This window comes from Streptomyces sp. NPDC097640 (genome assembly GCF_040302705.1).
Classification (GTDB): domain Bacteria; phylum Actinomycetota; class Actinomycetes; order Streptomycetales; family Streptomycetaceae; genus Streptomyces.
The window spans coordinates 56,684-114,354 of sequence record NZ_JBEOSB010000012.1 but is presented as its reverse complement, the minus strand read 5'-3'; the positions used below and the strand labels follow the sequence as shown (position 1 = coordinate 114,354).

Here is a 57,671-nt window from a genome sequence, read left to right as displayed (position 1 = left end):
CAAGGCCGCCATCGTGAAGCTGCGCAACGCCGGGATCCACAACGCGCTGATGGCGGACGCGCCCAACTGGGGCCAGGACTGGACCTTCACCATGCGCGACAACGCCGCCTCGGTGCTGGCCGCCGACCCGGACCGCAACACGGTCTTCTCCATCCACATGTACGGCGTGTTCGACACCGCGGCCGAGGTCAAGGACTATCTCACCCGCTTCGTCAATGCCAAACTGCCCATTGTCGTCGGCGAGTTCGGGCACAACCACTCCGACGGCAACCCTGACGAGGACGCCATCATGGCCACCGCGCAGTCGCTCGGGCTCGGCTATCTGGGCTGGTCCTGGAGCGGCAACAGCGGCGGGGTCGAGTATCTCGACATGGCCACCAACTTCGACGCGGCCGCCCTCACCAGCTGGGGCCAGCGGATCTTCAAGGGGGCCAACGGCATCGCCGCCACCGCCAAGGAGGCCACGATCTACCGCTGAGCCGCCGCCACGACCGATCAGCCGCCGTCCGCAGCCGCGCGCCGGCCGGACACCGCGCGACCTCGACCTCGACCTCGACAGAAAGGTCCGTCATGCCCGCTCGCCTTCCCCGTCCGCGCGGTGCCCGCGCCGCCGCCGCTCTGCTGGCCGGCGCGCTGCTCCTGATCGCCGCCCCGGCCGCCCCGGCCGCCCCGGCCGCTCCGGCCACCCCAGCCGCCGCGGCGGCGCCCTCCGCCGTCCAGGTCAACCAGCTGGGCTATCTGCCCGGCGGCCCCAAGCGCGCCACCGTCGTCACCGCCGCCACCACCGCGCTGCCCTGGCAGCTGCGGGACGCCAAGGGCACCGTGGCCGCCTCGGGCACCACCGCCGTGCGCGGAGCGGACGCCGCCTCGGGCGACTCCACGCACCTCGTGGACTTCTCCTCGTACCGGGGCACGGGCAACGGCTACACGCTCACCGTGGACGGCCTGGCGAGCCACCCGTTCGACATCCGCGCCGACCTGTACGACGGGCTGCGCGCGGACGCGATGTCCTTCTTCTACCAGCAGCGCAGCGGCATCCCGATCGAGGCGTCGCTGGCGGGGGCGGCGTACGCCAGGCCCGCGGGACACCTGGGCGTCGCGCCGAACAAGGGGGACACCGGCGTTCCGTGCCAGGCCGGGGTGTGCGACTACGCCCGGGATGTCCGCGGGGGCTGGTACGACGCCGGTGACCAGGGCAAGTACGTGGTCAACGGCGGCATAGCGGTGTGGCAGACGGTGAACTCCTTCGAGCGTGCCAAGCGCGCGGGACACCAGGCCGCGCTCGGGGACGCCACGCTGCGGGTGCCCGAGCGCGGCAACCGCGTCCCCGATGTGCTCGACGAGGCCCGCTGGGAGCTGGAGTTCCTGATGCGGATGCAGATCCCGGAGGGCAAGCCGCGGGCGGGCATGGCCTTCCACAAGATCCACGACGCGCAGTGGACCGGTCTGCCCACCCGGCCCGAGCAGGACTCCCAGCCGCGCGAGCTGCACGCCCCGTCGACCGCGGCCACGCTCAACCTGGCGGCGGCCACGGCCCAGTGCGCCCGGGTGTTCGCGGCGTACGACAAGACCTTCGCCGCCCGCTGCCTGGCCTCCGCCCGCCGCGCCTGGACCGCGGCGAAGGCCAACCCGAGCGTGCTCGCGCCGGATTCGGACGGCACCGGTGGCGGGGCGTACGGGGACGCCCGGGTCGACGACGAGTTCTACTGGGCGGCGGCCGAGCTCTACGCGACCACCGGCGAGAGCGCGTACCGGGACGCGGTCACCTCCTCGCCCTTCCACACCTCGGCCGACGCCTTCACCCCGCTCGGCTTCGCCTGGCCCGAGACCGCCGCCCTGGGCCGGATCACCCTGGCCACCGTCCCCAACGGCCTGGCCGCCGACGACCGGGCCCGGGTGCGCGCCTCGGTGGTCACGGCCGCCGACGGCTATCTGGCCGCCATGGCCCGCCAGGGCTACGCGGTGCCACTGCCGGTGGACGGCTATGTGTGGGGCTCCAACGGCCAGGTGGCCAACAACGCGAGCGTCATCGCCGTCGCGTACGAGCTGACCGGGCAGGCGCGCTACCGCGACGGGGCGCTGGAGGCGCTGGACTATCTGCTCGGCCGCAACGCGCTGGGCCAGTCCTATGTGTCCGGCTACGGCGAGCAGGCGTCCCGCAACCAGCACCACCGCTTCTGGGCCCACCAGTACGACGCCTCGCTGCCCAACCCGCCCGCCGGATCGCTCGCGGGCGGCCCGGACTCCGCCCTTCAGGACCCGGTGGCGCAGGAGAAGCTGCCGGGGTGCGCGGCGGCCAGGTGCTACATCGACGACATCGGCTCGTACTCGACCAACGAGGTGGCGATCAACTGGAACGCCCCGCTGGCCTGGCTGGCCGCGTTCGCCGCGGAGCACTGAGCGGGCTGAACGGGCTGAACGGGCTGAGCGGCCCCGAGTGGGGGCCCAGAGCCCCCCGCTCAGGGTATGACCTCCCGGCACGCCGCCCAGTGCACGTTGCCCATGTTCGGCTGGAGCAGCTGCGAGAGCGGGGTCTCCCTCGTCACCGTCACCGGATTGCCCATGATCGTCAGATCGGCGGGCGGGAAGAGCGAATAGTCCCAGACCTGTTGGCCCGGTTCGACGACCTTGGCCGAGCCCAGCGGCTCGGTGCCGAGCTCGATGCGGTTGGCCCTCGGATTCTTGAGCATCTCGCCGTGCTCGACGTACAGGTGGAGTCTCGTCCCCTTCGGGACTGTGACCATGACCTCTCGGCCCGGACGGGTGTCCTCCGACCAGATGGCACCGTGGCCGCTGAGAACGGTGTCGCCGTCCGGCCGCCCCGCATGCGAGGTGCCGGGCGCACACGGGCAGAGGCCCAGCGGGTCGACCCAGGCGTGCGGGTTCGCCACATACGCGACGGGGTTGGGCGCGGCGGCCAGGCCGAGCGGGTCGGGGCTGGTGTAGCGGGCGGTCTCCGGGTCGTAGTAGCGGAACCGGTTGTAGTGGAGTCCGGTTTCGGGGTCGTGGTACTGGCCGGGGAAGCGCAGTGGCGTGTGCGCCTCCTCGGCCGCCGCGGGGCCGGCCGCGCCCCACAGGGTGGCGTGGTGGCGCGCGACGATGTCGCCGTTCTCGTCGAGGAGTTCGCTGGGGGTGCCCACCAGGTCGCTGACGATGCCGAAGAATCTCCGGTCGATCTCCCGACGGCCCATGTCGTCGGTGACGCGCTCGGTCTGCGCGACCGGGCGGAGCCCGTCGTGGTCCCAGGTGAGGGTGGTCGGCTCGGGCCGGACCTGCCCGGTGGTGGTCTGCTCGACGAGCGTGGAGCCGTCCCAGACGAAGTCCACACGCTCGACGACGGTCTCGCGGTCGGCGGCGAGCCGCAGCTTGGCGGTGCGCCGGCCCAGCGGGTCGTACAGATAGCGCCAGACGGTGCCGTCGGGGGTGGTGACGGAGGTCAGCCGGTCCTCCGCGTCCCATGCGTACCGCCAGGTGTCCGGCTTGCGTGAGAGCCTGCTCCGCCGCTTCAGGGTGATCCGGCCCGCCGCGTCGTACGCGTAGCGGACGCGTCCCGCGCGGGTGACACGGGTGCCGGTGTAGGCGCGGGGGCCGGTGGCGTCGGAGTGTGCGGCGAACGGCGCGGGCCAGGAGGCGAAGGTCTGGTTGCCCGCCTCGTCGTACGCGTAGCTCTCGCCCCGCCCGCCGGGGGCGTGGACGGCCGTGACCCGGCCCACCGGGTCGAGCTCGAAACCGTGGGCGCCACGCAGGTGGTCGTCGACTCCGGTCAGATGGCCGTCGGCGCGATAGGTGTACACCCGGCGCTGCACGGTGGCGCCTTCGGCGGCCGGGGGGTGACCGGCGAGGGTCTGCTCGGTCAGCCGGCCGGCCGGGTCCCAGAGCTGCGCGAGCGTGGCGCCGGCGCCGATGCGGCGGGAGGTCTCGCGGCCGGCCACGTCGTACGCGGAGGCGATGGTGTGGCCGCCGGCCTTGAGCGTGGTGCGGTGGCCGGCGGCGTCGTACGCGAAGGAGGACAGCGCGCCGGAGGGGGTGACGCGCCGGACGGGCCGGCCGAGCGCGTCGTAGGTGTGCGCCAGGACCCGCCCGCCGGACAGCTCCGACTTGACCCGGCCCATCAGGTCGCGGTGGAAGGCGAGTTGGGCGTCGGGACCCTCGGTGGACGCCAGCCGGCCGGCCGGGTCCCAGGCGAAGGTGGTGACCCGGCCGTCCGCCTCCTTGCGCACGATCCGGCCCATGGCGTCCCGGGTGAGGACGACCGTCTGGCCCAGGGGGTTGGTGCGGGAGACGAGCCGGCCGGCGGCGTCGTACCGGTAGGTGGACGTACGGCCGTCGAAGTCGGTCTCGCTCAGCGGGCGGTCCGCCGGGTCGTACGCATAGGTCCAGGTGAGGCCCTGCGGATCGGTCACCCGGGTGAGCCGCAGCCGGGTGTCGTAGGTGTACTCGACGCGGGCGCCGTCGGGCCCCGTGCGGGCGGCCACCCGGTCGAAGTGGGTGTACTCGTACGAGGTGACCCGGCCCAGGGCGTCGGTGTGCGCCACGCAGTTGCCCTCGCCGTCGTAACGCCAGCTCTGCCGGGCGCCATTCGGGTCGGTGTGCGTGGCGAGCCTGCCCTCGGCCGTCCACTCCATGCGGGTGGTGGCGCCGAGGGGGTCGGTGACGGCGGTCGGGCGGCCGAAGGCGTCGCGGTGGTAGGTGGTGACGGCGCCCAGCGGATCGGTGATCTCCAGCGGCAGGCCCGCCGAGTCGCAGCGGATCCGGGTGGTCCCGCCGAGGGGGTCGATGACCGAGGTCAGGGCCCCGCGCTCGTCGTAGCCGTACCGGGTGGTGTGGCCGGCGGGGTCCGTGGTGGCGGTGCGGTTTCCGCGCTCGTCGTAGGTGTGGCGCCACACCGTCCCGTCGGCGTCGGTGAACTCCACCGGCAGCCCCAGGCGGTTGCGGGCGAGGGTGCGGGTGTGACCGTCCGGTGTGGTCAGCCGGGCCAGGCGGCCGGCCCCGTCGTACGCGTAGCGGGTGGTGTGCCCGAGCGCGTCGGTGTGGGCCAGCGGGCGGCCGTGGCGGTCGGTTCCGGTGCGGACGGTGTTGCCGAGCGGGTCGGTGACGGCGACGATCCGGCAGCGGTCGTCGACCAGGTAGCGGGTGGTGTCGCCATCGGGCGTGCGGACCGCGGTGACGCGGTGGCCGGTGTCCGGGTCGGCGCCGTCGTAGTCGATACAGAGCGCGACATGGCCCTCGGTGCCGCCCTGGGAGACCACGCGGTCGCGGTCGTCGTAGACGTACTCGTAGCGCCGGTCGTTGGTGTCCACCCAGGCGATGACCCGGTGGTGGGTGTCGTACTCGAAGCGCAGCGGGAGCCCGCTGGAGCCGGTGACCTCGGTCAGGTCGCCGTCGGTGTAGCCGTAGCGGACGAGTTCGGTCTCGCCCAGGCGCAGGGCGGTGATCCGGCCGCCCTCGGTGGCGAACGTCAGGTGGTAGCCGCCGTCGTGGACGATGCCCGTGGGGGTGCCGTCGGCGTCGTGGGTGAAGGTGAGGCGGTGGCCGTTGCGGTCGGAGATCTCGGTCAGCGGCGCCTCGCCGTCCGCGCCGGGCGGCCCGTCGGCGGGGCCGGTGTACCGCCGGACATGGCCGGTGTCCGGGTCGGTGACCGTGTAGTCGCCGCCGGGGGTGCGCTCCAGCGGCCACCGCGGGCCCAGTTCGGGCAGGGTCGGCACCCCGGGGGCGGGGTGCGGGTAGGACAGCAGCAGTCCGTCGGCGCCGACGAGGACGACGCCCCGGTCGAGGATCTCCAGTCGCTGGTCGGCCGTGCTGGACCACGAGGGGCCGAACCAGCGCCCGGCGCGGTAGCCGGACTCGGCCCTGCGCCAGAACACCAGCGGCAGCAGGCCGGGCAGGGACACATCGGTCTGCGGCAGATACATCTTCCCGGTGGCCAGGTCCACCGGGTCGGTGTGGCCGGTGGTCCTGGCGGAGTCGGGCGCGCTGTGCGGCGCGGCGCCGTCCTTCTCGAGCTGTGCGTGGCCGCCGGACTTCCCCTTCCAGCTGCTGGGCCTCCAGCCCCTGCTCGGGGCCCGTTCGGCGGCCTTCAGGAGGTCCTTGCCGGCGGTGGCGAACGACCGCACACCCCCGAGGCCCTTGGTGCCGACCAGTTCGGGCACCAGTCTCCCCAGGCCCTCCGCGGGGTCCTTCTCGAAGGAGTCCCACATGGCCCGCAGCGCAGTGGCCGGGTCGTTCGCCATCCGGAGCAGACCGGCGGCGGTGTCGTTGAGGCGGGTGGCGTACTCGGCGGGGTGGGTGAGGTTGTAGGGGTCCAGGGCGTTCACGGAGCGGACGAAGTCCACCAGCCCCGCCGTGCCCTTGACCACGCCGCCGACGAAGTGGCTTCCGTCCAGCCGCAGCCCCTCCACCCCGTCCGCCGCCCGCCGGAGGTACGAGGGTTTGCGCGGGGCCTTGTCGCGCGCCGCCGCCACCGCCCGCTGAGCGGTGAGGTGTGCCGCGTCCCGCTGCCGCCGCGCCTCGCCGAGGACGTCCTGGGCGGCCTCGATGTCGGCGCCGCCCGGGTCGTGGCCGGCGGACGCCCCGGCGTGCCGGCCGGCGGGGGCCGCCTCGGACGCCTTCCGGCCCCTGCGGTAGGCGCGGACGGCCTCGTCGGCCTGCTTCTGGGCCCACTCCACCGTCTCGGCGAACTCGCGCAGCGCCGCGGCCGCCTCTCCGCAGGCGTCGGCCGCGACGTACCACTTCTTCGGCTCGGCGGACACCCGTCGGGTGAAGGCCGCGGCGGACCGTCCCTTCAGGGTCTCGAGGGCGTCGGGGCCGACGCCTTGGAGCCCCTTGCCGACGTCGTTGAAGGCGTTCTCGAAGGCGGTCAGGTGGTCCGCGGTGGCCCGCAGCCTGTCGGGGCTGCCGTGGATGAGCTGCCCCGGCTCCTCGGTCTGGTCCAGCCGCATCTCCCCGACGTCCGCGCCCAGCGCGTTCGCGGCCGAGTCGGTCGTACGCCGGACCCAGTCGGCCCCGTCGGCCCAGCCCATGCCGTCCAGCCGGTCGGCGGTGAAGTCGCCCACTCCGTCGACGGCCTCGCCGACGTTCTCCACTTGATCCTCGACGAAGCGCTGCACCGGATCAGGTATGAAATCCCCGAGTCCCACCGCGTGTACCCCCGTACGTGTGCAGGTGCAGCGGTGAGCCTACTGGCGGCGCGGGCCACCGGGAGCGCCCGGGCCACGGGTTTGAGGAGGTTCTGAGGAATCGCGCACGCGGCCGGCCCGCGAGGCGGTCTCCCCGCGGGCCGGTGCGCGGTCGTGTCCCCGGTGGCGTGGCCTCAGCGGGGCAGCTGCGCCTCGATCGCCGCGACGACCTCCGCGGCCTCCGGCTCGGTCCGCGGCCGGAACCGGCCGACGACCTCGCCGCCCGGCGAGACCAGGAACTTCTCGAAGTTCCACTGGATGTCGCCCGCCTCGCCCGCCGCGTCCGCGGCCTGCGTCAGCTCGGCGTACAGCGGATGCCGGCCGTCGCCGTTGACCTCGATCTTCTCCATGAGCGGGAAGGACACCCCGTAGGTGGTGGAGCAGAAGGTCTGGATCTCCTCGCCGGTCCCGGGCTCCTGGCCCGCGAACTGGTTGCAGGGGAAGCCCAGCACGGTGAAACCGCGCTCGGCGTAGCGCTGCTGAAGCCGCTCCAGGCCCTCGTACTGCGGGGTCAGCCCGCACTTGGAGGCCACGTTGACCAGCAGCAGCGCCGTGTCCCGGTGCGCGCCGAGGGTGGTGGGCTCGCCGGAGAGGGTGTGCAGGGGGATGTCGTACAGACTCATCGGGGGACTCGCCTTCGTCGTTCCGTCGGTGCACGGGTCGGTGCACGGATGGGTACACGGATGGGTGCACGGCAAATCTATGCGCTGCCGCCGGCCGTCCGCGGATCCACTCCAGGGTCCGGCGGCCGGTGGCGCGGCGCTCGTCGAGGGGGATGTGTGTCACGGGACGAGGAAGCCGTCGTCGGCAGGCTGCTCATCGTGGAGTACGAGCAGGTGAAGGAGGAGCAGCGGGCACGCATCGGGTTCCGGGACAATCTGCTCTACGCCACCCTCGCCTCCATGGCGGCCATCATCACCTTCTCGCTGCAAGGCGGCGGCCGGCCGGAACTGCTTCTGCTGCTGCCGCCCGCCTCGGTGCTGCTGGGCTGGACCTATCTGGTCAATGACGAGAAGATCTCGGCCATCGGCCGCTACATACGCCAGGACCTGGACCCGCGGCTGTCCGCGCTCGTCCCCGACCGGCCCCGGGTCTTCGGCTGGGAGACGGCCCACCGGGACGACCGCCGCCGGATCTCCCGCAAACGGCTCCAGCTCGCGGCCGACCTGCTGCTCTTCTCGGTGGCGCCGGTCGCCGCCCTGATCGTCTACTGGACCTCCGGCCGGATCGAGGGGCCGCTCGTCGCGATCTCGGTGGCCGAAACCCTGCTGATCACGGTGTTGACGGTGCAGATCGTGGTGTACGCGGACCTCCACCGGCCCTGACACCATGGGTCGCTCGGACCGGGCACGCGCGGACGTAGGGGGACAAGGTGTGGGCTGACGGGGGCGGAGGGCGCGCGGAGGTGGTCATCCTCACGGCGCTCGAGGTGGAGTACCGGGCCGTGCGGGCGCATCTGGAGGAGCTGCGCACCGTGGCGGCCGAGCGGGGCTCCCTGTTCGAGGTGGGCGTCTTCCGCGACGGCCACACCGGCACATCCGTCGCGATCCATATGACGGGCCCGGGGAACCCGGGCGCCGCGGCCCTGGTGGAGCGGGCGTCGGCGCTCTTCGCGCCGCGGGCCCTGCTGTTCGTGGGGGTGGCCGGCGGCCGCAAGGATGTGGGCCTGGGGGATGTGGTGGCCGCGGACGCGGTGTACGACTACGAGACCGGCAAGGACACCGAGGGCGGTTTTCTGCCCCGCCAGAAGACCCATCAGTCGGCGTACGACCTGGTCCAGCTGGCCAGGCATGTCGCGGCCCTGGACGAGTGGCAGCTGAGGATCCACCCCGCCGGGGGCGAGGCGGCGCCGCTCCCCCGGGCCCATGTCAAGCCCATCGCGGCGGGCGGGCGGGTGGTGACGCACCAGCGGTCGGACGTCGGCCACAGGCTCGCGGCGAGCGCGGGGGACGCGGTGGCGGTGGACATGGAGGGCTTCGGGTTTCTGGCCGGCGCCTATGTCAACCGGGATGTCGACGCCCTGGTGATCCGCGGCATCTCGGATCTGCTCGCCGACAAGGACGAGGCACACGACGAGCGCTGGCAGCCCGTGGCCTCCCGGCACGCGGCGGCGTTCGCCTTCGAACTCCTCCGTCGGCTCCCCGCGGCCGCGGCGCCCGCCCCTGTCACCGCGACTGCCCCGGGCCGCCCCGCAGCACGCCGCAAGCTGACGATCCGGGAACTCGGCGAACTCACCGACCTGTTGCTCACCGTGCCGGGGCTGACCTCCCCGGCCGGCTGGCAGCAGCTGCTGGACGAGCTGCCGGGCGTGGGCACGGCGGTGGCCAGGCAGTCGGCGAGCCGGACGGAGGCGCTGGCCCTGCTGCGCACCTGCGAGGCGTACGGCGCATGGGCCCAGCTGATGGACGTTCTCGCGGCCATCGCGCCGGACGCCCCGGCCACGGCGGAGCTGACCGCGCGGCTGGCCCCGCTGCGCCGGGAATGACCGCCCGGGTACTGCCCTGACGTCCCGTCATGGGGTGATATGGCACTGTGTGACGGGCGCGACTCTCGCGTCTAACGGGGTGTTATGTATGGCGTTCCGGGCATACAAGTGGTCCGGAGCCCGGGCCGGGCGGCATCCGCCTATGGCAGGGTCTCCAGCAATGATCACCGGCGGCGGGGACCGGTGATGGGGGCGCGGGAGGTCATGGCATGGTGGCCACGGGGGAAGGTGGCCTGGCATCGGTCAACCATCTCGTCACGGCGTTGCGGGAGTTCCGGGTGCTGAGCGACCCGGACTCGCGTGCGCTGTGTCTGGAGCTGGTCGCCAGGGAGCTGGACACGGCGCCGCCGGTCCGCAGCCATCGGGTGACCGACTACTTTCTGGCGGAGCTCGCCAAGGAGTGCCTGGACAACGAGCGGTTCATGCGCGCGCTGCGCGAGTCGCTCGCCATCCTGGCACCGTCGGACGCTACCGCCATCCGCCAACTCGACTCGGTCATACACCAGATGACGGCCCGCCCGGTGCTGTCCGCGGCCGCCACCGAGCGGCTGCGCCCGCTGCTGGCGGGTCTACAGGTGGCCGATCTGGCGGGGCTGTGCCGCGGCGCGGCGGGGCCGCTGCCGGAGGTGCCTGCGGTCACCGACCCGTGGCAGGCCTTCGAGATCCTGAACCGGATGAACGCCAGGCCGGACGGACTGCCGCCGGGCCTGGCCCTGGTCGAGTACCTGGCCGCCTCGGCCTGGCCGCTGGAGCTGGCCGACCGCCTGCGGAGCTGGGCGGACGAGCAGGCGCGCGAACTGTCGCTGACCTCGCAGCTGAGGTCGCTGCGGCAGCAGGTGGGGCATGCCGCGCCCGCCGAGGCGATCGACGCGTATCTGGTGATCCAGTTGCTGCCGCAGGACGAGCCCGGCCGCTATGAGCTCTCCTCATGGCACCACTACGACCCGGCGGACTGGAATCCGGTCCGCGGCCCGGTCAGCAAGGTCACGGCCGCCACGGTCGAGCGCGCCGTGCAGGACCTGGTGCACGAGGCCGTGGTGGAGTGGGAGGACGCCCACTGCATCCACCTGGAGTTCGTGCTGAGCGCCGAGGACCTTCATCTGCCGGTGCACATGTGGCGCGACGAGCTGGACAGCGACTTCGCCACTCCCCTGTGCTCGACCTACTCGGTGGTCGTACGGAGCCTGGAGCGCAGCCAGACCCGGCACTGGTACCACCCCTGGAGGAAGCGGTGGAATACCTTCCGCTCGCAGCCGGAGCGGTCCCGGCAGTTGGTCGTCGACGGGCCGGATCCGGACAGTCCGCGCGCCGGTGACCCGAGTGCCCTGGTGGCCCGGCTCAACGCCGACGAACATGTGGCCGCCCTGGTGCTGAACGCGCCGCCGGGCGCGAGCCGGGAGGGAAACCTCCAGGCCGCGGCGGCGTGGCGGGCGGGCGTCCCGGTCGTCGTATGGGATCGGCGGCATCCCAGGAATCCGGATTTCGTTCATCAGTTGGGCGGGGACCTGGCACGGTTGCGCGAAGCCGTGAAAGAGTTGCGGATGGAGGCCCAAGGCATCGCGCCCGCGGAGCGCGAGGACCACCTTGGGCAACACGTCATGATCGTTTGGGACGACGCGAACCGTCCTGTGGGCGTGGCCGGGCGCTTGGCGGGGCCGGACGAAGGGGTGGGCGGTCGATGACCGACGCAGGGCCTACGAGGCGGCACAACGGACACGCCAACGGCGAACCGGGCCCCGCCTCCCATTTCGGCCCGCCGTCGTCCAGTATCCCCCGCCCCTGGTGGATCTATCAGGGCACCGGACGCCCGCTGCACGACGTCAGCCTGGAAGAGATCCTTCCGCCGCCGCCTCCCTGGCGCACCTTCAACGGCGTCTCCGCGGGCCCCGCCGACGGCGGCGAGGCCGGGGCCCTCCCACCGTCCGCCCAGGCGTTATCGCCGGAGGACGGCGAGGCGCCGACCGAGCCGCCCGCCCCGCCGGAGGACGAGCAGGACGCCGCGCGGCGGCTGGGCGCCGCTCCGCTGGGCATGCGGTCGGACCCGGAGGAGGCGGATGTCGTCAACGCGGCGCTGATCCTGCGCCGCCCCCTCCTGGTGACGGGCCGCCCGGGGACGGGCAAGTCCACGCTGGCGTACCGGATCAGCAGAGAGCTGGGGCTTGGCCGGGTGCTGCGCTGGCCGATCACCACCCGCACCACGCTGCGGTCGGGGCTGTACGACTACGACGCGGTCGGCCGGGTGCACGCCGCGGCGGCCGGGCAGGCCGCGGACGCCGAGTACGCCGAGCACCATGCCCCCGGGCCGGAGGACATCGGGGACTTCCTCCAACTCGGTCCGCTGGGCACGGCGATGCTGCCGCACCGGCTGCCCCGCGTCCTGCTCATCGACGAGTTCGACAAGAGCGATATCGATCTGCCCAACGACCTCCTCGACATCTTCGAGGCCGGCGAATACGCCATTCCGGAGCTGGTGCGCATCCGCAGCCGCCGCCCCGCCGTCCGCGTGCTCACCGACGACCCGGACCGCAGCGCCGTCATCGCCTCCGGGCGGGTGCGCTGCCGCGCCTTCCCGGTCGTCATCATCACCAGCAACGACGAGCGGGAGTTCCCGCCCGCGTTCCTGCGCCGCTGTCTACAGCTGCGGCTGCCCGACCCGGACGCCGACCGGCTCGCCGCGATCGTGGCCGCGCACCTGGGGCGGGCCGATGACCCGCGCGCCCTGGAGCTCGTCCAGATGTTCCTCGAACGCAGCCGTCTCGAAGGCGGGCTGGCCGCCGACCAGCTGCTCAACGCCGTGTATCTGGTGACGTCTCAGGCCCATGTTCCGGGTCCCGAGTGGGAGGAGCTGCTGCACGCGGTTTGGCACCGATTGGATGTCGCGGGCCCGCAATGACACAGGACCCGGGCGGCAGGTCCTCCCAGCGCGGTCGGCCGGATCTCGACTGGCAGCAGATCGCCGACGCGTTATGGCTCACGGTGTGCAGGGCGGAGACCGACCGCGAGGCCGGCCGCCCCGCCCCCGCCCCGCCTTCGGCCGCACCTCCCGCGCAGGAGCCGCCCCGCGCCCCGGACCCGCCACAGGGCTCACCCCCGGACGCCGAGGACGAGACTCCGGAGCCCGAGGGCGAACTGGTGCTGTCCGCACCCCGCCCGGTGGAGCTCGTCGGCGTGCCGGCGCCGTCCGGCGAGCCCCTGGGGCAGGCGGTCGCCGCCGATGTCGTCACGCCCGCACCCCGCCTGGCCGCCGTCTCCCCGCCGACCGCCGAGCGCGCCCTGTCCCGGGCGCTGCGGCCGCTGCGGCGCACCTCGCCCTCGCCGGTCGCGAACGAGGTCGACGAGGAGGCCACGGCCGAGCGCGCGGCGCGCGAGGGGCTGTGGCTGCCCAGCTGTGTCCCCGTCCGGGAGCGCTGGATGGACATGGTCCTGGTCGTGGACCGCAGCAGCTCCATGGTGGTGTGGCGCAGAACCGTCGACCAGCTGGTCACCGTCCTGGTACGCACCGGGGCGTTCCGTACGGTCAGCGTGCAGCGGATCAACTTCGACCACCCGCTCCCCGCGGATCCCGCGGGCGACCGGATCGGGCCGGACCGCGAGCGGGGCGGCGGGCGCTCACCGGTGGACGGGATTCCGCCCCGCGGCAAACGGGCCGTGCTGGTCCTCACCGACGGCATCGGCGCGGCATGGGCGGACGAGACCGGCAAGCGCGCTCTGGCCCGCTGGGCCCGGCAGGCCACCGTCGCCGTCCTGCATGTGCTGAACCAGGGCCACTGGAACCACACGGGGCTCACCCCCGAACGGGTACGGGTGCGCGTGCCCGAACCGGGCGCGCCCAACGGCACCTGGCAGCGCCCCGACGGCGCCCCCTGGCCCGGAGGCGAACCGCCGGTCCCGGTACTGGAGCTCGAGGCGCGGTGGCTGCACCGCTGGGCGCAGCTGGTGACCCGGCCCTCGGCGCGCGGCCGCGACACCCTCGCACTGCTGCCGGGAGTACCGGCCGAGCGCTGGGAGCGCGAGCCGGAACCCACCGCCCGGGAGCGGGTGTTCCGCTTCCGCGCCACCGCGTCGCCGAGCGCCTTCAAACTGGCCTCCCGGCTGGCGGCCGCGCCGCTGAACATCCCGGTGATGGAGTTCGTCCAGGGCATGCACGAGCCGCAGGGCACCCCCGGAGACCTCGCCGAGATCCTGCTGGGCGGGCTGCTGCGCAAGGTCGGCGCGACGGACCCGATGGACGAGACCGGGATCGGCTACGAGTTCCACCAGGGAGTGCGGGAACTCCTGCTGTCGGCCGGGATGCGGGACGAGTCGCTGTACATCCTGCGCAGCGTCCTGGACCGGCTCGGCCGCCGCTGGAAGCCCCTGCACGTCCTGCGGGACGCGCTCAACCACCCCTCGCAGACCCTGCCCGAGCTCCCGGACACCGAGCGGCTGCTGCCCTACATGCGCGTCCAGGAGCAGGTCTACAAGGCGCTCTCCGGGCCCTACCTGGAGGGCGCGCGCACCTTTCACGCGCGCGTGCTGGCGCATCAGGCGCTCGGCCGGTCGGGCGAACGCCGCGGCGATCCAGTTGAAGATCCACCGAATAGGGGAAGTTCGTTTCCCGAGGCGGCTGCCGTGACTGATTCGATGATGTCCCGAAATTCCCGTTCCAACCCGTCCTCCCCGAAGGACGAATCGTCACCCCCGTCGGCGCACGGCACGCCGGGCGCCGCGGGTGAGCATCCGAGAGGAAGTTTTGTGCCCGTGACCGCTGCCCGGTCCCTGCCCGCCGTGGAGGAGCGCCGTGCCGGGGATCCCCCGGCCATCTGGGGGAACGTCCCGCCCCGGAACAACAACTTCACCGGGCGCCAAGCGTTGCTCGACACCTTGCACGAGCGTCTGAGCAGCGAGGGAACGGCCGCCGTGCTCCCCGAGGCCCTGCACGGGCTCGGCGGCGTGGGCAAGTCGCAGATCGCCCTGGAGTACGTGCACCAGCACGCCTCCGACTACGACGCGGTGTGGTGGATCCCCGCGGAGCGCCCCGAGCAGATCCGGCAGGCGCTGGTGCAGCTGGCCGACCGGCTGGGGCTGCATGTCGGCCAGGAGTCCAACATCGCGGTGCCCAGCGTGCTGGAGGCGCTGCGCACCGGCCGCCCCTGCCGCGACTGGCTCCTGGTCTTCGACAACGCCGAGGAGCTGGAGACGGTACGGCCCTTCTTCCCCAGCGGCGGCCCCGGCCGGATCCTCGTGACCTCCCGCAACGCCCAGTGGTCCCGGGCCGCCCGCACGGTCGAGGTGGATGTCTTCGACCGGGAGGAGAGCATCGAGCTGCTGCTGCGCCGGGGCCCCGAGCTGCCGCACGACCAGGCCGACCGGGTGGCCGATGCGCTGGGCGATCTGCCACTGGCCATCGAGCAGGCCGCCGCGTGGCTCACCGAGACCGGGATGCCGGTCGACGAGTATCTGCATGTCTTCGAGGACGAACGGGCCGATGTCAGCACCCGGCGCGCCGAACTGCTGGCCCAGGGCGTCCCGGTCGACTACCCCGAGCCGGTCGCGGCGGCCTGGAACATGTCGCTGCGCCGGCTCGCCGAGCACCACCCCGGGGCGCTGCAACTGCTCCAGGTGTGCTCCTTCTTCGCTCCGGAGCCGATCTCGCGGCGGCTGTTCTCCGGGGTCCGGGGGGTCTCCCTCTCCCCCGAGCTCTCGGAGGTCCTACAGGACCCGATCAAGCTCGGTCATGCCATCCGTGAGATCAATCGCTACGCGCTGATCAAGATCAATCACCGGAACAACACCATCGAGATGCACCGGCTGGTGCAGGCGGTGCTGATCGGCCAGATGTCCCCACAGCAGCAGGCGGACATGCGGCACGGCGCCCATGTGCTGCTCGCCTACGGCGACCCCAACGACGTGACCCCCGTCAACTGGCCGCGCTATGCGGACCTCTTGTCGCATGTCCGCGCCTCCCGCGCGCTGGAGTGCGACGACAAATGGGTGCGCCAGATGGTGCGCAACCTGATCAGATTCCTCTTCGTCTGGGGCGACCATCAGGGCGCCCGCGAGTTCGGCAGCCAGGTGGTGGAGGCCTGGCGCCAGTCACTGGGCGAGGACAGCCTGGAGACGCTGGCGGCCTCCCGGACCCTCGGTCACACGCTGACCGCTCTCGGCCACTACGAGGAGGCCCGGGAGCTCAACGACCGGATCCTGGAGCTGCTGCGAGCCCACCCGCAGGCCGGCGAGAACAACGAGGACACCATCGCGACCATGGGCGCGGTCGCCAACAGCGCCCGGCTCCAGGGGGATTACACCAGGTCCGTCGAGTTGGAGAAGGACCGCTGGACCAGGGCCGTGCGGGTCTTCGGCGACGAGGACCCGTACACCCTGGGCGCCGCGAACGATTACGGGCTGGCGCTCCGCGCCATGGGCGACTTCAAACGCGCCCAGGAGATCCACCAGTCCGCGCGTGACACCGCGGCCATCGTCCTCGGCGAGGACTCGCTCACCACACTCCTGCTCTCCACCCACCTGTCCAGCGACATCCGCGGCAACGGCCAGTACCACGCGGCCCGCGCCATGCAGGAGGAGACCTTTGCGCGCGCCGTGCGCAGCGTGCCGCCGAACGCGCCGGTGTTCATCAACGCGATGCGCACCCTGGCCGTGGCCCGCCGCAAGGCCGGGGATCACGAAGGTGCGATCGAGCTGACCCGGCAGGCCCTGGACAGCTACCGGCTGCGCTATATCGAGCCCAACCTCGACATCACCACGGCGGAGATGAACCTCTCCATGGACCTGCGCCAGAACGCCGACCTGGCCGGCGCCCGCGAGCTCGGGATGAAGTCCCTGGAGGACCTGCGGGTCATCCTCGGCCCCCGGCACCCCTACACCTCGAGCGCGGCGACCAACCTGGCCGTCACCCTCCGACTGTTGGGCGAGACCGAGGAGGCGCTGGCGCTCAACAAGGAGACGCTGCCGGTGTTCGTGGACACGCTGGGGGCAGACCACCCCTCGGCCCTCGTCTGCGCCATCAACCTGGCCAGCGACCTGTACACGCTGGCGGACTACGAGGAGGCGCACGGCCTGGACACCGAGAGCCTGGCCGTCTGCCGGGAGCGGCTGGGCGAGGACCATCCGACCACGCTGGCGTGCGCGGTGAATCTGTCGGCGGACCTGCGCGCCCTGGGCGAGAGCCGGTCGGCGGAGGAGCTGCACAACGACGCCCTGGACCGGTTCCGCCGGGTACTGAGCGCCCAGCACCCGGCCACCATCGCGGCGGCCCGCGGCATCCGCGCGGACTGCGACCTCGAGGCGTACACCTACTGACGCGACGCCGCCCCGGCACTCAGCGGCGGCTCCCGATCCAGTGGGCGAGAGCCACCGGGTCGGGGCCGCCGAGAGACGGGTCGCGCAGCGCCCGGTGCACCGCGAGCACGACTTCCGGACAGCCCCGGAGCGCTTCCCTCGCCGGGCCCGTGGGCAGGGTCAGGGCGAGCCCCGACCACGCGGGGAGGTCGTCGGGGTGCGCAGCGAGACGGTCGCGGTAGCCGTCCAGCGCGGCCGCGGTGTCACCGGCGGCCCAGTGGAGGTCGGCGTCCAGCGGGGCGTCCATGCCGTCGAGGGGACGCTCCTCCGGTTTCTCCCGCAGCTGGTCGAAACCGGCCGGGTCGCGAAGGCGCAGCCGGATCAGGGCCGCGCGGGCCGCCACCGCCGTCCGGGACGCGCGCAGCGTGGTCGCGGGAAGGGCGTCCGGCGGGGGGCGGCCGACCCGCCAGACCTGGGCCCACTGCCCCGTCCGGCCAGGGTCGGGACGCAGGTGATGCAGGCGATGGAGCAGCCGGTGATCGAGGTTGAGGTCCTCGGCGGCGCGCAGCGGGCCGTCGGGGACGGGTTCATTGAGCCATGGGGTCAGTGTGTCCTCGAGCCCGCGCAGGAATCGGTCGCCCAGGCCGGTGAGCTCCGCGTGGGCGCGCAGCGTCCGCAGCCCGTGGAAGGTCTGCGAGCGCCGCAGCGCGAACTCGAACTCCGCGGCCGGTGTGGTCTCGTCCACTACGGCATGTCTGTGGGCCCGCCAGAACGCCGTGACACCCAGAAAGGCGTATGTGCCGTGGAGCAGGCCGCGCAGCGGGCGTGGATCGACACGCCAGGGCGCGTAGTGGATCTCCTCCATGCCACCGCGGATCAGGGGCACCAGGTCGAGCAGGGCGCTGAGTTTGACGTGCTGGGCCTCGTGGATCAGCGAAGCGGCGAGGGTGGCCGCATCGGCCGGAGGGTTCAGCAGGACGCAGCCGTAGGACTCAGGTGAGGAGGCGCTGAACGGTTCGGCCCGGGCGGGGTAGCGCACCGGGACGACGGAGATCAGGCAGTCGGCGACACCTGCTGGATCCACGTCGCTCTGTCCCGCGACGAGCGACCAGGCGCTGTCGAAGTGTTCCTGCCACCGCCGCGCCTCCGGCTGGCTCAACCGCCGCGGGGCGGTGGGGCGCAGAAAGTCCCGGTAGGGGTCGAGATCGTCCAGGTAGGGCGAGCAGGGGTGGACGGGGTGCCGGCCGTGCAGCCGTCTCAGGGGGCGCCAGCCTCCGGTCTCCCGGGTGAGGTCGGAGGGCAGCGGCACCGTGTGCGAGCCGGCGCGCACGGCTCGGCCGGCCACGCCGTCGGCGACGATCTCGGCGACGGCGGAGTCGCGGCCCTCCAGGTCGAGGAAACCGAGCGCGGGCAGCATCACCCCGCCGTCGCGGACCCCGACCGCGATCCGGAAGTCGATCCCCGCGAGGAGGGCCGCCGAGGCGGCCACGGTGTGCAGATAGGCGGTCTCCAGCCAGAGCGGGACCTCATCGGCCGTCTCTTCCGTGACGCCCCGCAGCCTGCGCAGACAGCGGCTGAGCCAGGTGCCGACCTGGGGGTGCAGCAGCAACTGCTCCACGTGGGACGGGCTGCTCCGCTCGGCTCGTATCAGCAGCTCCCATGCCACCCGTGGCGCGGGCAGTGGCCCCGGCACCTGCGGATGGGAGGAGGCAAGGTCGGTCAACGCGCGTAGCAGAAGCATGAGACGGCTGCGTTGGCCCGCCCGTAATTCGGCGATCGCCGTCGCTCCCCCGCTGCCGTGCGCCAACTCCTCGAAGCCCGCCGCGGACAGCCGGTGGTGGCTCATCGGGGGCGCGGCGGGCGGCCGGGAGCGCGGAGGGGCCGGGAGCGGGGAGGCAAGGCCGGCTGAATAGTCCGTCGGCATGGCCGCCCTTCTCGGCGGGACGAACGCCGCCTCGCCATACCGGGATTCCACTCAACATCCCTCTTGGTTATCGGCGGCGTTCGCGAGGGTGGGCGGGGACTGTACGAGTTCGAGCAACCGCCGGGTCGCGAGGGTGAACTCCTGACCGTCTCCCAGTTCTTCGAGCGTCGTTCCCGAGAGGTCCACCAGCTCCGTCTCGACCCCGGTCGCCGCTCGCTCCATGACATCGTTCCCCTCTAGACGCTCCGTGCCGGCTCAGGCGAGGCCTCTTCACATGGTGGCCCACCCGATAATGATTACGGAAGGGCGAAAGGGGCCAGTGGGTGTCGCGGCCATCAAGATTTTCGGACACCCAAGGGCGTCATGTGGCCGCGCTTCCCGGCCAATTCATTTCCGGCGCGTCCGGGTGGGGCGCGGGGCGGGGCGGCGGTCCGCGCCGCGCCGTGGTGCCCCGGTTCAGGGCTGGGAACCCGGCTCGACGGCGGTGACCTCGAATACGCCCCCGCAGACCCGGAAGGAGCGCGCGGATACCTTGATGGAGCGGTGGGAGTCCGGGGGGTAGGCCCGAATTTCGGCCGCGGTCCGCCAACAGGGCTTGTCGGACAGGCCTTTGTTCACCGTGTGCAGACTCGCGTAGGCGCTGTCGCCGGGTTTCAGGACGACCGTGGGCCGCCCCGGTCCGCGGCGGGTGGCGGGGTCGCCGATAGCGGCGCCGGGGGCGTCGAGCAGCGAAACGCCGGGATACCCGGTCAGCGTGCAACTGGCCGCGCCGGTATTGGTGAAGGCCAGGGGGACATAGACATTGCCCGCACCGATATCCGCCCGGCCGGTGGACAGTTTCAGCTGATCCTTGGAGCAGATGCGGCGGACGGCGGGCGGGGCGGCGGAGCCGGCCTCGGTGGTGACGGACGGCTCGGCGGCGCTCGGCGCCTTCGAGGCCGGATCGGCCTCGGGCGGGGCCGTGCTGGGCGCGGCGGTGCCGGGCCGGGCCGTGCCCGTGGCCGAGTGGGACTTACCGGCCGAGCCGGGCGGCGCGGGCGCCCCCGACGTCGCATCGGAGCCGCAGGCCGTGACCGCGGCCAGGGCGCCGACGACCAGCGCGGATATGGATAAGACCGGCGGCCGACGCCTCGCGGGCGCCCCGCCGTGTGGCTGTGTCATGGCCAACCTCCTGTGGGTCGGGCCTCCGGCGGCTCGTCGGCCGCCGCACCGAGTGCCCCGACAGCCCCCGTCCGTTCCCGTTCCCCTTCCCACTCCCCTTCCCCCGATGGGCGCCCTTATTCCGGTCGATATGCGACTCCGCCGCGCGGCCCCAGCATTAATCACATAATTACGGCAATTCGGCATTACGGATTCCGAGCCACAATCACCCCACCCGGAAAGCCGTGACCCGGATCACATTTCATCAGCGGCGTGATCGATTTCAGGACACAGGTCCGCCGAGACCTTGTCGTGACCAAAACGGTGTGTTTACTGTGCCGCACCCGGCGCATTCGTTGCGGCGGGTCCTCCTCCGCCGGAGCGCCGAGTCCTGCCGTGGCGGAGGGGTGACACGACGACCTGTCACGGCAGGAGCGGGGGAACCAGGTAGGCGCCGTGCCGCACGACATCGGGCGGTACGGCTAGGGGTGAAGTCGCGCCGCGGTGCCGGGGGGCACCGGGGACGGCGCGGCCGGGCAGCTCCCGCCCGAACCCGACAGCTCACCTCGCAGGCGTCAGGAGAGGATGAGCTCAATGGCTGCACGCGGACGTCACCGACGGCCCCGGCCCCGACGCGTCTCCCGCGCCTCGCTCGCGTTCACCGCGGGCGGCGCCGGGGTGGCGCTGCCCCTCATAGGCGTCGGCCAGGCGAACGCCGCCTCCGTCGACACCTGGGACAAGGTGGCGGAGTGCGAGTCCACCGACAACTGGAGCATCAACACCGGGAACGGCTACTACGGCGGCCTCCAGTTCTCCCAGTCCACCTGGGAGGCGTTCGGCGGGACGGCCTACGCGTCCCGGGCCGACCTGGCCTCCAAGGACCAGCAGATAGCCGTCGCCGAGAAGGTGCTCGACGCCCAGGGGCCCGGCGCCTGGCCGGTCTGCTCGGTCAAGGCGGGCCTGACCCGCGGCGGCCAGCCCGCTGACGTCTCTCCCGGAACCTCAGGCACCTCGGGCTCCTCCGGCTCCTCCCAGGCCGCTCCCAGGACGGCCCCCAAGGCCACACCGAAGGTCACGCCGAAGGACGCCCCACAGGCCGCTCCGAAGGCCACCACCACGGCCGTCGACCAGAGCGCGGCCGCCACCGGGCGCTCCGCCGCCTCGTACACCGTGGTCGGCGGCGACACGCTGTCCCGGATAGCCGATGCCCGGGACGTGGACGGCGGCTGGCAGCGGCTCTACGAGGCCAACCGCCGCGTCATCGGCGGCGACCCCGACCTGATCTACCCCGGCCAGAAGCTCACCCTCGACGGCAGCGCGTCCCCGGCCGCGAAGACGCCCGAGAGCCGGCCCCGGGCCGAACAGCCAAATCAAGCCAAGCAGCGCGCCGAGCAGGCGGACCGGGCCAAGCAGCAGCGGGCCGAGCAGGCGGCCAAGCAGCGGATCGAGCAGGCGCAGAAGGCGCGCGAGCGCGCCGCGAAGTCCGGCTCGTCGGCGCGCTCCTCCTCGTCCTTCACCACCCCGGTCGCCAGCCACGGCATCGGCACCGCCTACGGCGTCTCCGGCAGCAACTGGTCCAGCGGCCACCACACCGGGGTCGACTTCCCCGTCGCCACCGGCACCCAGGTGCGGGCCGTGGGCTCGGCCGAGGTGGTCGCCGCGGGCTGGGGCGGGGCGTACGGCTACCAGGTGGTGCTCCGCCACCCCGACGGCATGTACAGCCAGTACGCGCACATGTCGGCGCTGTCCGTCCACGTCGGCCAGTCCGTGTCCGGTGGCCAGCAGCTCGGCCGTTCCGGGGCGACCGGCAACGTGACCGGGCCGCATGTGCACTTCGAGATCCGTACCGGGCCCGACTACGGCTCCGACGTCAACCCGCTCGCCTACCTCCGCTCCAAGGGCGTCCAGATCTGAGAAATCTGTTCTGAAAGGTGTCGTGAAGGGTGCTCTGCCGCGGCCCGGCGCCGCGGCAGACCCGCCCTACATCACCAGATGTGCCTTCGCGTGCGTGACCTCCTCGATGTCACCGCCCGCCTTCGAGATCAGCCGGTGAGCGAGGTTGTTCAGCGCCCGCGCCGCCGCGATCTCCTCGCCGACCCGCGGCTGTGCCGGGTCGTCGGGATTCCGGTTCGCGCGGCCCTGAGCCAGGATCTCGGTCCCGTCGTGCATCCTCAGCCGGACGACCGCCTCGGTGAGAGGTCCGAGCTCACGGAACTCCATTTCGATGTCGCATCCCACGATCGTCTCCATCGCGGTCATCACCTCCTGCTTCATTTACCAGGATGCGCCCCACCCGGCAGGTCGGTCGACCGGGAGAGCAGGTCGACGACCTCGGCGTCACTGGTCTGCGAGAAGTCCTGGTACCACTCGCCGACCGCCGAGAACTCCGGTGGGGTCGACAGACACATCACGTCATCCGCGTCCTGACGCAGCGCCTCGGCCGCGTCGGGCGGCGCGACCGGGACGGCCAGCACCACCCGGGCCGCGCCCTGCGCGCGGGCGACCCGGCAGGCGGCCCGGGCGGTGGCGCCGGTGGCGATCCCGTCGTCCACGACGATCACCGTCCGGCCGCCGACCGCGACCCGCGCCCGGTCGCGCCGGAACCGCCGCGCCTGGCGCGCCAGCTCCTCCTCCTCGTCCCGCTCCACCTCCGCGAGCTCCTCCTTGCCCGCCCGGCTCATCCGCACGATCGCGTCGTGCACCACGCGCACTCCGCCCTCGCCGATGGCGCCGAAGCCCAGCTCGCGGTGGAAGGGGACGCCGAGCTTGCGGACGATGATCACGTCCAGGGGCGCCTTCAGCTCCCGCGCGACCTCGAAGGCCACCGGCACCCCGCCGCGCGGCAGGCCGAGCACCACGGGGTCCTCGGCGCTCAGCGGGCGCAGCCTGGCGGCCAGGCGCCGCCCGGCGTCCGCGCGGTCGACGAAGATCATGACTCACCCCCAGCGCAGGGAGACCCGGGGCCGGGAAACCCGCCCCGTCCTTACGACTCCATCCGAAGATTCCCCCGTCCGCAAACCGGCGGGGACCCGGTCGGCCGCGCCGACGCGCGGAAGCGGGCCGGGGCGGCCCACCCTGGATCCATGGAGAACGCCACGGATCCGAGCGAGTCCGGCCATCTCGTCTTCGTGGACGCGTACGACGCGGACACCAGATACCGGCGGGTGTGGCTGCGCGGCCCGGGCTGGGAGCCGCTGGAGCGGGAGGAGTTCGAGCCGCGGGTGCGGCGGCTGTTCCCGGACATCGACCTGGACGACCCGCGGCAGGTCCACTGGGTCGACCGGCCGGGCCAGTGGCCACCGTGGCACCCGGGCGAAGCATGACCGTCCTCGTCGGCACCTCGGGGTGGCAGTACAAGGACTGGCGCGACGTGCTGTATCCGTCCGGCTGCCCTCAGCGGCTGTGGCTGGAGGAGTACGCGCGGGGCTTCGCCACCGTCGAGTCCAACAACGCCTTCTACCGGCTGCCCACCCGCGAGCAGTTCGCCGCCTGGCGGGACCGTACCCCCGACGGGTTTGTGATGGCTCTGAAGGCCAGCCGCTATCTGACCCACATCAAGCGGCTCCGGGACCCCGAGGAGCCGGTCGCCCGGCTGATGGCGCATGCCGAGGGCCTCGGGGACCGGCTGGGCCCCGTCCTGCTCCAGCTGCCGCCCACCCTGCGCGCGGACAGCGGGCTGCTGGACGCGGCGCTCGGCTGCTTCCCCTCCGGGACGCGGGTGGCCGTCGAGCCCCGCCATGACTCGTGGTGGTCCGACGGGGTACGGAAGGTGCTGGAGCGCCGCGGCGCCGCGCTGTGCTGGGCGGACGCCGCCGCCCAGCCGGTGACCCCGCTGTGGCGTACGGCCGGGTGGGGCTATCTGCGCTTCCACCACGGCCTGGCCAGGCCCGCGCCGCGCTACAGCCACCAGTCACTGACCGCCTGGGCACGCCGGGTGGCCGACGCCTGGCCGGAGCGCGGCGATGTCTACGCGTACTTCAACAACGACCCGGGCGGGGCGGCCGTCCACGACGCCGTGGTCTTCGCCCGGGCCGTGGAGCGGCGCGGCCGCGAGGTCAGCCGCACGCCTGCCCTGTGACCCGTGGATGGTCACTCCTTGACCGCGCCGCCGAGCATGCCCTCGATGAACCGGCGCTGGAGGGCCACATAGACGACCACCACCGGCAGCGCGATCAGCACCGAGGCCGCCGCGAGCAGCGCCGCGTCGGAGCTGTGCTGCCCCTGGAAGAAGGCCAGGCCGAGCGGGACCGTGCGATGGGCGTCGTCGCTGACCATGACCAGCGCCATCAGGAACTCGTTCCAGGTCCACATGAAGGTGATGACGACCATGGTGGAGATGGCCGGGCGGCCCATGGGGACCAGGACCCGCCACAGCGTGGTCCAGGTGTTCGCGCCGTCGATCCGGGCCGCCTCGATCACCGACCGGGCGCTGCCCCGGAAGTACGTCCGCATCCAGAACACGCCGAAGGCGAGGGACTGCGCGGTCTGCGGCAGGATCAGCGCCCAGTAGGTGTCGGTGAGCTCGGCGTACCGCAGGTCGAAGTAGAGCGGCACGACCAGCGCCTCCTGGGGCAGCGTCAGGCCGATGACGAAGAGGTAGAACAGCACCGTGGAGCCGGGGAAGCGCATCACCCCGAAGGCGTACGCGGCGAGCACCGCCAGCACGGTGGTGGCGACCACCACGACCGCCGTGACCAGGACCGAGTTGCCGAGGTAGGTGCCGAAGTGGCCGCGGTTCCAGGCGTCGGCGAAGTTGCTCCAGTGGAGCCCGCCCCGGGGCAGTGAGAAGCCGGTGTCCAGGGAGTCCTGTGAGCTGAAGGCGGTGGAGAGGATGCCGATGACCGGGGTGAGCGCGATGACGGAGAAGAGGGCGAGGATGCCGTAGGTGACACTGCGTTCGAGGCGCGTGGTCATGACCGCCGCCCTTCCACGAGCCGGGAGACCGTGACGGTCAGGACGAAGATCAGGACCGTGAGGGCCACTCCGACGGCGGCCGCCGAGCCGACCTGGTTGGTCTCGAACGCCCGGTGGTAGACCTCGTAGGCGGGCACGGAGGTGGAGTTTCCGGGGCCGCCGCTGGTCGTGATGTAGATGAGGTCGAAGTTGCGCAGCCCGGCCACGATGGTCAGGGTCAGCGCGACCGCGATCTGCGGCCGCAGACCGGGCAGGGTGACGGAGAAGAACTCCCGCACCGGCCCGGCGCCGTCCATCCGGGCCGCCTCGTACAGCTCGCGCGGGATGCGCTGGGCGCCCGCCAGGAAGAGCACCATGCACAGCCCGGTGCCGACCCAGGTGCCCACCACGCCCACGGCGGGCAGGGCCCAGTCGTAGTCGCCGAGCCAGGGGCGGGCGAGCGAGCCGAGGCCGACCGCGCGGAGCGTGTCGTTCAGCAGCCCGTCCGGGGCGAGGATCGAGCGCCAGGCGACGCCGACCACGATCAGCGCGAGGACCTGGGGCAGGAAGAGGACGGTGCGGAAGAAGGTCATGCCGCGGACCCGGGCCCGGGACATCGCGGCGGCCAGCAGCAGCCCGATGGCCACCGGCAGGGCCGCGTAGAAGACGAGCAGCAGCAGGGCGTGTGCGAAGGGGGCGCGCAGCTCGGGGTCGGTGAACAGGTCGCGGTAGTTGTCGAATCCGGCGGGGGTGGCGACGGTCAGGCCGTCCCAGTGGACGAACGACAGCCACACCGACTGCCCGAAGGGGTAGAGCAGAAACGCGGCGTACAGGACGAGGGCGGGCAGGATGTAGAGGTAGCCGATGGCGCGGGGCTCGCCCGGGGCCCGCCGCCGGTACGTGGCGGCGCTGAGCGGGTGAAGAGGTTTTTTCATTTCGGCTCCGCCGGGGCGGGGGTGGCCGCGTGGCGCTCGCGCTGTTTCTTCATGAAGGCGCCGTAGTCCGTCTGAAGGGTGGCGGCGAAGTCCCCGGGCGAGGTCTTGCCGCTGATCACGCCCTGGAGCCCGGCGGTGATGGTGTCGAAGAAGGTGGGGGTCGAGTAGTCGAGGTACGGGACCAGACCGTCGGCCGCGCTGAGCCGCTTCCACCCGGCGATCATCTGGCCGTCCACGGTGTCCGGAGCCACCCGCTCGGCGGCCGTTCCGGGCACCGCGGGCAGCACGCCGTGCTCGGTCATCACATCGGCCGCGTGCCTGTTGGTGATGAAGTCGAGGTAGGCGGCGGCGACTTCGGGGTGCTTGGAGCGGGAGGTGATCGACCAGGCGAGCCCCTGGCCGCCGGTGGTGACGGGGGCGCCGCCGGCCGAGGCCGGGGGCGGGACCATCATGCCGAGCTTGTCGCCCATGCCCTTCTTCAGGTCGGCCAGCAGCCAGGTGCCGGTCACCAGATAGCCGCCGTCGCCGGCGGAGAACTTCTTGGCGGCGTCGTCGTAGCCGAGCCCGTTGGCGCCCTTGGGGAGGTAGCCGCGCTTGGTCCAGTCGGCGAGGGTGGCCGCCGCGTCCTTGGTGGCGGCGGTGTCGAAGCCCGTGCCGCGGCCGAGGACGGTGTCGCGGACCTCGGTGGCGGCGAGCTGGCCCTGGAGCACGCCGAAGGTGTGGATGGCCGGGTACTTGTCGAGGTTGCCGAACTGGATGGGCAGCTTGCCGCGGTCCTTGAGGCGCGCCAGACTCGCGGTGAACTCGCCCCAGGTCTTCGGCGGCTCGACACCGGCCTTCGCCAGCACGTCCTTGTTGTAGTAGATGCCTATGTACTCGCCGGTCTGGGATATGCCGTAGAGCCGGCCGGTGCCGAAGTCGGTGCCGTCGGCCGAGACCCGGTTGAGGTTGAGCAGGGTGTTCGGGTAGCGGGTGTTCCAGGCGTAGATCCCGGCGTAGTTGTCGAGCGGGGCGAGCAGCCCGGCCCGGACGAAGGACACCATGTCCGGGTAGCCCTGGTTGGCCTGGATCACATCGGGCGGGTTGTTGCCGGAGACGGCGAGCTTCAGCGTGGTCTTCAGGTCGTTGAAGCTGCGCGCCACCCGCTTGATCTTCACATTGGGGTACTTGCGCTCGAACTCCTTGTTGAGCTGCTCCAGTTCCCCGTTGGTGCCGCCCCGGATCTCCTGGTCCCAGACCGTCAGCGTGACCTTCCCGGCCTTGGCCGGGTCCGGCACGGCGACGGCGGGGCCGTTGCCCGGGCCGTAGGCCTGGGAGCCGTCGGTGCCCGGCACACAGGCCGAGGCCAGCAGCGCCACCCCGGCGGTGAGCAGGGCCGTCACGGCCCTGCGGCGTACGCGGCGCGCGCCGGTACGGGGGAATCCCATGGACATCTCCTTGAGGCGTATCGGATGTATCGGGGGACCCGCGGGCATCGTCACTCGCCCCGGAAGCCGATGGTGGGCTGGGCCCGCAGGCGGGGCCACTCGCGCACCCCGGCGGGAATGAGCTCGTTCAGGAACCCGTAGCGGTGGGCCAGTTCGCCACAGGCCGCGCCGTCGCCGGCGGTCTGGGCCGTCAGCGCCCACCACGCGGCCACCTCCGCCCAGCCGGGGGCGGCCAGCGAGCCCCCGAAGTGCTGGACCGAGAGGGCGGCGGTGAGGTTGGCGAAGGCGAGCCGGTCGGCGAGCGGCCAGCCCGCGAGGGTGCCGGTCATGAAGCCCGCGACGAAGACATCGCCGGCTCCGGTCGGGTCGAGCGCGGCCACGTGCAGCCCCGGCACCTCGGCGCTCTCCCCGGTGAGCGAGTCGATGGCCACGGCCCCCTGGGCGCCCTTGGTGACCACCGCGATGGGCACCAGGTCGGCCAGCGCGCGCACGGCCTGCTCGGGGGTGTCGGTGCGGGTGTAGCGCTGTGCCTCGGCCGCGTTGGGCAGAAAGGCGTGGGCGTACGCGAGGTCGGGCAGCGCGGCCAGGTCCCAGCGTCCGGAGTCGTCCCAGCCCACGTCGGCGAAGATCCGGCTGCCCTGGGCGTGCGCCTGGCGCACCCACTCCTCCTGCCGCCCCGGCTCGAAGGCCGTGACACAGGCGCGGGAGGGCGTCGGTGCGCTGGGGGTGGCGGGCGGCGGGGGCGGGTGCTCATGGGTGACCATGGTGCGCTCGCCGTCGTACGCCATGGAGACGGTGACCGGCGAGTGCCAGCCCGGCAGGCGCCGGGAGGGGGTGAGGTCGACGCCCTCGCCGGTGGCCAGCGCCTCCCAGCAGTAGTCGCCGTACACATCGGTGCCGAAGGCCGCGGCGAGGGTGGTGTGCAGGCCGAGGCGGGCGAGGGCGGTGGCCATGTTGGCGATGCCGCCGGGGCTGGAGCCCATGCCGCGCGCCCAGGACTCGGTGCCGCGCACCGGGGCGTGGTCGAGGCCGGTGAAGATGATGTCGAGGAACACGGTGCCTGTGAGATAGACGTCGTGCTCGGGGTCTCCGGGGGCGCGCAGGGCGGCCAGCGGGTCTATGGAGTCTGCGGTTCCGGCAGTGCTCACCGGCGCGCCCTTCCTGTTCAGTGCTCTGTCTCGTGCTGCTCGGCGTGCATTTCATATGGCAGCTACGTGAGCGACACCTTGCATTGCCCGAGCGACGAATGCAAGAGGTCAGTCACACTCGCGCAAACCCGCTCACGTGGAGTACGTTTGCCGACATGTTGCGAGAGACCCGGCACGAGAAGCTGCTGAGCATCCTCGGCGAGGAGGGCGTGCTGCCCATCGGGGAGATCGCCAAGCGGCTCGGGGTCAGCGAGGCCACCGCCCGCCGCGACCTCACCGAGCTGGGCCGGGCCGGCCGGCTCACCCGGGTCTACGGCGGCGCGGTGGCCACCTCCCAGCCGGACGAGGAGCGGCCCTTCAGCGAGGTGGCGGTCGACGACCTGGCCGACAAGGCGGCCGTCGCCCGCGGGGCCGCCCGGCTGATCGCCGACGGGGACGTGGTGCTGCTGGACATCGGCACCACCACACTCCAGCTCGCCAAGCTGCTGCGCGGCCGCCCGGTCACCATCGTCACCAGCAACCTCGCCGTCTACGACGAGCTGCGCGACGACCCGGAGGTCACCCTGATCCTGCTGGGCGGACAGGTGCGCAGCAACTACCGGTCCGTGGTCGGCTTCCTCACCGAGTCCAACATCCGCCAACTGCACGTCGGCCGCCTCTTCCTCGGCGCCAGCGGTGTGCTGCCGGACGGAAGCGTGCTGGACAGCACGCATGTGGAGGTGCCCGTCAAGCGGGCCATGCTCGCCTCGTCCCGCGAGGTGGTCCTGCTGGCCACCGCCGGGAAGTTCCCCGGCGACACCGGGCTGGCCCGGATCTGCGGGCCGCAGCAGATCGACACCCTGATCACCAACAAGACATCAGACCCGGCGACCCTCGACGTGTTCCGCGAGGCCGGTGTGGAGGTAGTGACCGTATGAGGCTGACTGTGCTGGGCGGCGGCGGGTTCCGGATGCCGCTGGTGTACCGGGCCCTGCTGGACAACAACGCCGACAGCGGGGACGAGGCCGGGCGCTGCACCGAGCTGGTCCTGTACGACACCGACCGCGGCCGGCTCGACGCGATCGGCTCGGTCCTGGCCGAGCAGGCCGCCGGCCACCCCGCCGCCCCCGCCGTACGGGCCACCACCGACCTCGACGACGCGCTGCGCGGGGCCGACTTCGTCTTCTCCGCCATCCGCGTCGGCGGCCTGGCGGGCCGGGCGCGCGACGAGCGCGTCCCGCTGGCCGAGGGCGTCCTCGGGCAGGAGACCGTCGGCGCCGGCGGGGTGCTCTACGGGCTGCGCACCCTGCCGGTGGCGCTGGAGATCGCCGAGCGGATCGCCGCCGTGGCCCCCGACGCCTGGGTCATCAACTTCACCAACCCGGCCGGCATGGTCACCGAGGCCATGCAGCGGGTGCTCGGCGACCGGGTGATCGGCATCTGCGACTCCCCGGTCGGGCTGTGCCGCCGCGCCGCGCGGGCGCTGGGCGCCGACCCCGGCCGGGCCAGTTACGACTATGTGGGCCTCAACCACCTCGGCTGGCTGCGCGGGGTGAACGTGGACGGGCGGGACCGGCTGCCCGAACTGCTCGCGGACACCGCGGCCCTGGAGTCCTTCGAGGAGGGCAAGCTCTTCGGTGCGGGGTGGCTGCAAGCCCTGGGCGCCCTGCCCAACGAGTATCTGCACTACTACTACTTCAACCGGGAGGCGGTGACCTCCATCCGCCAGGCCCCGGCCACCCGCGGCGAGTTCCTCCGCGACCAGCAGGCGGGCTTCTACGCCGAGGCCGCGGCGGCGGGAACGGCCAAGGGGGCCGCCGGGGCCGGGGCGCTGGAGCTGTGGGAGCGCACCCGGATGGAGCGCGAGGCCACGTACATGGCGGAGAGCCGGGAGGCCAGCGGCGGCTGGGAGCGCGACTCGTGCGACCTGGACGGCGGCGGCTACGACCGGATCGCGCTGGCCATCATGCGGGCCATCGCCCGCAACGAGCGCGCCACGCTGATCCTCAACGTGCGCAACCGCACCGCGGTCCCCGGCCTGGACGCGGACGCCGTGGTGGAGGTCCCCTGCCTGGTCGACGCGGGCGGGGCGCGGCCACTGGCCGCCGGCGCCGTGGCGCCGGACCAGCTCGGGCTGATGCTCTCGCTCAAGGCCGTGGAACGTGCCACGATCGCCTCGGCGACCACCCGCGGCCCCGCCGCCCGCGCCGCGGCCCTCCGCGCCCTCGCCCTGCACCCGCTCGTCGACTCCGTCAACGTGGCGGACCGCATCCTCACCGCCTCCGGAGCACTCCAGACTCCCTAGCACATGCCCGAACGGGCTTTCCCTAGTCTCTGAACGCGCCCGGCCGGGCGCCGATCGTGCCCATTTCACAGAAACGGGCGGCGAACGGGCCCGGCGGGCGCGTAATCGGTCACCCCACCGCGCCACCGCTCCTCCCCGCACCGCCGCCGACCAGGTAAGACAACGGTCGTACAACGGGCACATCCGGGCACGATCCGCGTCGCGACAGCCCTGGCCCTCCTGTTGCCTGTTTGTAAAACTGCCACGCAAGTCAACAGCGGCAGGCAGGAGGTGCGGTGTGGACGCGGACGAACGCCGTCGGGAAATCCTCGACGCGGCCCGGCGTGCGGGCTCCGTCGATGTCGGCAAGCTCGCCGCGGACCTCGGCGTCTCCAAGGAGACGGTGCGACGCGATCTGCGGGTGCTCGAGGACCACGGGCTGGTGCGGCGCACCCATGGTGGCGCTTACCCCGTGGAGAGCGCCGGGTTCGAGACCACCCTGGCCTTCCGCACCACCATGCACGTCCCGGAGAAGTCACGGATCGCCGCGGCCGCGGCCGATCTGCTCGGCGACGCCGAGACCGTCTTCATCGACGAGGGCTTCACCCCGCAGCTGATCGCGGAGGCCCTGCCCCGGGACCGTCCGCTCACCGTGATCACCGCCTCGCTGGCGGCCGCGAGCGGCCTGGCCACCCGCGAGAACACCACCGTGCTGCTGCTGGGCGGCCGGGTCCGCGGCGGCACCATGGCCACCGTCGACCACTGGGCCACCCATATGCTCTCGGGCTTCGTCATCGACCTGGCGTTCATCGGCGCCAACGGCATCTCCCGCAAGTACGGGCTCACCACGCCCGATCCCGCGGTCAGCGAGGTCAAGGCGCGGGTGGTCCAGGTGTCGCGGCGGAAGGTGTTCTCCGGGGTGCACAACAAGTTCGGGGCCGTCAGCTTCTGCCGGTTCGCCGATGTGTCGGACTTCGAGACGATCGTGACGGACACCGGGCTCCCGCTGACCGAGGCCAATCGCTACTCGCTGATGGGGCCGCAGATCATCCGGGTCTGACGCCCCGTCCGCCCGCTCTCCCGGCTCCCCTCACTCTTCAACTGTTCCTTCGATTGGACCTGTTATGCCCATCCTGACACTTCGTGCTGCCCGGATACCGGTCGTGGCCATGGCCGCGGGGGCACTCCTCGCGGGGTGCGCCGGTATGGGGGGCGGCGGTTCCGGTGGCAAGACCATCAATGTGCTGATGGTGAACAACCCTCAGATGATGGACCTCCAGAAGCTCACCGCCAAACACTTCACCGCGGAGACGGGCATCCGGGTCAACTTCACGGTGATGCCCGAGAACGATGTCCGCGACAAGATCAGCCAGGACTTCTCCAACCAGGCCGGGCAGTACGACGTCGCCACCATCAGCAACTTCGAGGTGCCGTTCTACGCCAAGAACGGCTGGCTGCTGCCGCTGGACGACCATGTCTCCGACGACCGGGCCTTCGACCAGAAGGACATCCTGCCCTCGATGCGGCAGTCCCTGACCGCCGACGACGGCAAGCTGTACGCCCAGCCGTTCTACGGCGAGTCGTCCTTCCTGATGTACCGCAAGGACATCTTCGCCGAGAAGAAACTCAAGATGCCCGAGCGCCCCACCTGGGAGCAGGTCGCGGACCTCGCGGCCAAGGTCGACGGCGCCCGCAAGGGGATGAAGGGCATCTGTCTGCGCGGGCTGCCCGGCTGGGGTGAGCTGATGGCCCCGCTCACCACCGTCGTCAACACCTTCGGCGGCACCTGGTTCACCAAGGACTGGAAGGCCCAGCTGGACTCGCCCGAGTTCACCGCGGCCACCAACTTCTATGTCGACCTGGTACGCGAGCACGGCGAGGCCGGAGCGGCCCAGTCGGGCTTCGCCGAGTGCCTCAACAACCTCACCCAGGGCAAGACCGCGATGTGGTACGACGCCACCTCCGCCGCCGGCTCGCTGGAGAGCGACAAGTCCCCGGTCCGGGGCAAGATCGGCTACGTCCAGGCGCCCGTGGTGAAGACCAAGAGCTCCGGCTGGCTCTACACCTGGGCGTGGGGCGTGCAGAAGGCCACCCGCAACAGCGACAACGCGTGGAAGTTCGTCTCCTGGGCCTCCAGCAAGAAGTACGAGGAGCTCGTCGGCCGGACGCTCGGCTGGTCCAACGTGCCCGCGGGGAAGCGCACCTCCACCTACGCCAACGCCGAGTACCAGCAGGCCGCCGGCACCTTCTCCGAGGTCACCCGCCAGTCCATCACCAGCGCCGACCCGCGCGACCCGGGGGTGCAGCCGCGGCCGACCATCGGCATCCAGTTCGTGGACATCCCCGAGTTCTCCGACCTCGGGACCAAGGTCGCCCAGGAGATCAGCGCCGCCATCGCCGGAAAACAGTCCGTCGAGTCGGCATTGCAGAAGTCTCAGAAGCTGGCCGAGAAGGTGGGCGAGGAGTACCAAGATGACTAATCCAGTGGCGACGACACCCGTGCGCAGCGGACCGCCCCCAACCGTGGCCGCCCCGCCCGGACGCCCGGCGCGGGCGCCCAAGGCGGCCCGGGCCTGGGCCACCAGGGCTCCCCTGATGCCCGCCCTGATCTTTCTGATCGTGGTCACCCAGCTGCCGTTCGTGGCAACCCTGGTGATCTCCCTCTTCGACTGGAACTCGCTCAAGCCCGACGAGCGCGCGTTCACGGGACTCTCCAACTACACCTCGGTGGCGAGCGACGCGACGCTGCGCGAGTCGATCATCACCACCGTGCTGCTGACCGCGACCGTGGTGATCGTGAGCGTGGTGCTCGGGCTGCTGCTGGCCCTGCTCATGGACCGCAAGTTCCGCGGCCGGGGGCTGGTGCGCACCATGCTCATCGCGCCGTTCCTTGTGGTGCCGGTGGCCTCCGCGCTGCTGTGGAAGCACGCGCTCTACAACCCGGAGTACGGGCTGTTCAACGGCGTGCTCAGCTGGGTGGGCGACCTGTTCGGCGTGGACAACCCGCCGCAGCCGGAGTGGATCTCCGACATGCCGCTGCTGGCGGTGGAGGCCTCGCTGGTGTGGCAGTGGACCCCGTTCATGATGCTGATCCTGCTGGCCGGGCTCCAGAGCCGCCCGCTGGACATGATGGAGGCGGCCCGGCTGGACGGGGCCGGCAACTGGCAGATCTTCCGCTTTCTGACCCTGCCGCATCTGCGGCGCTATCTGGAGCTGGGCACCCTGCTGGGCTCCATCTACATCGTGCAGAACTTCGACGCGGTGTTCACCATCACCCGGGGCGGCCTCGACACCGCCAACCTCCCGTACACCATCTACGAGACCTTCTACAACGCCCACGAGTACGGGCAGGCATCCGCCGCCGGTGTGCTGGTGGTGATCGGCACGATCATCATCGCCACCTTCGCGCTGCGCGTGGTGTCCTCCCTGTTCCGTGAGGAGGTGTCCCGCGCATGACCTCCCTGACCGCCCCGGCGGCCGTGGGTACCGTACCCCCGGCCGCCCGCCGGGCCCGCCGCCGCGGCGCCGCGCTGGGCCTGCTGGCCTGGCTGACCGGCATCGTGTTCGTGCTGCCGGTCGCCTGGATGGCGCTGACCTCGTTCCACTCCGAGGCCGACGCCGCCACCAACCCACCGTCCCTGGCCGCCCCGCTGACCCTGGACGGCTACCGCGAGTTCTTCGGGGTGAACGGCGGGGCGGACCCCTGGCCGCCGCTGCTCAACTCCATGGGCGCGAGCCTGTTCTCCACCATCTTCGTGCTGGTGCTCGCCCTCCCGGCCGCGTACGCGCTGTCGATCCGGCCGGTGCGCAAGTGGACGGACGTGATGTTCTTCTTCCTGTCCACCAAGATGATGCCGGTGGTGGCCGGGCTGCTGCCGGTGTACCTGTTCGCCAAGAACACCGATTTCCTGGACAACATCTGGCTGCTGGTCATCCTCTACACCTCGATGAACCTGCCGATCGCGGTGTGGATGATGCAGTCGTTCCTCTCCGACGTCCCGGTGTCCATCATCGAGGCGGCCCAGATGGACGGGGCCAAGCTGCCGACCGTGCTGTTCCGGGTCGTCGCCCCGATCGCGGCGCCCGGCATCGCCGCCACCTCGCTGATCTGCTTCATCTTCAGCTGGAACGAAATGCTGTTCGCCAATGTGCTCACCGGCGTGGTGGCACAGACGGCGCCGGCGTTTCTGACAAGCTTCGTCACCAGTCAGGGACTGTTCCTGGCACAGGTGTGCGCGGCCTCGATCGTGATTTCCCTGCCGGTGCTCGCCGCCGGCTTCGCCGCCCAGGACAAGCTGGTCCAGGGCCTGTCGCTAGGAGCAGTCAAATGAGGGCCGCCGTCATCGAAGCCCCCGGCAAGGTCACCGTCGCCACCGTCCCCGACCCGACCCCCGGGCCGCGCGATGTGGTGGTGGATGTGGCGGCCTGCGGACTGTGCGGCACCGATCTGCACATCCTCCAGGGGGAGTTCGCCCCCACCCTGCCGATCGTCCCCGGCCATGAGTTCGCCGGGGAGGTCGTCGGCATCGGCAGCGAGGTCACCGAGGTGGCGGTGGGCGACCGGGTCGCCGTCGATCCCTCCCTCTACTGTCACGAGTGCCGCTACTGCCGTATCGGCCGGGGAAACCTGTGCGACCGCTGGAACGCCATCGGGGTCAGCGTGCCCGGCGGCGCCGCGGAGTTCGCCGTGGCGCCGGTGGCCAACTGCGTACGGCTGCCCGAGCATGTGGCCGTCGCGGACGCCGCGCTCATCGAGCCGCTGTCCTGCGCGGTGCGCGGCTACGACGTGCTCAACAGCCGCATGGGCAACGAGGTGCTGATCTACGGCTCGGGCACCATGGGCCTGATGATGCTGGAGCTGGCCAAGCGGACCGGGGCCGCGAGCGTGGACATGCTGGACATCAACTCCGACCGGCTCGCCACCGCCAATCTGCTCGGGTGCAGCCGCTCCGCCGCCTCGGCCGACGAGCTGGACCAGCCGCGCGGCTGGGACGTGGTGATCGACGCCACCGGCAACCAGGCCGCGATCCAGGACGGGCTCGGCCGCGTCGCCAAGGCGGGCACCTTCCTCCAGTTCGGGGTCTCCGACTACGCGACCAAGGCCGTCATCGAGCCGTACAAGATCTACAACCAGGAGATCACCATCACCGGCTCCATGGCCGTGCTGCACAGCTACGAGCGCGCCGCCCAGCTGTTCGCGGCCGGGGTGCTCGACCCGAAGGTGTTCATCAGCGACCGGCTGCCGCTGGAGCAGTACCCGCAGGCGCTCGAACAGTTCCGGTCGGGACAGGGCCGGAAGATCGTCGTCGAGCCCTGACACAGCAACAGGCGTGCCACCACGCGCCGTTGACGGCCCGAGCCCGGCACCCCAGGCTTGGGCCGTACTGATCTCCGATCTCCGGATGCAAGGGAGGGGTGCGGCATGAGCGGCGACGCGGTGGTGGTGGTGGGCGGCGGCCTGGCCGGGACGCTCGCGGTAGCGGCGCTGCTCGGGCACGTGGACTCGGTCACCGTGATCGAGCGCGACCGCTACCCGGAGCAGCCGGTCTTCCGCAAAGGGGTGCCCCAGGGCCGCCATCTGCACGTCTTCCTCTCCGGCGGGCAGCGCGCCCTGGAGCGGCTGCTCCCCGGGGCCATCGCGGAGCTGGAGGCGGCCGGCGCGCACCGCATGGAGGCGCCGCGCGATGTGCTCACCAGGACCCCGAGCGGCTGGCACCGCCGCCTCCACGAGGGCAGACACGCCGTGATCAGCTGCACCCGCCCGCTGTTGGACGCCACCGTGCGGGCCCAGCTCCTCGCCGAGGCCGCGGGGTCCGGGACCCGGGTGGAGGTGCTGGAGGCGTGGGAGGCGGTCGGGCTCCTCGGCGGCGCGGACCGGGTGACCGGGATACGGGTGCGCTCGCGCGACACCGGGCACGCCGAGCGGGAGCTGCCCGCCGACCTGGTCGTCGATGCCTCCGGGCGCGGCTCGCGCGCCCCGCGGTGGCTGGCGGAGCTCGGCCGCCGGGCGCCGCGCGAGGAGGTGATCGACGCCGGAATCGGCTACTCCACCCAGATGTTCCGGCCGGCCGAGCCATTGCGCACGGCCGTGGTCCTCGAACCCAGGCCCGCTCTCCCGCGCGGCGCGGCGTGGTCGCCCGTCGAGGGCGGCAACTGGCTGCTGACCCTGGCCGGGGTGCGCGGCCATCACCCGCCCACCGACGCTTCCGAGGTGCCCGACTTCGTGGCCTCGCTCGACGAGCCGTATCTGCTGGACCACCTCAGGGCCTGCGAGGCGGTGTCCCCGCCGTACGCCTACCGCGACACGGCCAACCGCCGCCGCGACTACCACGCTCAGGGCGGGGTCCCGGAGGGTTTCCTCGCGGTGTCGGACGCCGCCTGCACCTTCAACCCGATCTACGGGCAGGGCATGTCGGTGGCCATGCTGAGCGGACTGGCCCTGCGCGAGTGCGTGGCCGACGGCGGCCTGCGCCGCCCCGGCTTCGCGGCCATGGCCCAGCGCGCCGTCGCCCGGGCGGGCGAGACCGCGTGGCTGACCGCCGTGGGCGCGGACCGCCCCTACGCCGCGGGCGCCGACGACACCCCGCCGGGGGCGGCCGAGCGGCTTCAGACCTGGTACTTCGGGCGGCTGGCGGCCCGGGCAACGCATGACCCGGTGGTCGGCGCCGCCTTCCGCGACGTCACACATCTGACCGCGCCGCCGTCCCGGCTGCTGGCCCCCGCGGTGGCCCTGCGCACGGTGGTACTGCCGCGGCGGCCCGGCCTGGCGAGCATCCCCCTGCGGGTGGAGGGCGCGTAGCGCGAGTCTCATGCGACCTGGCGCGGAAATGACCCGAACCCTCTGGTCAGCCGCCGCATGACAGCATGGGGAAATGACGACGCACCCGTTTGAGAACGTGACGCACGTCGCGGCGCTCGGACCCGTTCTCGATCGCTTGGGCACCGTCTTCCGGACATTCGACGAGCAGGACTCCGGCTGTGTCTCGTACGGGCTGCTGGCGTCGGGGCAACGATGGTTCGTGAAAACGTCCTCCACCCGGAAGGGAACCTCCTCCCTGGGCCGGGCGGTGTCGTTCCATCAACGGATCGCGCATCCGGCCATCGTGCCCCTAGTGCACTCCTTCACCACGGACGATGGCCTCGTACTGGTTCACCCCTGGATGAGCGGCGAGGTGCTCTACCACCCGACGCTCTCACGCCGTGGGGGCCGGGCGGATCCCGGCAGCCCGATGGCACGGTTCAGGGCCCAGCCTCTGGCCCGGATTCACACGGCGCTGGATTCGCTTCTGTCCGCCCATCTGGCCGTGGAGGAAGCGGGATTCGTCGCGGTCGACCTCTATGACGGATGCATGTTCTACGACTTCGACGAGCACCGCATGATGCTGTGCGACATGGACGAGTACCGGGCGGGCCCCTTCGTCCTGGAGGCGGACCGGCTGCCCGGGTCCACGCGCTACATGGCGCCGGAGGAGTTCGTGCGCGGAGCGGTGATCGACATCCGGACCACGGTCTTCGTGCTGGGCCGGGCGCTCCGTCTGCTCCTGGACGCCGGCGACGAGGAGAGGCAGTGGCGCGGGACGGCCGCGCAACTGGAGGTCGTCGGGACGGCGACCTCCGCCGTCTCGGAGCGCCGTTTCCCCTCGGTCCACTCCCTCGTCGAGGCCTGGCGGTCGGCCGGATCCCGGCACGCGTAGGACCCGCGAGCGCGGTGACGTAGAGTCCGACTTCTTCCCCCCGACAAGGAGACATGTGGCATGCCCGACCGAGCTCGGATTCAGTTCCTCTACACCGGGGGCACCCTTGGGATGGTCGGCTCACCCCGGGGCCTGGAGCCCGGGGCCGATGTGCGGGGAGAGATCGCCGCGCTGCTGCGCGACAGCGGTCTGGACGTGTCGTCGGGGTTCAGCGAGTTCCACCGCACCATCGACTCGTCGAACGTCACCCCCGCCGACTGGCAGCAGATGGTGGACCACCTGCGCCGCCACCGGGACGAGCACGACGGGTTCGTGGTCCTCCACGGCACCAACACACTCGCCCACTCGGCGGCGGCCGTTTCGTACGCGCTCACCGACTTCGGCAAGCCGGTGGTGTTCACCGGCGCTCAGGTGCCTTTCGGGATGGCGGGGTCGGACGCGCCCGGCAATGTGCTCGGCGCCGTCGAGGCGGTGATATCGGGGGCGTTCGCGTCGGTCGCGCTGTTCTTCGACGGCGTGCTGCTCGCGGGCGCCCGGGCCACCAAGGTGTCGGCGCTGGACATGCGCGGCTTCGCCAGCCCCCATGCCGAACCTCTGGAATGGCGCTCGGGGAGTGTGCGGGAGGAACCCGATCCCCTGGCGCGTCCGCAGGTCTGGAAGAACCCGCTGCCGTACCGCGGACACGACATCGCCGTCATCACCGCCGTGCCCGGCATGAGCGCGGAGCGCTTTCGCGCCATGACGACCCCTCGCCCCAGCGCGGTGATCTTCCGCACCTATGGGGCCGGGGAGGGGCCCGGTGAGGCGGAGGGGCTGCCCGAGGCGGTCGGCGAGCTGGTGTCGGGGGGCACGCCGGTGGTCGTGGTGAGCCAGTCCCTGCGGGCGCGGGTCGATCTGGGGAGGTACGCCGCCGGGGAGTTTCTGCGGGGGGCGGGCGCCATCGGCGCGGAGGACATGACGTTCGAAGCCGTGTACACGAAGCTCATGTTCCTGCTGAGCCAGGGCGTCGACGGACAGCACATGGAGAAGTGGCTGCTGACCGACCTCGCCGGTGAGGTGTCCGCCCCACGGCCCGCCCGCTGACGGAGCGCCCCCGCACCCCGCCCCCGCGCGGGGGCGGGGTGCGGGTGGCAATCAGCCGAGGGCGTCGCGCAGATGGGCGGCCGCGGCCTGCTCCAGGTGGACCAGGTCGCTGCTGACCGTGGCGAAGGTGAAGCCCTGGGCGAGCCGCTTGGCGGCCGTGGCGCCGTTCGGGCAGTGGATCCCGGCCGCGATGCCCGCGGCCTTCGCCGCCTCCGCCACCTTCGTGAGTGCCGCCTCGAACGCCTCGGCGACCGAGGGGTCGGTGGAGGTGCTCCCGCCGAGGGCGATGGTCAGGTCGGAGGGGCCGATGTAGACGCCGTCGAGCCCCTCGGTCGCGCAGATCTCCTCGGTGTTGCCGAGCGCCTGGGCGGTCTCGATCATCACGATGCAGGCGACCTGCTCATTGGCCTCGGCCGGGGCCGGGCCCACCCGCAGCCCCGAGCGCATCGGCCCGTAGCTGCGGACGCCGTGCGGCGGGTAGCGGCAGGCGCTGACGGCGGCGGCCGCCTCCTCGGCGGTGTTGACCAGGGGGACGATCACACCACGGGCGCCGGCGTCGAGGGCCTGGCCGATCCAGAAGCCGTCGTTGGCCGGGACCCGGACCATGCCGGCGCTGGTGCCGCGCGCGTCGATGGCGGTCATCGCGCCGAGGATGCCCTTGTAGTCGAGGAGCCCGTGCTGGGCGTCCACACAGACGTAGTCGTAACCGAGCCCGGCCAGGCGTTCGGTGCCGACCGGGTTGTCGAGGACGACCCAGTAGCCGAGGATTCGCCGGCGTGCGCGCAGGCGGGCCGCGAAGTGGGCGGGGGAATTGGTCATATTGCCAGCTTCTCTCATCAGCTCTCCCCGCCTCATGCGTGTTATGAGCGAAACGCTCGCATAGTTGCACGCAACACGCAAGACTTAGCAGCACGACCGAGAGGAATGGCGCAGAATGCGCAAACTGATAGGGTGACCCGCCAATCGCGGCCAGTCGCGGAGAGGAGACAGGCATGAGTCCGGCACGTTCGCGCACATCACGCACGTCGGCCGCACCGACCGGGGCGGAGGACCGCGGAAGGCTGCGGGCCCAGGACCGCCGGGCACTGATCGCCCGCATGATTCAGACCGACGGAACAGTGGTCGTCGAGGAGCTGGCCCGCTCCCTGGAGGTCACCCCGTCCACGATCCGCCGGGACCTCGCCCTCCTCACCGAGCAGGGGACCATCGCCCGCACCTACGGCGGCGCGATGAGCGCGGGGCACACGGCCGAGCCGACCCTCGGGCAGCGCAGCGGTCTGGCCGTGGCCGAGAAGGATCGCATCGGGCGCTGGGCGGCCGCCCGGATCACGCAGGGGGACACCGTCATCCTGGACGCCGGCACCACCACCGGGCGGCTCGCCCACCATCTGCGCGGCCGGACCGAGCTCACCGTCATCACCAGCGGGCTGACGGCCCTGCGGGAGCTGGCCGAGGCGGACGGCGTCGAGCTGATCACGCTCGCAGGGACGCTGCGCCATGTCAGCCAGGGCTTCGTCGGCCCGCTCGCCGAGCTGACCCTCTCCCGCCTCACCGCGGACAAGGTGTTCCTGGGCGCCGACGGCCTCGACGCGGAGCTCGGCATCTGCGAGGCCAGCCTTCAGCAGACCGCGCTCAAGGAGCTGATGGCCCAGCGCGGCGGCCAGGTGTACGTACTGGCCGACAGCAGCAAGCTCGGTCAGTCGCCCTTCACCGCCTGGGCCCCGCTCACCGCGCCCTGGACGCTGGTCACCGACAGCGGCGCCACCGATGACCAGCTCGCGCCCTTCCGGGCCCTGTCCGAGGTGGACGTGGTCACCGTTTGAAGACGTGCCGCCCCGAGCCCACCTCGAACGGCTCGCCGTCGCCCGGCAGCTGGACCTCGGCCCGGGTGTTCGGCGGCACCAGCACCTCCACGACCAGCTCGTCGCCCTCGTAACGCCAGCCCGCCTCGGCCCGCCCGTACGGGGTCAGGTGGGCGGCCTTCGCGTGGTCGAGCCCGCCGCCGGGGACGGGCGCGATCCGCAGCCGCCGCCAGCCGGGGGCGGCCGGGGCCAGCCCGGCGACGGTGCGGTGCAGCCAGTCGGCCACGGCGCCGAGGGCGTAGTGGTTGAAGGAGGTCATCTCGCCCGGGTTGATGGTGCCGTCCGGGAGCATGGAGTCCCAGCGCTCCCAGATGGTGGTCGCGCCCATGGTGACCGGGTACAGCCACGACGGGCAGCCCTGCTCCAGCAGCATCCGGTAGGCCAGCTCGGGCTCACCGGCCGCGCACAGCGCGTCGCAGATCAGCGGGGTGCCCGCGAAGCCCGTGGCGATCCGGAAGTCCGCGTCCCGCACGATCGCGGCCAGCCGCGCCCCGGCCCCCGCCCGCTGGCGCTCGGTCGACAGCAGCGCGAAGCACAGCGCCAGCGCGTAGGCGGTCTGGGCGTCGGAGGACAGCCGGCCGGCCGGGGTCAGGAACTCCTCCTGGAAGGCCGACCGCGCCTCCTTCGCCAACGCCTCGTAGCGGAGCGCGTCGTCCGTCTCGCCCAGCAGCCGGGCGGTCTCGGCCAGTACCTCGGCCGATCGCACCAGATAGGCGCCCGCCACCAGATCGCCGTCCGTACGGGCGACCTCCGGGCGGTCCGGCGGGGCCGCCGGGTCGAGCCAGTCGCCCAGGTGGTGGTGGTCGCGCCACAGCCCGCCGCCCTCGCGCGCGTACCGGGCTGCGGTCTCCACCCAGGCGCGCATGCTGGGGTACTGGTCGCGCAGCAGCCCCGGATCGCCGAAGCGCTGGTGGAGCACCCACGGCAGCAGCACCGCGACATCCGCCCAGACGGCCTGCGCCCGGGGGAAGGGCTCGAACTCCTCCGGTATGACGTCGGGCACCACGAGCGGCGGCACCTGTTCGGGGTGGGCCAGCTGTTCGGCTGACAGGTCGCGCAGCCAGCCGGCGAGCATGCCGGAGCAGTCGTAGAGGAAGGTGGCGGTCGGTGCGAACACCTGGATGTCGCCGGTCCAGCCCAGGCGTTCATCGCGCTGTGGGCAGTCGGTGGGGATGTCCAGGAAGTTGCCGCGCATGCTCCATACGACATTCTCGTGCAGCCGCTCCACCAGGGGCTCGGAGCAGGAGAACCAGCCGGTGCGCGCCATGTCGGTGTGTATCACGACGGCCTGGACGTCCGCCGGGTCCAGCGTCCCCGGCCAGCCGGTGACCTCGGCGTAGCGGAAGCCGTGGAAGGTGAATCGCGGCTCGTAGGTCTCGGTGCCCTCGCCGCGCAGGGTGTAGGCGTCGGTGGCCTTGGCCTCGCGCAGCGGGCGCACCCCCAGTTCGCCGCCTTCCAGCACCTCGGCGTGGCGCAGGGTGACGGTGTGCCCGGCCGGGCCGCTGACCGTGATGCGCAGCCGCCCCACCAGGTTCTGGCCGAAGTCCAGGACGGTACGGCCCGAGGGGGTGGTGATCACCTCGGTCGGCGCCAGGGTCTGGAGGCGCCTGACCGGCGGGCCGGTCGGCGCCACCAGCTCCCCGGCCGGCGGGTCGGCCTGCTCGACCGGGCTCCAGCCGGTGGTGTCATGGCCGGGGCGGGACCAGCCGTCGCGCTCCAGGCGGGCGTCGTACACCTCGCCGTCGTAGATCTCCGAGCGCAGCAGGGGGCCGGTGGCGGCCCGCCAGTCGGGGTCGGTGGCCACGGTCTCGCGCGTTCCGTCGGCGTACTGGATCTCCAACTGGGCCAGCAGTGCGGTCTGTTCGCCCCCGATTGCGCGCCGCCCGCCGTGGAAGCCGATGCGGCCCGCGTACCAGCCCTCCCCCAGCAGCGCGCCGACGGCGTTCGCGCCCTCGCGCAGCAGGTCGGTCACGTCAAAGGTCTGGTAGCGCAGCCGGTGGGCATACGAGGTCCAGCCCGGGGCCAGTACGTGGTCGCCGACCCGTACGCCGTTGAGCTCGGCCTCGTACACGCCGCAGGCGGTGATGTAGAGCCGCGCGGCCGTCACCGGGCCGCGGACGGTGAACTCGCGGCGCAGCAGGTCGGCCGGGTGCGGGCCGTCCGCCTGGGACCGGCCGGACGTGATGGGGCGGGCCGTCCAGTCCTCGGGCAGCAGGAGCCCGGCCTCGGCGTGGGCGGGCTCGGACCATTCGGAGGGTCCGTCGCCGCCGGCGCCCCAGACGCGGACGCTGACGGCCACCCGCTGCCGCGAGCGCAGCGCCGGGCCGGGCCAGGGGACGAGCACGGACTCCGCGGACTCCACCCGCCCCGGGGCGGCGAGTTCGGTGCCGTCCTCGGCGCACACCCGCACCTCGTACGCGGTCTGCTGCCAGCCCTCGGCGTCGGTGGCGGTGTGCCAGCTCAGCCGGGGCTCGGCCTCGCCGATGCCCAGCGGCTCCCGGTGATGTTCAAAGACCGGAGTGGTGACCTGCAACGCTGCTTACCTTCCTTACGAGTCGGACCGGCCTTACGAGTCGGACCGGATGAGTCGGACCGGGCCGAACAGGCCCGTGCGTACCTGGCCCGCCGCGACCGCGCGGGTCGGCGAGGCGTCGTCGAGATACCCGGCGAGCGTGCCGCTCACCACGATCTCGATGTCGTTGTCGCCCGCCCTCAGGGCGTCGGTGACCTCGACCGTCCACGGCCCCCACACCCGGCGGCCGACGAGGGTGCCGTTGACGTGGATCTCGGCGGTGCCGCGGACCTCTCCGAGGTCGAGGAGGGTCCGACCGGCCGGGGCCTGCGGGAGCTGGGCGGTGGTGCGGTAGCGGACCCGTCCACCCAGGGCGCGCAGGCCGAGCTCCTCCCAGGAGGCGAGCTCCACCTCGGCCTCGGCGACCTCGGCCTCGATCGCCGCGTCGAGGAGCGCGCCGCCCCGGCGGCCGTCCACCGCGACCACCTTGAGCAGCACCGGGGTGGCGGCGGCCAGCGGGGCGGGCAGCCGTACCCACCCGTCGCCGTCCGTCGCGTACTCCCGGCCCTCGACCAGGACCGTGACGCTCAGCGGGGTGGGGACGCGCAGCGCCGTCGTGCCGAGCGGGGCCGGGAAGCGCAGCCACTCCACGCGCTCGGGACCGGGCGCCAGGTCCGGGACGAGCGGCACGACGACACCGCTGCCGCCGGGGGCGGCGGCCGGCTCCAGCCAGTGGGCGCCGGGCAGCGGGTGGGGGCGGGCCCAGGCGCAGATCCACCGCGGGTCGCGGCCCCCCGTGGAGGTGCGCGACCGCAGCGGCACGGGCGCGCCGTCGCGGCTCGCCTCCCAGCCACCGCTGCCGCCACTGCCGCTACTGCCGCCACTGCCGCCGCTGCTGCCGCTGATCCAGCCGAGGCCGCCGCGCGCCGCCGGGGCCGAGTCGAGGGCCGCGCCGGTCGGGGCGGTGCCCGCGTCGGTGACCCGCAGCGTGAGGGTGTTCTCGCCGACGCGCAGCAGTTCGCGGAGGTCGTACGGGTGGACGCGGATGTCGCGGTGGCCCGGATACGGGTTGAAGTCGCCCTGGCGGCCCACCTCGACGCCGTTGACCAGCACGGCGCACGCGCCGTCGGCGGCGACCTGGACGACCGTGTCGTCCGGGACGCGGTCCAGCCGGGCGCGCAGCGTCAGTTCGTGGGTGCGGCCGGGGACCGAGCCGTCCCCGGGCTCCAGCCACTCGGGGCGGCGGAAGGCGTCCGGGTCGCCGACCACCGCGAAGGACGCGCGCACCGGCCCGTCCTCGACGGCGGTCAGCTCGATCTCCAGGGCGACGGTACGGCCGCGGGCGGACGGCGGCAGCGGGCTGAACGTGCGGTACCCCTCCCCCGCCGCGGGCAGCTCCGCCCCGTCGAGCAGCACCCGGCGCGCCGCGCCCGCGCCGACCGCGAGGTGCAGCCCGGCGCGGTCGGGGAGGGTCAGGTGCGTACGGACGGCGACCCGGCCGCCCGCCGGGACGGCGCGCCAGTCCAGGAACTCCTCGGGGACATATCCCTTGGGGCCAAGACGCTCGTCGTGCAGCGGGTCGTCGGGGATGCCGCGCGACAGCGACCACACCGCGGGCCGCCACGTCTCCGAGTCCGGGTCCGAGTCCGAGCCCGGGCCTGAGACCAGCGCGAACGGGCCGAAGCCGGCCGTGACGGGCGACCAGCCCCGCTCGGCTGCCTCAGGTTCCGGGCGTGCCAGGTGTTCCAGCCGCCACACCTCGATGGGCAGCACCCCCGTGCGGTGCGCCGCCGCGAGATCCCCGTCGCCGTTGTCCAGGGTGGAGGTGGCCAGCCCGCGCCAGGGGCCGGGCAGCGGGACGGTCCCGGTGGCCGGGCCGAGCGGGGCGCGGGTGGGCTCCGGCAGCTCCTCGGCGAGCACCACCAGCGCCACCGCCCCGTCCTCGAACGGCACCTCCAGGAGCCAGGCCCCGTCCGGCGCCCGGGTCACGGCCAGTTCGGTGCGGTCCCCGGTGCCCGGGTCCCAGCGCTGGGCGCGCGGCCGGTCCTGGCCCTCCAGGCGCACCCGGGCGGTGCGGCCGTCGGCGGGCACGAAGTCGTAGCCCTCGGTGCGCAGTTGCTCCCAGTACCGCTCCCAGGAGAAGCCGTCGGTGGGCCAGTCGCCCATGGGGAAGGCGACGATCGGCGCCTTGGTGCCGCTGCGGTCGTCGTGCGCGACGAGGGTGAGGACCAGCGCGTCGCGGTGGCGGCGGAGCAGGTACGGGGCGTCGGCGGTGACCCGCACCGGGCCCCGGGCCACCGCGCCGGGCACCTGCTCGGCGCTCTCGACGACGGTGACCAGGCCCCGCGCGACGGCGTCGGCGAACAGCCGCGCGGCCTCCGCACCGTCGTCGTCGGGGCCGCCGGGGAACAGCTCGGGCGCCCGGGCCACGCACACCACCCGGCCACCGGCCGCGGCGAAGCGGACCAGAGTGCGGGCCGCCGCGGCGTGCAGGGCGAGCGGCCCGGGCAGCACCACGGTGCGGTAGCGCTCCTGGCCGATGACCAGGGCGGCGCCCGCCCCGTCGGCGGTCACCTCGCCGCCCGCCAGCGTGTTCTCGTCGAAGGTGTCGTGGTCGAGTCCCGCGCGCTCCAGCACCCCGCGGCGCTCGGCGAACCAGCAGTTGACGCCGTTGAGCTCGTGGTAGAGGCGGCCCGCCTCGGCCGCCGGCGCCAGCGGCCCGTCCAGCGTGAGGTACGCCTGCGCGGCCGTGGTCGGCGACAGCAGGACCGTGTCGCACACATGGGCGCCCTCGGTCAGCACGGAGCACAGCCGCGCCACGGCGGTGGCGAACACGTGGTACGACGGCCAGTACGGCTGGCGCCAGCAGGTGGACGGCGGCGCCCACTCCCACCAGCCGCCGACGGTGCTGTAGTAGACCGCGTGCGGGTCGTAGAGGGTGGCGCCCCGGCGCAGGAAGGGCGCGAGCCAGTCGTAGGTCTCCTCCAGCGTGCCGCCCCAGCCGGAGGAGTGGAACGCCTCGATCCAGGTGCGCCCGTGACCGAGCGCGTGCGCCATCGAGCTGTGCACCTTGGCGTCGCCCCAGTGGTCGCTGCCCGGCGCCCCGTATCCGGCGTGGGTGCCCTGGTAGTCGCCGTACACCCGCACCCCGCCCACCGGGTCGCCCTCGCGGGCCGGCGAGGGCTGGTCGAAGCCGCAGACCAGGCCGTGCCGGGCGAAGAACGCCTCCTGGGGGTCGAAGAAGGCCCGGCGGCCCAGCCGGGCGCGGTGTTCGTGGTAGTCGCGGCGCACCCGCGCGGCATGCGGGTCCTCGCCCTCCCACAGCGCCCACAGCTCGGGGACCAGGTCGTAGCCGTACACCTCGGCGAAGCTCGCCGCGAAGTCGCGGCCCCAGGTGGGCAGGGCGGGCAGCTCGTCCTGGAAGAAGCCGCCAATGGAGCGGCCGAACCACTTTCCGACGTGCCGTTCGAGCGTGCCGTGCACCCGGTCGAGCAGCGCCGCACAGGCGGCCTCGCCGAAGTAGTCGAAGCCGCTCACCCCGCTGTGCACCAGGGTGACCTCGGCCGGGCCGCCGCTCCAGCGGGCCGCGCCGCCGGTGATCGGCACCGCGACCCGCCCGGCCGCGGCGCCGCCGTCCCGGACGGGGACGGCGTACGCCGCGAGCGCGGTGTGGCCGGTCGGGGGCCGCACCACGGTCTCGCCACCCTCCACGGGTGCGCTCGTACGGTGGAGGGCGAGCCCGGCGAACTCCGGGTTGCGGGCGGTCAGCTGCCCCTGGAAGTTGGCGCCCGAGAACCCGATCTGGTCGTACATCCAGAGGCTGAACCCCAGCTCGTCGGCGTCCGCGCAGGCCCCGTCGAGCAGCCGCAGCCACTCCGCGCTCAGATACGGCGGGTCGTCCGCCAGCGAGCCGAAGGTCGGTCCGGTCGGCGCGAGGCACATCACCACGGCCTGCCGGATGCCCTGGGAGGTCAGCTCCGCCATCTGCCGCCGCAGCCGCTCCCGGGTCACCTTCGCACCGCTCCACCACCAGATCGGCAGCGGCCCGTATTCGGGTGCGGGGTCGGTGAACCGGGAGAGCAGTTCACGTGCTGCGTCCGTCACACCGCCGCCCGGCGCTCGGCCTCGATCGCGTCCAGGGACTTCCCGGCCGTGTCCGGCATGAAGAAGTACCCGATGCCGCCGCTGATGACCAGGAACGTGGTCAGCAGGGCCGCGATGGTGGTGATCCCCGAGTCGGCGAGGTGGGGCACGAAGTAGCTCCAGATGCCGAGGCAGGTGCGCGCCGTGCCGAAGGTGAAGCCCTGGGCGGTGCCGCGCAGCATGGTCGGGAAGAGCTCCTGGCTGAACGTCTTGTAGAACGCCTCACCGGCCAGCGAGGCCCCCACGCCGAACAGGAAGGTGTTCAGGAGGATCGTCGGCACGGTGAAGGGGAACCACAGGAAGAGCGCGTAGGCGATGATCTGCATCACCGCTCCGACGGCCCACAGCATCCGGCGGGTGCGGTGGTCGCGGTCGGTCAGCGGCATGAACACCAGGACCGTCGCCGCGATGCCGACGCCGAACCCGGCGCAGGACAGTGCCACGCTGGTCCCCTGGCCGCCCGCGCCCAGGTTCTTGACCATGTACGGGGTGAACAGCCCGGCGGTGCCCGCGGCCAGGTTCCAGAACAGGTAGAAGCTCCCGGTCCACAGCAGCGCCTTCAGGTGCGCCCCGCGGAACAGCTGCCGCACCCCGGCCGCCGCGGCGGCCGCACTCTCGCCCGCCTTGCCCGCCTTGCTCGCCGCGGCCTTCCACACCGCCGACTCGGTCATCCCTCTGCGCAGCGCCCAGGTGATCAGCGCGACCACGAACAGATGGAGAAAGACGATGCGGATGCCCAGCAGATCCAGCGGGGAGAGCGCGAACGCCAGCAGGAGCACGATCAACGGCCCGACGTTCCAGGCGACCTGGGTGAACCCGAGCAGCTTGCCCCGGGCCCTGGCCGGCGAGAACTCCCCCACCAGCGCCAGCGAGGTCGGCACGTCGGCGCCCACCGCCACGCCCACCACGAAGGTGCCGATGAACAGCATCGCCGGGTTGACGGCGAGCGCGATCAACAGGATCGCGGCCGCATACACCAGCAGGTCCCACTGGTAGATCCGCTTGCGGCCGAGCTTGTCGCCGAGCCGCCCGCCGATGAAGGCCCCGACCGCCGCGCCGATGGCGTTGGGGCCGATGGCCGCGAGCGCGCCGACGCCGGTGAGGCCCGAGTCGCTGAGATTGAGTTCTTCCTGGAACAGCGCCAGGCCCGCGCCCAGCGCCACGATCGACCCGGCGTCCAGGTACGAGGCCATGCCGGCCAGGACCGACCATTTCCACTGCTGACGGCTGATGGTGCCCTCGGTCTCGGCCTCGGCCGAGGATCCTTGGGTCTCTTGATGCATGGTCATCCGGTCGCTCCCGTCCTCATTGACGTGTAGAAGCGGTGTGTAGAACGTTCTCCGAATTGAAACGACTCAACCGTGGGGCTCGGGGGGTGCGGGGGTCAAGTCACGGGCAGATAACGATGCGAAATCCAAGGTCCAGCGATCATGGAGGGCGGGTTCCCTTCGACGGCGTACAGTGGCGGACGTAGACCGTTTCACAGGACATCGGAGGTTGGCACCCATGGCCCGTACGAGCGGCCGGCGCCGCGTGACGATCACGGATGTCGCACAGCACGCCGGGGTCTCGACGTCAGCCGTGTCCAAGGTGCTGCGCAACGCCTACGGCGTGAGCCCCGCCATGCACGAGCGCGTGCGCTCCGCCATGGCCGAGCTCGACTACCGCCCGCACGCCGCCGCCCGCGGCATGCGCGGCCGGACGTACACGATCGGCGTCCTGCTGGACAACATCCGCAACGCCTTCTTCGCCGACATCCTCGACGGTGTCAATACCGAGCTGCGGGGCGGCGACTACCAGGTGCTGATCGGCGCGGCCGGCTTCGACGAGGAGGACCAGACCAGACTCGCCCGGGCGCTGGTGGACCGGCAGATGGACGGGCTGATCCTCATCGGCCCCGGATTCCCCCGCACCGAGGTGCTGCGCACGGCGGCCACCGTGCCCACGGTGGTGATCGGCCACCACGACCTGGCCGAGGAGCACGACTCGGTCGTCGACGCCGACGCCCTGGGCGCGGGCCTGGTGATCGACCACCTGGTCCGGCTCGGCCACCGCCGGATCGCCCTGACCTCCACCCACGGCAACCGGGGCAGCGGCTGGTCGGGCACGCCCGAGCGGGTCCAGCGCCGCGGCTACCACGAGGCGATGCGGCGACACGGCCTCCAGGACCTGGCGCGGGTCGCCATGACCGCGTTCTCCGAGGAGGGCGGCTACCGGGCCGGGATGGAGCTGCTGTCCTCGGCGGACCGCCCGACCGCCGTCTTCGGAGGCGCGGACGTGGCCGCGATGGGGGTCTTCCGCGCCGCGCGCGAGCTGGGGCTGCGGATCCCCGAGGACTTCTCGCTGGTGGGCTACAACAACACGGCCGTCGCCGCGCTCGCGCCCGTCCGCCTCACCAGCGTCGACCAGGCGGGCGGCCTGATGGGCACGACGGCGGCGCGGCTGCTCCTGGAGCGCGTCGAGGGCCGCACGCGGTCCGTGCTGATGACGGTGTCCCCGACCCTGGTCGTCCGCGGCACCACGGGCCCCCCACCACCCACCGACGGGTAGGCGGCCTGCGGGCCGGGAGGGGGGCTCCCGGCCCGCGGGGTGGGTCAGTCCACGAACAGGAGGTCGCGCGTGGCCGCCGCGCCCGTGAGCGCGCCGGCGAAGTTGTCCTCGACCTCCGCCTTCTCCGCCGCGTTGGGGTTGGGGTTGGTGCACGGGATACCGGCCGTGGAGCCGGACATCAGGCTCGAGCAGGGGCCCGGCTTCATGTCGGGCAGCCCCAGGATGTGGCCGAACTCGTGGGACGAGATCCGCACGGTGTTGTAGCCCTCGTCGACGGCCTGCCGCCCGAAGTAGATCGTGCCGCTGCCCAGGCTGGACGTGGCGGTGCGCGGCCAGCCGTTGTCCGCGATGATGCGGATGTTCGCCCGCTGGCCCGAGGCGACCGGCTTCAGGTCCACGTTCGCCACGCTGTCGTTCCAGATCGCGGCACCCTTGGTGACGGCGTCCTTGAACTCCGCGGCCTGGGACGCGTCGTACGTCAGCACCCTCGCGGCAATGACCTGCTGCTGCGCCGACCCGGACGCGGGCGCCGCCACCGCCTGGCCGCCCGCCAGGGCGAGCACCGCCACCGCGACGGCGGGTAATGCGCGCAGAGCCTTGCTGGATCTCACGATCGGCCTCCTCGTGGGGTAAGGAACCACCTCGTTGACGCAGGCATGACGATCCCATATGCCTCACGGCCAACACTGCCCACTCACAGCCATCCCCAACCGGCCCCCGCGGTCGGCCTGCCCACGGCACGGTCCACCCGTTCGGCGCACAAAAGCACGCGCAGAAGGTTGCCTCTGGCCGAGCACCACCACCCGCAGAACGACCTGGCTCCGAGGAGGCTCCGCGGTCACGAAACCCGTTCCACCTTGATTGCCATAAATGGTCACGTATTGTGTTGCAAGTCGGCTAATCCGTGGAGGAGGTGACGGCAATGCAGGCTGCCCAGACACGGAGGTTCCGGGGAAAGAACAAAGCACCGAAGTGGACCAAGCCCGACGACGGGATCGTGTCCGTCATGGTGCTGCCCCTGGCCGTCACCGACCCCGCCGACCTTGACAGGCTGAAGAAACTGTTCGGCGCGATGTGGTCGATCAAGCGGGCCGTCCAGCGGGATGCCCGCTCCAAGATCGACGCCTACTGGACCGCCAGGCACGAGCGTGCCCGCGACGGCGCAAAGGCCGTACGGCAGCGCCTCGGCCTCACCCGCGAAGCCCTGGAACGCTGCGCGTACAAGCATCTGGAAACCGCCGGGCACCTCAAGCACCATGCTTCGAAGGCCCTGGCGATGCACATCGCGGACGAGGTGTGGAACAGCGTCTCCCGCCACCTATTCACCGACTCCACCGGACAACGCTTCGGACGGCCGAAGGTCGGTCGCTGGTACGACTTCACCCGCATCCCCGGGCGTGCCCGCTCCCACACCACCGAACGCAAGTGGGAGACGTTCCGCCTGGTCGGCACCCTCCACGGCCACACCGTTACCTACACCTCCGGCGGCTGGCACGCGCTGATGCAGCCCCGCCGGATACCGAAGCCGACCGTGCCGACCGGCACCGTGCCCACGGGCAAAGTCACGGCCTCGGGGAAGGCGGGTACGCGGAAGGCGACCTGGTGGGACCACACGGGCCCGCTCGCCGTAGTGTTCGCGGGTGGCCCCGACTCCGGCCGGGGTGACCTCGTGCTCCCCGTCCGCATCCCTCAAGGAGGGGGTCAGTGGGCCCGCGTTGAGCACTTCCTCAGCAACCCCGCCCTCTGGCACAAGGTGGACCTCGTACGCCACCGCAAGGCCAGCGCGCCGGGCGGCTGGGCATACGAGGCGCACCTGATGGTCCTCGGCCCCGGATACGCCTCCCCGGCCGTCCGGCGGATGCGCGAGCAGGCCGCTGCCCTGGGCCGGATCGTCGGGGTGGACGGCAACGTCTCCAACCTCTCCGTCGTCTCCCTCCCCGCGTCCCTGGACCCCGCCGAAGGCACCCCGGCCTCCTCCGAGATCACACCGACCGAAAAGGAGAAGGAGCGGCTGGAGAAGGAAGCGAAGAAACGGCGGGGGCGTGCGCGGGCGCTGGAGCGCTCCCGCCGGGCAACGAACACCGCGGGGTACGGCCTGTCGAAGAAACAGACCAAGCGCGCCGCCCGCCGGGCCGAGAAGGGCCTCACGCCCAGGCAGGTCACGGTCCCCGGTGGCGCCCGTGCCGCACGCTCGGACGGCATGCCGAAGCAGGCATTCCGCCACGATCAGCTGTCGGTGAACTACCGAAAGTTACGCACTCGCCAGGCCGAGGCCGCCGCGAGTGCCGCCGAGCATCGACGGCATCGCGCCCGCCAGGTCGCCCGCGACATCATCGCGGTCCACGGCCCGAACCTGGTGGTCGAGGACTGCGACATCCGCACCTGGTACCGGCTGTGGGGAAAACGTCTGTCGCAGACCACGCCGGGCATGCTCATCGCGGCTCTGGAAGTGGAGTGCAAGGCAGCCGGGGGCCGCCTCGTACGGGCCTCCACATGGTCCACCGCGCTGTCCCAGCACTGCCTTTGCGGTGAGCGCGTCAACAAATCCCTGCGTGACCGGGAACACAAGTGCGTCACCTGCGGCCTCGTCGGCAAACGGGACCTCGTATCCGCTGCGCTGGCCGCATTCGTCCGCCTCAAGGAAGTGGACGAACCGAAGACCGCGTACCTGGACACCATCATGTCCCGGCGTGCACAGATTGTTTTTACTGAAGGGCTGGAAGAGGCCCTGCGTGAGTCAACCACACCGTGCCAGAACGCTCCTCGGAGTGCTGGTCGCGTGGCAGTCCCGCGACAGCGCGGGACCTCTGCTCACCGAACCGCCGGACGGCGGCGCCGAGCGACCCCGGATGAGACACGCCTCGTGCGTGACCACGCTGGAAAGCCCGGACACCGCCCCGCGTGCAGTCCACAGCTCACATTCTGGTGAACTACGGATCAAGTCTTAGACTCGCCGGGTGCCTCTCCCCGAGAACGATCCCCTCTGGAACAGTGACGTCAGCGACCCGGCCCCCAGCGGCCCGGACACAAGAGATCCGGACCCGGGCGATACGAGCGACGCGCTGCGCGTGCTGCGCCGGGTCTTCGGCTATGACGCGTTCCGGGGCGATCAGCAAGAGATCATCGGCCATGTCGTGGCCGGGGGCGACGCCCTGGTTCTGATGCCGACCGGCGGCGGCAAGTCGCTGTGCTACCAGATCCCCGCGCTCGTCCGCCGCGGCGTCGGGGTCGTCGTCTCGCCGCTCATCGCGCTGATGCAGGACCAGGTCGACGCGCTGCGGGCGCTCGGCGTGCGGGCGGGGTTCCTCAACTCCACCCAGGACCTGGACGAGCGGCGGCTGGTCGAGGCGGAGTTTCTCGCGGGCGAGCTGGACCTGCTGTACCTCGCGCCGGAGCGGCTGCGGGTGGAGTCGACGCTCTCGCTGCTGGGCCGGGGCTCGATCTCGCTGTTCGCCATCGACGAGGCCCACTGTGTGGCCCAGTGGGGTCATGACTTCCGGCCCGACTATCTGGCGCTGTCCGAGCTGCACGAGCGCTGGCCCGAGGTACCCCGTATCGCGCTGACCGCGACGGCCACCGAGGCCACCCACGCCGAGATCGCCTCGCGGCTGAAGCTCCAGGACGCCCGCCACTTCGTGGCCAGCTTCGACCGGCCCAACATCCAGTACCGCATCGCGCCCAAGAACGACCCCAAGCGCCAGCTGCTGGAGCTGTTGCGCACCGAGCACCCGGGGGACGCGGGCATCATCTACTGCCTGTCCCGGGCCTCGGTCGAGAAGACGGCCGAGTTCCTGGTGCAGAACGGGATCGCGGCAGTGCCGTACCACGCGGGGCTCGACGCCCGGACCCGGGCCGAGAACCAGGCGCGGTTTCTGCGGGAGGACGGGCTGGTCGTGGTCGCCACGATCGCGTTCGGCATGGGCATCGACAAGCCCGATGTGCGGTTCGTCGCCCATCTGGATCTGCCCAAGTCGGTCGAGGGCTACTACCAGGAGACCGGCCGGGCCGGGCGGGACGGGCAGCCCTCCACCGCCTGGCTGGCGTACGGCCTCCAGGACGTCGTGCAGCAGCGCAAGATGATCGACGGCTCGGAGGGTGACGCGGCCCACCGGCGCCGCCTCGCCGCCCATCTCGACGCGATGCTGGCGCTGTGCGAGACGGTCGAGTGCCGCCGGGTGGGGCTGCTCGCGTACTTCGGCCAGCCGAGCACCGCGTGCGGCAACTGCGACACCTGTCTGACGCCCCCGGAGTCCTGGGACGGCACCGTCGCCGCGCAGAAGCTGCTGTCCACGGTGGTGCGGCTCAAGCGGGAGCGGAACCAGAAGTTCGGCGCCGGCCAGTTGATCGACATCCTGCTCGGCAAGAAGACCGCCAAGGTGATCCAGTTCGACCACGACGCCCTGTCCGTGTTCGGGATCGGCACGGAGCTGCGCGAGGCCGAATGGCGGGGAGCGGTGCGCCAGTTGCTCGCCCAGGGGCTGATCGCCGTGGAGGGCGACTACGGCACGCTGGTGCTCTCCGAGACCAGCGGCGAGGTGCTGGGCGGACAGCGCCAGGTGATGCTGCGGCGCGAGCCGGAGCGGGCGCCCCGGGCCGCGAAGGCGTCCTCGTCCGGCAAGTCCGGCCGCGCCGCCGCCGCTCCGGCCGATCTGGCGCCGGAGGCGGTGCCGGTGTTCGAGCGGCTGCGGGCATGGCGCGCGGCCACCGCCAAGGAGCAGGGCGTCCCGGCGTATGTGATCTTCCATGACGCCACGCTGCGCCAGATCGCGACGCTGTCGCCCGGCACCCTGGCGGAGCTCGGCACGGTCAGCGGTGTCGGCGAGAACAAGCTGGCCAAGTACGGGCAGTCGATCCTGGACACGCTCGCGCTCACGGAGGAGTGACGCGGGTGAGGGGCGGGTCCGGCCGGACCCGCCCCTCACCCGGTTTCCGCGCTACAGCGTCTGTTGCAGCCGGTCAGCCATCAGCGTGATGAAGCGCCCCGGGTCGCTCAGCTCGCCGCCCTCGGCGAGCAGCGCCATGCCGTGGATCAGCTCGGCCGTCTCCGCAAGACCGTCCCCCTCCGCGTTCGCGCCGTGGGCCTCGCGCAGGCCGGTCACCAGCGGGTGCGTGGGGTTGAGCTCGAGGATGCGCTTGATCTGGGGCATGTCCTGGCCCATGGCGCGGAACATGTTCTCCAGCGCCGGGGTGACATCGTGGGTGTCACCGACGATGCAGGCGGGCGAGGTGGTCAGCCGGGAGGACAGCCGCACCTCCTTGACCTGCTCGCTCAGGGTCTTCGTCAACCAGGACAGCAGCTCGGCGAAGTCCTTCTGCCGCTGCTCGCGCTCGGCCTCGCCCTCCTTCTTCTCCTCCTCGGTGTCGAGGTCGACCTCGCCCTTGGCGATCGACTGGAACTGCTTGCCGTCGAACTCCGGCACGGACCCGATCCACATCTCGTCGATCGGATCGGTGAGCAGCAGCACCTCGTAGCCCTTGGCCCGGAAGGCCTCCATGTGGGGCGAGCTCTCGATGATCGAGCGCGACTCGCCCGTCACGTAGTAGATGTGCTGCTGGCCCTCCTTCATGCGGTCCAGGTACTGCCGCAGGGTGGTGGGCTGCTCCGCGTCGTGGGTCGAGGCGAAGGAGGAGATCTCCAGGATCGCGTCGCGGTTGTCGAAGTCGTCGAGGAGGCCCTCCTTGACGGCGCGGCCGAACTCCCGCCAGAACGTGGCGTAGCCCTCGGCGTTGGCCGACATCATGTCCTTGACCGTCGACAGCACCTTCTTGACCAGGCGCCGGCGCATCAGCTGGATCTGGCGGTCCTGCTGGAGGGTCTCGCGGGACACGTTCAGCGACAGGTCCTGCGCGTCGACGACGCCCTTGACGAAGCGCAGATACTCCGGCATGAGCTCTTCGCAGTCGTCCATGATGAACACGCGCTTGACGTAGAGCTGCACACCGCGCTTGCGCTCCCGCATGAACAGGTCCAGCGGCGCCTGGGACGGGATGAACAGCAGCGCCTGGTACTCGAAGGTCCCCTCCGCCTGCATACGGATGGTCTCGAGCGGGTTGTTCCAGTCGTGGCTGATGTGCTTGTAGAACTCGTGGTACTCGTCGTCGGAGACCTCGTCCCTGGAGCGCGCCCACAGCGCCTTCATCGAGTTGAGCGTCTCGAGCTCGACGGCGGACTCGGCCTCTTCGTCCTTGTCCGAGGCGGCGTCCGAGGCGGTGTCCGCGGCCGTGGACTCGGTGGCCATGCGGATGGGCCAGGTGATGAAGTCGGAGTATCGCTTGACGATCTCCTTGATCTTCCGCGGGGAGGTGTAGTCGTAGAGGTGGTCCTCGGTGTCCTCCGGCTTCAGCCGCAGAATCACGGAGGTGCCCTGGGGCGCCTCGTCGACCGCCTCGATCGTGTAAGTGCCCTCGCCCGTGGAGTCCCAGCGGGTGCCCTGGCTCTCCGTCGCGTGCCGCGTCACCAGCGTGACCTGGTCGGCCACCATGAAGCCGGAGTAGAAGCCGACGCCGAACTGCCCGATGAGATCGTCCGGGGCCGCGGCGTCCTTCGCCCCCTCCTTCGACTCCTTCAGTTCGCGCAGGAACTCGGCGGTGCCGGACTTGGCTATGGTCCCGATGAGCTGGACCACGTCGTCATGCGACATGCCGATGCCGTTGTCGCGCACGGTCAGCGTGCGGTGCTCGTTGTCCACCTCGATCTCGATGTGCAGATCGGAGGTGTCCGCCCGCAACTCCTCGCCTCGGAGCGCTTCCAGCCGCAGTTTGTCCAACGCGTCGGACGCGTTGGAGATGAGCTCCCGGAGGAAGACGTCCTTGTTGGAGTAGATGGAGTGGATCATCAACTGCAAGAGCTGGCGCGCCTCGACCTGAAACTCGAACGTCTCGGCCTGTGTGTTCACATGCTTCCCTTCACGAGCGAGTACCTGACGCCAGCTTAGAGGCGGCCGCCGCCCTCGGAGGGGCGGAACCGGGCAGGACTAGGGGGGTACGAACTGGCATGCTGACGCCCGGCCCGGCGGCCACGGCGTCGGTGCGGCCTGTTGGGCCCTTGCCAGGGGATACGGCACGATGATTTTCTTCGCACGGCATGAGCCGCCTCGGCGCGATCAAGGGACATCGTCGGTCCGAGACATGCCCCGTCCGTGCGTCCTGGCATCCAAGA

The 57,671-nt window shown here is 72.0% G+C and carries 40 protein-coding genes, 1 pseudogene and 1 riboswitch (1 of these 42 cut by a window edge); of the genes and pseudogenes, 24 read left to right on the top strand and 17 right to left on the bottom strand.

All coding sequences use genetic code 11. The features are described 5' to 3' along the window. Positions 1-478 carry the end of a cellulase family glycosylhydrolase gene (locus ABTY62_RS20515; protein WP_352130851.1) on the top strand. 518 nt of this gene lie to the left of the window's left edge, so 478 of the gene's 996 nt are visible here — the last part of the coding sequence; its start codon lies off the left edge, out of view; its stop codon occupies positions 476-478. 92 nt (positions 479-570) lie between these two features. Next, complete coding sequence (locus ABTY62_RS20510) at positions 571-2,400, top strand: glycoside hydrolase family 9 protein (RefSeq protein WP_352130850.1); 1,830 nt, start codon at positions 571-573, stop codon at positions 2,398-2,400. A gap of 59 nt (positions 2,401-2,459) precedes the next feature. On the opposite strand, the gene ABTY62_RS20505 is transcribed toward ABTY62_RS20510, so the two are convergent. Next, positions 2,460-7,106 (bottom strand): putative T7SS-secreted protein, encoded by a 4,647-nt coding sequence (locus ABTY62_RS20505; RefSeq protein WP_352130849.1) that lies wholly within the window; start codon positions 7,104-7,106, stop codon positions 2,460-2,462. A 203-nt stretch (positions 7,107-7,309) separates the two neighbouring features. After that, positions 7,310-7,798: a glutathione peroxidase gene (locus tag ABTY62_RS20500; RefSeq protein ID WP_352130848.1), complete on the bottom strand. Its 489-nt coding sequence runs from the start codon at positions 7,796-7,798 to the stop codon at positions 7,310-7,312. A gap of 156 nt (positions 7,799-7,954) precedes the next feature. Between ABTY62_RS20500 and ABTY62_RS20495 the strand changes: the two genes are divergently transcribed. The 5 genes from ABTY62_RS20495 to fxsT all read left to right on the top strand — a co-directional run bounded on the left by ABTY62_RS20495 (position 7,955) and on the right by fxsT (position 16,959). Continuing rightward, positions 7,955-8,500: a hypothetical protein gene (locus ABTY62_RS20495; RefSeq protein ID WP_352130847.1), complete on the top strand. Its 546-nt coding sequence runs from the start codon at positions 7,955-7,957 to the stop codon at positions 8,498-8,500. An 80-nt stretch (positions 8,501-8,580) separates the two neighbouring features. Further along, positions 8,581-9,660, top strand: coding sequence for a phosphorylase family protein (locus tag ABTY62_RS20490; RefSeq protein WP_352130846.1), 1,080 nt, complete (start codon positions 8,581-8,583; stop codon positions 9,658-9,660). A gap of 209 nt (positions 9,661-9,869) precedes the next feature. After that, positions 9,870-11,342 (top strand): VMAP-C domain-containing protein, encoded by a 1,473-nt coding sequence (locus ABTY62_RS20485; protein WP_352130845.1) that lies wholly within the window; start codon positions 9,870-9,872, stop codon positions 11,340-11,342. Then, positions 11,339-12,553 carry an AAA family ATPase gene (locus ABTY62_RS20480; protein WP_352130844.1) on the top strand — a complete coding sequence of 405 codons (1,215 nt, stop codon included), beginning with the start codon at positions 11,339-11,341 and terminating at the stop codon, positions 12,551-12,553. The genes ABTY62_RS20485 and ABTY62_RS20480 overlap by 4 nt, the downstream gene beginning before the upstream one ends. Beyond that, positions 12,550-16,959 carry an FxSxx-COOH system tetratricopeptide repeat protein gene (gene fxsT / locus ABTY62_RS20475; protein ID WP_352130843.1) on the top strand — a complete coding sequence of 1,470 codons (4,410 nt, stop codon included), beginning with the start codon at positions 12,550-12,552 and terminating at the stop codon, positions 16,957-16,959. The genes ABTY62_RS20480 and fxsT overlap by 4 nt, the downstream gene beginning before the upstream one ends. 19 nt (positions 16,960-16,978) lie before the next feature. Here fxsT and ABTY62_RS20470 read toward each other — a convergent pair whose 3' ends face one another. The 3 genes from ABTY62_RS20470 to ABTY62_RS20460 form a co-directional block, all read right to left on the bottom strand. Continuing rightward, the gene (locus ABTY62_RS20470) at positions 16,979-18,862 is read right to left on the bottom strand and encodes an aKG-HExxH-type peptide beta-hydroxylase (protein ID WP_352130842.1); all 1,884 of its coding nucleotides are present in this window, start codon (positions 18,860-18,862) and stop codon (positions 16,979-16,981) included. A gap of 51 nt (positions 18,863-18,913) precedes the next feature. Further along, entirely contained in the window at positions 18,914-19,084 is a 171-nt protein-coding gene (locus ABTY62_RS20465; protein WP_352130841.1) for a hypothetical protein, read from the bottom strand. Positions 19,085-19,318: 234 nt separating this feature from the next. Continuing rightward, a complete protein-coding gene (locus ABTY62_RS20460) occupies positions 19,319-20,023 on the bottom strand; it encodes a DUF4232 domain-containing protein (RefSeq protein WP_352130840.1) in 705 nt (234 codons plus the stop codon). 385 nt (positions 20,024-20,408) lie between these two features. After that, a riboswitch (cyclic di-AMP (ydaO/yuaA leader) is annotated at positions 20,409-20,591 on the top strand. A gap of 5 nt (positions 20,592-20,596) precedes the next feature. Here ABTY62_RS20460 and ABTY62_RS20455 point away from each other — a divergent pair. Beyond that, positions 20,597-21,916 carry a transglycosylase family protein gene (locus tag ABTY62_RS20455; RefSeq protein WP_352130839.1) on the top strand — a complete coding sequence of 440 codons (1,320 nt, stop codon included), beginning with the start codon at positions 20,597-20,599 and terminating at the stop codon, positions 21,914-21,916. Between the two features lie 66 nt (positions 21,917-21,982). Here the strand turns inward: ABTY62_RS20455 and ABTY62_RS20450 are convergent, their stop codons facing one another. Both ABTY62_RS20450 and ABTY62_RS20445 read right to left on the bottom strand, forming a co-directional pair. After that, entirely contained in the window at positions 21,983-22,276 is a 294-nt protein-coding gene (locus tag ABTY62_RS20450; RefSeq protein WP_014174730.1) for a dsRBD fold-containing protein, read from the bottom strand. Between the two features lie 29 nt (positions 22,277-22,305). Then, positions 22,306-22,935 (bottom strand): annotated as a pseudogene (locus ABTY62_RS20445) (phosphoribosyltransferase); the annotation flags it as partial. A 150-nt stretch (positions 22,936-23,085) separates the two neighbouring features. Here ABTY62_RS20445 and ABTY62_RS20440 point away from each other — a divergent pair. Then, on the top strand, positions 23,086-23,325 hold the full coding sequence (locus ABTY62_RS20440) for a hypothetical protein (protein ID WP_352130838.1): 240 nt from the start codon (positions 23,086-23,088) through the stop codon (positions 23,323-23,325). After that, complete coding sequence (locus ABTY62_RS20435; RefSeq protein WP_352130837.1) at positions 23,322-24,080, top strand: DUF72 domain-containing protein; 759 nt, start codon at positions 23,322-23,324, stop codon at positions 24,078-24,080. The genes ABTY62_RS20440 and ABTY62_RS20435 overlap by 4 nt, the downstream gene beginning before the upstream one ends. An 11-nt stretch (positions 24,081-24,091) precedes the next feature. On the opposite strand, the gene ABTY62_RS20430 is transcribed toward ABTY62_RS20435, so the two are convergent. Genes ABTY62_RS20430 through ABTY62_RS20415 form a run of 4 tightly spaced genes read right to left on the bottom strand, consistent with a single transcriptional unit; the run spans position 24,092 to position 28,405 of the window. After that, the gene (locus tag ABTY62_RS20430; protein ID WP_352130836.1) at positions 24,092-24,916 is read right to left on the bottom strand and encodes a carbohydrate ABC transporter permease; all 825 of its coding nucleotides are present in this window, start codon (positions 24,914-24,916) and stop codon (positions 24,092-24,094) included. Continuing rightward, on the bottom strand, positions 24,913-25,830 hold the full coding sequence (locus ABTY62_RS20425) for a carbohydrate ABC transporter permease (protein WP_352130835.1): 918 nt from the start codon (positions 25,828-25,830) through the stop codon (positions 24,913-24,915). Before ABTY62_RS20425 ends, ABTY62_RS20430 begins: the two co-directional genes overlap by 4 nt. After that, a complete protein-coding gene (locus ABTY62_RS20420) occupies positions 25,827-27,257 on the bottom strand; it encodes an extracellular solute-binding protein (protein WP_352130834.1) in 1,431 nt (476 codons plus the stop codon). The genes ABTY62_RS20425 and ABTY62_RS20420 overlap by 4 nt, the downstream gene beginning before the upstream one ends. A gap of 50 nt (positions 27,258-27,307) precedes the next feature. Beyond that, positions 27,308-28,405, bottom strand: a complete 1,098-nt coding sequence (locus ABTY62_RS20415; RefSeq protein ID WP_352130833.1) for a carbohydrate kinase family protein — start codon at positions 28,403-28,405, stop codon at positions 27,308-27,310. A 155-nt stretch (positions 28,406-28,560) separates the two neighbouring features. Between ABTY62_RS20415 and ABTY62_RS20410 the strand changes: the two genes are divergently transcribed. The 10 genes from ABTY62_RS20410 (at position 28,561) to ABTY62_RS20365 (ending at position 39,445) form a co-directional block, all read left to right on the top strand. Further along, the gene (locus ABTY62_RS20410) at positions 28,561-29,322 is read left to right on the top strand and encodes a DeoR/GlpR family DNA-binding transcription regulator (protein ID WP_352130832.1); all 762 of its coding nucleotides are present in this window, start codon (positions 28,561-28,563) and stop codon (positions 29,320-29,322) included. Continuing rightward, positions 29,319-30,689, top strand: a complete 1,371-nt coding sequence (locus tag ABTY62_RS20405; RefSeq protein ID WP_352130831.1) for a 6-phospho-beta-glucosidase — start codon at positions 29,319-29,321, stop codon at positions 30,687-30,689. The genes ABTY62_RS20410 and ABTY62_RS20405 overlap by 4 nt, the downstream gene beginning before the upstream one ends. 277 nt (positions 30,690-30,966) lie before the next feature. Further along, positions 30,967-31,728, top strand: a complete 762-nt coding sequence (locus tag ABTY62_RS20400; RefSeq protein WP_352130829.1) for a DeoR/GlpR family DNA-binding transcription regulator — start codon at positions 30,967-30,969, stop codon at positions 31,726-31,728. 64 nt (positions 31,729-31,792) lie between these two features. Next, positions 31,793-33,148 carry an ABC transporter substrate-binding protein gene (locus ABTY62_RS20395; protein WP_352130828.1) on the top strand — a complete coding sequence of 452 codons (1,356 nt, stop codon included), beginning with the start codon at positions 31,793-31,795 and terminating at the stop codon, positions 33,146-33,148. Next, a complete protein-coding gene (locus ABTY62_RS20390) occupies positions 33,141-34,124 on the top strand; it encodes a carbohydrate ABC transporter permease (protein WP_352130827.1) in 984 nt (327 codons plus the stop codon). Before ABTY62_RS20395 ends, ABTY62_RS20390 begins: the two co-directional genes overlap by 8 nt. Then, positions 34,121-34,999, top strand: coding sequence for a carbohydrate ABC transporter permease (locus ABTY62_RS20385; protein WP_352130826.1), 879 nt, complete (start codon positions 34,121-34,123; stop codon positions 34,997-34,999). Before ABTY62_RS20390 ends, ABTY62_RS20385 begins: the two co-directional genes overlap by 4 nt. Continuing rightward, positions 34,996-35,985 carry a zinc-dependent alcohol dehydrogenase family protein gene (locus tag ABTY62_RS20380; protein WP_352130825.1) on the top strand — a complete coding sequence of 330 codons (990 nt, stop codon included), beginning with the start codon at positions 34,996-34,998 and terminating at the stop codon, positions 35,983-35,985. The genes ABTY62_RS20385 and ABTY62_RS20380 overlap by 4 nt, the downstream gene beginning before the upstream one ends. 105 nt (positions 35,986-36,090) lie before the next feature. Continuing rightward, positions 36,091-37,467, top strand: coding sequence for an NAD(P)/FAD-dependent oxidoreductase (locus tag ABTY62_RS20375; protein WP_352130824.1), 1,377 nt, complete (start codon positions 36,091-36,093; stop codon positions 37,465-37,467). Between the two features lie 73 nt (positions 37,468-37,540). Beyond that, a complete protein-coding gene (locus ABTY62_RS20370; RefSeq protein WP_352130823.1) occupies positions 37,541-38,362 on the top strand; it encodes a serine/threonine-protein kinase in 822 nt (273 codons plus the stop codon). Positions 38,363-38,422: 60 nt separating this feature from the next. Continuing rightward, positions 38,423-39,445, top strand: coding sequence for an asparaginase (locus ABTY62_RS20365; protein ID WP_352130822.1), 1,023 nt, complete (start codon positions 38,423-38,425; stop codon positions 39,443-39,445). Positions 39,446-39,496: 51 nt separating this feature from the next. On the opposite strand, the gene ABTY62_RS20360 is transcribed toward ABTY62_RS20365, so the two are convergent. Then, positions 39,497-40,264: an HpcH/HpaI aldolase family protein gene (locus ABTY62_RS20360; protein ID WP_352130821.1), complete on the bottom strand. Its 768-nt coding sequence runs from the start codon at positions 40,262-40,264 to the stop codon at positions 39,497-39,499. Positions 40,265-40,437: 173 nt separating this feature from the next. On the opposite strand from ABTY62_RS20360, the gene ABTY62_RS20355 reads away from it, so the two are divergent. Further along, on the top strand, positions 40,438-41,268 hold the full coding sequence (locus ABTY62_RS20355) for a DeoR/GlpR family DNA-binding transcription regulator (protein WP_352130820.1): 831 nt from the start codon (positions 40,438-40,440) through the stop codon (positions 41,266-41,268). On the opposite strand, the gene ABTY62_RS20350 is transcribed toward ABTY62_RS20355, so the two are convergent. From ABTY62_RS20350 to ABTY62_RS20340, 3 genes are read right to left on the bottom strand one after another with little or no spacing between them, the layout of a single operon-like run. Then, a complete protein-coding gene (locus tag ABTY62_RS20350; protein WP_352130819.1) occupies positions 41,258-43,840 on the bottom strand; it encodes a family 78 glycoside hydrolase catalytic domain in 2,583 nt (860 codons plus the stop codon). The genes ABTY62_RS20355 and ABTY62_RS20350 overlap by 11 nt on opposite strands. A gap of 33 nt (positions 43,841-43,873) precedes the next feature. Further along, on the bottom strand, positions 43,874-47,923 hold the full coding sequence (locus tag ABTY62_RS20345) for a hypothetical protein (RefSeq protein ID WP_352130818.1): 4,050 nt from the start codon (positions 47,921-47,923) through the stop codon (positions 43,874-43,876). Continuing rightward, entirely contained in the window at positions 47,920-49,251 is a 1,332-nt protein-coding gene (locus ABTY62_RS20340) for an MFS transporter (RefSeq protein WP_352130817.1), read from the bottom strand. The genes ABTY62_RS20345 and ABTY62_RS20340 overlap by 4 nt, the downstream gene beginning before the upstream one ends. A 217-nt stretch (positions 49,252-49,468) precedes the next feature. On the opposite strand from ABTY62_RS20340, the gene ABTY62_RS20335 reads away from it, so the two are divergent. Next, on the top strand, positions 49,469-50,512 hold the full coding sequence (locus ABTY62_RS20335) for a LacI family DNA-binding transcriptional regulator (RefSeq protein ID WP_352130816.1): 1,044 nt from the start codon (positions 49,469-49,471) through the stop codon (positions 50,510-50,512). Between the two features lie 44 nt (positions 50,513-50,556). Here ABTY62_RS20335 and ABTY62_RS20330 read toward each other — a convergent pair whose 3' ends face one another. Further along, positions 50,557-51,123, bottom strand: a complete 567-nt coding sequence (locus ABTY62_RS20330) for a snapalysin family zinc-dependent metalloprotease (RefSeq protein ID WP_352130815.1) — start codon at positions 51,121-51,123, stop codon at positions 50,557-50,559. Between the two features lie 311 nt (positions 51,124-51,434). Between ABTY62_RS20330 and ABTY62_RS20325 the strand changes: the two genes are divergently transcribed. Both ABTY62_RS20325 and recQ read left to right on the top strand, forming a co-directional pair. Next, entirely contained in the window at positions 51,435-53,441 is a 2,007-nt protein-coding gene (locus tag ABTY62_RS20325) for a zinc ribbon domain-containing protein (protein WP_352130814.1), read from the top strand. 133 nt (positions 53,442-53,574) lie between these two features. After that, positions 53,575-55,395, top strand: a complete 1,821-nt coding sequence (gene recQ / locus ABTY62_RS20320; protein WP_502997492.1) for a DNA helicase RecQ — start codon at positions 53,575-53,577, stop codon at positions 55,393-55,395. 51 nt (positions 55,396-55,446) lie between these two features. Here recQ and htpG read toward each other — a convergent pair whose 3' ends face one another. Continuing rightward, on the bottom strand, positions 55,447-57,348 hold the full coding sequence (gene htpG, locus ABTY62_RS20315; RefSeq protein WP_502997491.1) for a molecular chaperone HtpG: 1,902 nt from the start codon (positions 57,346-57,348) through the stop codon (positions 55,447-55,449). Between the last annotated feature and the right edge of the window lie 323 nt (positions 57,349-57,671).

Excerpts from the sequence above, each read along its gene's own strand:
- ABTY62_RS20510 (WP_352130850.1), top strand. The coding sequence starts at position 571 with ATGCCCGCTCGCCTTCCCCGTCCGCGCGGTGCCCGCGCCGCCGCCGCT.
- ABTY62_RS20500 (WP_352130848.1), bottom strand. The coding sequence starts at position 7,798 with ATGAGTCTGTACGACATCCCCCTGCACACCCTCTCCGGCGAGCCCACC.
- ABTY62_RS20485 (WP_352130845.1), top strand. The coding sequence starts at position 9,870 with ATGGTGGCCACGGGGGAAGGTGGCCTGGCATCGGTCAACCATCTCGTC.
- ABTY62_RS20480 (WP_352130844.1), top strand. The coding sequence starts at position 11,339 with ATGACCGACGCAGGGCCTACGAGGCGGCACAACGGACACGCCAACGGC.
- fxsT (WP_352130843.1), top strand. The coding sequence starts at position 12,550 with ATGACACAGGACCCGGGCGGCAGGTCCTCCCAGCGCGGTCGGCCGGAT.
- ABTY62_RS20470 (WP_352130842.1), bottom strand. The coding sequence starts at position 18,862 with ATGCCGACGGACTATTCAGCCGGCCTTGCCTCCCCGCTCCCGGCCCCT.
- ABTY62_RS20465 (WP_352130841.1), bottom strand. The coding sequence starts at position 19,084 with ATGGAGCGAGCGGCGACCGGGGTCGAGACGGAGCTGGTGGACCTCTCG.
- ABTY62_RS20460 (WP_352130840.1), bottom strand. The coding sequence starts at position 20,023 with ATGACACAGCCACACGGCGGGGCGCCCGCGAGGCGTCGGCCGCCGGTC.
- ABTY62_RS20455 (WP_352130839.1), top strand. The coding sequence starts at position 20,597 with ATGGCTGCACGCGGACGTCACCGACGGCCCCGGCCCCGACGCGTCTCC.
- ABTY62_RS20450 (WP_014174730.1), bottom strand. The coding sequence starts at position 22,276 with ATGAAGCAGGAGGTGATGACCGCGATGGAGACGATCGTGGGATGCGAC.
- ABTY62_RS20440 (WP_352130838.1), top strand. The coding sequence starts at position 23,086 with ATGGAGAACGCCACGGATCCGAGCGAGTCCGGCCATCTCGTCTTCGTG.
- ABTY62_RS20435 (WP_352130837.1), top strand. The coding sequence starts at position 23,322 with ATGACCGTCCTCGTCGGCACCTCGGGGTGGCAGTACAAGGACTGGCGC.
- ABTY62_RS20430 (WP_352130836.1), bottom strand. The coding sequence starts at position 24,916 with ATGACCACGCGCCTCGAACGCAGTGTCACCTACGGCATCCTCGCCCTC.
- ABTY62_RS20425 (WP_352130835.1), bottom strand. The coding sequence starts at position 25,830 with ATGAAAAAACCTCTTCACCCGCTCAGCGCCGCCACGTACCGGCGGCGG.
- ABTY62_RS20420 (WP_352130834.1), bottom strand. The coding sequence starts at position 27,257 with ATGGGATTCCCCCGTACCGGCGCGCGCCGCGTACGCCGCAGGGCCGTG.
- ABTY62_RS20410 (WP_352130832.1), top strand. The coding sequence starts at position 28,561 with ATGTTGCGAGAGACCCGGCACGAGAAGCTGCTGAGCATCCTCGGCGAG.
- ABTY62_RS20405 (WP_352130831.1), top strand. The coding sequence starts at position 29,319 with ATGAGGCTGACTGTGCTGGGCGGCGGCGGGTTCCGGATGCCGCTGGTG.
- ABTY62_RS20395 (WP_352130828.1), top strand. The coding sequence starts at position 31,793 with ATGCCCATCCTGACACTTCGTGCTGCCCGGATACCGGTCGTGGCCATG.
- ABTY62_RS20390 (WP_352130827.1), top strand. The coding sequence starts at position 33,141 with ATGACTAATCCAGTGGCGACGACACCCGTGCGCAGCGGACCGCCCCCA.
- ABTY62_RS20385 (WP_352130826.1), top strand. The coding sequence starts at position 34,121 with ATGACCTCCCTGACCGCCCCGGCGGCCGTGGGTACCGTACCCCCGGCC.
- ABTY62_RS20380 (WP_352130825.1), top strand. The coding sequence starts at position 34,996 with ATGAGGGCCGCCGTCATCGAAGCCCCCGGCAAGGTCACCGTCGCCACC.
- ABTY62_RS20375 (WP_352130824.1), top strand. The coding sequence starts at position 36,091 with ATGAGCGGCGACGCGGTGGTGGTGGTGGGCGGCGGCCTGGCCGGGACG.
- ABTY62_RS20370 (WP_352130823.1), top strand. The coding sequence starts at position 37,541 with ATGACGACGCACCCGTTTGAGAACGTGACGCACGTCGCGGCGCTCGGA.
- ABTY62_RS20365 (WP_352130822.1), top strand. The coding sequence starts at position 38,423 with ATGCCCGACCGAGCTCGGATTCAGTTCCTCTACACCGGGGGCACCCTT.
- ABTY62_RS20360 (WP_352130821.1), bottom strand. The coding sequence starts at position 40,264 with ATGACCAATTCCCCCGCCCACTTCGCGGCCCGCCTGCGCGCACGCCGG.
- ABTY62_RS20355 (WP_352130820.1), top strand. The coding sequence starts at position 40,438 with ATGAGTCCGGCACGTTCGCGCACATCACGCACGTCGGCCGCACCGACC.
- ABTY62_RS20340 (WP_352130817.1), bottom strand. The coding sequence starts at position 49,251 with ATGACCATGCATCAAGAGACCCAAGGATCCTCGGCCGAGGCCGAGACC.
- ABTY62_RS20335 (WP_352130816.1), top strand. The coding sequence starts at position 49,469 with ATGGCCCGTACGAGCGGCCGGCGCCGCGTGACGATCACGGATGTCGCA.
- ABTY62_RS20325 (WP_352130814.1), top strand. The coding sequence starts at position 51,435 with ATGCAGGCTGCCCAGACACGGAGGTTCCGGGGAAAGAACAAAGCACCG.
- htpG (WP_502997491.1), bottom strand. The coding sequence starts at position 57,348 with ATGATCCACTCCATCTACTCCAACAAGGACGTCTTCCTCCGGGAGCTC.